Raw genomic sequence first — 45386 nt, forward strand, 5'->3', positions numbered from 1 at the left:
ACCGGCGGTCTCGCCGGTCCGGACCGCTGCTTGGGCGGGTGTGGCGTGCGCGGCCGGGAGAACCTCGCCGGGCGCCGTCGTGGTTGGGTCACTTGAGCCGCTCTCCTGGTTCTACTCGCGCCCCTCGCGCCCAGTCGGTGGCCGCCATGCGTTTCTTCCCCGGTGCCTGGACCTCGCCGAGCGCGACCGGGTCGGTCGCGGTGCCGACGAGCACCCGCTTGCGCTCCACGCGCAGCTCCCCCGGCGGCAACGCGTCCGCCACCACGCGCTTGACCGGGCCCAGCTTGATCCGCTCGCCGCGGAACTCCGCCCAGGCGCCGGGATCGGGGGTGACCGCGCGGGCCAGCCGGTCCACGGCGATGGCGGGCGCGGTGAAGTCGAGCCGCGCGTCCTCGGTGCTGATCTTCGACGCGTAGCTCGTGCCGTCGCCCGGCTGCTCGACGGCCCGCAGGGTGCCGTCCTCGATGCCGTCCAGCGTCGACACCAGCAGTCCGGCGCCGGCCTCGGCGAGCCGGTCGAGCAGGGTGCCCGCCGTGTCGTCGGCGCGGATGGGCTCGGTCAGCACGCCGAACACCGGGCCGGCGTCCAGCTCCCTGACGATGCGGAACGTGCTGGCGCCGGTGATCTCGTCGCCGTGCCGGATCGCGGCCTGCACCGGCGCGGCGCCACGCCAGGCCGGCAGGATCGAGAAGTGCAGGTTGATCCAGCCCTGCGGCGGGATGTCCAGCGCGGCCTGCCGCAGCAACGCCCCGTACGCGACGACCGGGCAGGCGTCGGGCTCGAGCTCCCGCAGCCGGTCGAGGAACGCCGGGTCGGACGCCTTGACCGGCGTGAGCACCTCGACGCCGTGCTCGTCGGCGAGGGCACCGACCGGCGAGCGCACGAGATGCCGGCCGCGGCCGGCCGGCGCGTCCGGCCGGGTGACCACGGCGACGACCTCGTGCCGGTCGCTCGCCAGCAGGGCACGCAGCGACGGCAGGGCGACCTCGGGCGTGCCGGCAAATACCAACCGCATCAGGTCACCGCCTCCACCGCTGCGTGGCGCCGGCACCCTACGCGGGTTCGGCGGCGTACTGGCTGTTGGTGCTCTGTTCGATGGTTCGCTCCGCAAGCTCCGCTCACGAGTCAGGCACCGCCGAACAGTGAGTGGGGACTCTGCTTGATCGTGGGCATGCCGCCGTCGAACCAGTCGGACTCGCGGATGGCCTTCATCGCCGCCTTGCGGGTCTCGGCGTCGAGCCGGTCGAGGAACATGACGCCGTCGAGGTGGTCGGTCTCGTGCTGGAGGCAGCGGGCCAGCAGGTCGGTGCCCTCGACCTCCACCGGCTCGCCGTGCATGTTCCAGCCCTTGGCCACGACGTTCTTCGCGCGCACGCAGTCCCAGTACAGCCCCGGGATGGACAGGCAGCCCTCCTCCCCGAACTGGGTCTCGTCGTCGACGGAGGTCCAGGTCGGGTTGACGAGATGGCCGGCGAACCCGTCGCAGTGGTAGGTGAAGACCCGCAGCCCGACACCGAGCTGCGGCGCGGCGAGCCCGGCGCCGCCCTGGTCCTCCATGGTGTCCCAGAGGTCCTTGACGAGCGTCGCCAGCTCCTTGTCGAAGTCGACCACCTCCGCCGCGGGGGTACGCAGCACGGGGTCGCCGAAGAGGCGGATGGGCTGGACGGTCACATTGCTCCGATCGGTTCTCGCGTGAGCGGCGGACGCCAGTCTATTCAGTCCCCTGACGACGCAACGCTGAGTGCCGCACCGACAACGCGGCCGACCTGTTCACGACCGCGCCCGGCCGGCTCGACCGGTCCCGCAACCCCGGTCGGCGCACCAGACGCGACGCCGGGTGGGGTAGGTGAGTCGCGGTGACCTGTGACCGGGCGGCGGTGCGGCCGGTGGGCGCGGGGGGCAGGGCCGTCAGACCAGCTCCAGCGGATCGAGCCGGACCCGGATCGGGTCCGGCTCCTTCCGCGCGGTGCGGGCGTGTTGGGCGGTGGCCAGCGCGGCGGCGAGGGCGCGGCCGTCGGCGCGGGTGGTGCGGACCAGGGCGCGTTCCTTCTCGGTGTTGCCGTCGCGGTCGGGTTCGCCGAGGGGCACCGGGCCGAGGATCTCGCCGCTCGCGGGGAGCTTCAGCTCGTCCAGGAACATCGCCAGTGCCTTCGCCGGGCCGTCCACCGACGCCATCCGCACCGCGGGCGGGAACCCGAGTTCCGTGCGGCCCGCCAACTCCTGGCCGGCGTGCCACACCGGGTCCCACCGCACGAGCGCCTGCACGGCCGGCACCGCCGACTCGGCGAGCACCACCACCCGGCCGTCCGCGCGGACCATCGCGGCGGCGGCCATCCAGCGGCGCAGTGTCTCCTCGGTGGCACGCAGGTCGGCGCGGCCCAGCAGCGCCCACCCGTCGAGCAGGAGCGCGGCGCCGTAGTCGCCGACGGGCTCCGCGCCGGGCGTGGCCACGACCAGCGCGGGCCGGTCGTCGACGTTCTTCAGCACCTCCGCGCCGCCCGAACCGAGCACCGGCACGCCGGCGAACGCGCGGCCCAGCTCCTCGGCCGTGCGTTTGACGCCGACGACGATGGCGCGCAGCCGCCGTGAGCCGCAGGTGCCGCAGCGGAACGCGGTGTCGGGCACGCCGCACCACCGGCAGGTCGGTGGGCGTGCCTCGGTGCCGGCCGGGAGCCCCAGCGGGCCCGCGCAGCGGCGGCAACGGGCCGGGCCGCGGCACTGCTGGCAGGCGAGCGCGGGCACGTACCCGCCGCGCGGCACCTGCACCAGCACCGGCCGGCCCTTCCCGAGGGCTTCCCTGGCCGCCTCGAACGCCACGGACGGGATGCGGGCCGCGCGGGCGGCGGGGTCGCGGGCAAGCTGCTGGTCGGTCTCCCCCAGCGACGTGATGCGCGGCGACGCCTTCCTGACCTCGTCCCGGGCGGCGATGATCTCGGGCGCCCACCCGGTCTCGACCAGCAGCTGGGCCTCGGCGGTCCGCGCGAACCCGGCGACGAGCAGCGACGCGCCGCTGGTGTGGGCGCGCTGGATCAGCACGTCGCGGACGTGCGGGTAGGGCGCGTGCGGGTCGGCGTGCAGGTCGTCGCCGTCGTCCCACACGACGAACAGCCCGGGCCGCTGGACGGGCGCGAACACGCTGGCCCGGGTGCCGACGACGATCCTGACCGTGCCCCGCTTGACCGCGAGCCACGCCCGGTACCGCTTGGCCGGGCCGGCGTCCGCGGACAGGGCGACGACGTTCTCCTCGCCCGCTCGCGCCACGCACGCCTGGTGGAGCCGGGCGACGTCGCGGTAGTCGGGCACGACGAGCACGGCCCCCCGGTCGCTGGCGGCGGCGGTGGCGGCCAGCTCGGCGAGGCGCGCCGGCCAGTCCTCGCCGGGCAGCGCCTGCCAGACGGCGTGTGCCTGCCGCCGGTTGCGGAGCGCCTCGACGAAGGCGGGGCCGCGGGGGTAGCGGGCCCAGGCGGTGGTGTCCGGCCGCGCGGGCCTGTCGGGCGGCTCGCCCGGCGGCTCGGCCTCGACCTTCGCGTGCCGGGGCGGGATCGCCAGCCGCAGGACGTCGATCACCATGCCGGCATACCGGTCGGCGACCGCCCGGGCGAGCGCGGCGAGATCCGGCGTGAGCACCGGCTCGGCGGAGACGACCTTGCCGATGAACTCCATCCGCCCGCCGAACTCGGACTCGGCGACCCGTTCGAGGAGGAACCCGTCGACCTGCTTGCCGGCGAACCGCAGCCGCAGCCGGCACCCCGGCACGGCGGCCTCGTCGAGCGAGTCCGGCACGAGGTAGTCGAAGGGCCGGTCGAGGTGGGCCAGCGGGACGTCGACGTACACGCGGGCGACCGGGAGTGTGGCCGCCGGCCGCAACTCCCCTTTGCGCACGCCGGTCATGGACGCTGGTCTACCAGAACACCCGATCGGGGCAGGTCATCGGGTGGGCGTCCGCGCGGGAGGGCACCCGAGGACGAACACGACCACAGCCAGGACGAGGCCGGTGCCTGAAGTCAGGACTGCCGCGGTGGGTAGTACGACGCGTAGAGGGCGGCCGTGGCGGCGCGTTCGGAGACGGGGGTCTCCTCGCGGATCTTGCGGTTCAGGCCCGCCGGGTAGCCGGCCTTCAGGACGCGCCGCTCACACGCGTCCTCCATGAAGGAGATCGAGAAGTACAGGCTGAGCAGGTACCCCAGCGCCACCATGGAGAACCGCAGGGACCACGGCCCGGGCACCAACAACGCCAGCCACCAGAAGGAGAACTGCACGAGTGCGCGAGACAGGTGCCGGAACACCCATGTCCGGCACGTCAGGTCGTACAACACCCACTCGTGGTACGCGGCAGGCAGTGAACCGGCTACCGCGTACCACAGCCAGTGGAAGGGATCAGGCGCCCGCGAGCGACCTGAGTGCGTCGGCACGGTCGGTGCGCTCCCACGGCAGGTCCAGCTCCGGGCGGCCGAAGTGGCCGTAGGCGGCTGTCTGCCTGTAGATCGGGCGGAGCAGGTCGAGGTCGCGGATGATCGCGGCCGGGCGCAGGTCGAAGACCTCGCCGATGGCCTGCTGGATCTTCGTCGGGTCCACGGTCTCGGTGCCGAAGGTCTCCACGAACAGGCCCACCGGGGCGGCCTTGCCGATCGCGTACGCCACCTGGACCTCCAGGCGCGTGGCGAGACCGGCGGCGACCGCGTTCTTGGCGACCCACCGCATCGCGTAGGCGGCCGAGCGGTCCACCTTCGACGGGTCCTTGCCGGAGAAGGCGCCACCACCGTGGCGGGCCATGCCGCCGTAGGTGTCGACGATGATCTTGCGGCCGGTCAGACCGGCGTCACCCATCGGGCCGCCGATGACGAAGCGGCCGGTCGGGTTGACCAGCAGCCGCACGTTCTCCGTCTCCAGCTCCAGCTCGGCCAGCTCCGGCAGCACGACCTGCTCCCGCACGTCCACCCCGAGCAGGCGCTCCAGGTCCACGCCGTCGGCGTGCTGCGAGGACACGACCACGGTGTCCAGCCGGACCGGCTGGTCACCCGCGTACTCGATGGTGACCTGGGTCTTGCCGTCGGGCCGGAGGTAGGGCACCGAGCCGTCCTTGCGCACGGCCGACAGCCGCTTCGCCAGCCGGTGGGCCAGCGCGATCGGCAGCGGCATCAGCTCTGGGGTGTCGGTGCAGGCGTAGCCGAACATCAGACCCTGGTCGCCCGCGCCCTGCTTGGCGATCTCGTCCTCGTCGCTCTCCACGCGCTTCTCGTACGCCGTGTCCACACCTTGGGCGATGTCCGGCGACTGCGAACCCAGCGCGACGTTGACCCCGCAGGAGTTGCCGTCGAAGCCCTTGGCCGACGAGTCGTAACCGATCCCGAGGATCGTCTCGCGCACCAGGGACGGGATGTCCGCGTACGCCTCGGTCGTGACCTCGCCCGCGACGTGCACCTGGCCGGTGGTGACCAGGGTCTCCACCGCGACGCGCGAACGCGGGTCCTTGCGCAGCAGGGCGTCGAGGATCGAGTCGCTGATCGCGTCACAGATCTTGTCGGGGTGCCCCTCGGTCACCGATTCGCTGGTGAACAGCCGGCTAGCGGACTTACTCACGACGTACTCCACCACTCTTTCCCTGGGTTGATGCCTGAAGACTATGTACTACCTATCGAGGGACGCTCACTTCTGAGTCATCGAAACCACGGCATCCCATATTTCGGACGCCATGTGTGCTTTCGAACCCAGTGCGATGGGCCGTTCGGATCCGTCGGAGGACAGCAGCCAGCCGGCGTTGTCCTCGGTCTCGAAGGCCCGGCCCTCCCCGACCGCGTTCACGACGAGCAGGTCACACCCCTTGCGCTTCAGTTTCGCACGGCCGTGTTCCAGCACGTCGGCGGCACCGTCCCCCGTCTCGGCCGCGAATCCCACGATCACCTGGCCGGCCACCCGCCCGGCCACCAGCTCCGCGAGAATGTCCGGATTGCGCGTCAGACCGACCGGCTCCGGATCCCGATCGGTCTTCTTGATCTTGTACTCGGCCCGTGTCAGCGGCCGGAAGTCGGCCACGGCGGCCGCCATGACCACCACGTCCGCCTCCTGCGACACCGCGTGCACCGCCTCCCGCAGCTCCAGGGCCGTGCCGACGCGGACCAGATCCACCCCGGCGGGCTCCGGCAACGCGACGGTGGCCGCCGCGACCAGCGTGACCCGGGCGCCCCGTTGCGCCGCGGTGCGCGCGAGAGCATAGCCCTGCTTGCCCGACGAGCGGTTGCCCAGGTAGCGGACCGGATCGAGCGGCTCACGCGTGCCGCCCGCGGAGACGACGACGTGCCGCCCCTCCAGGTCCCGGGGCAGCGCGTCGGGACGCGCCAGCAGCAGCCGGGCCAGGTCCACGATCTCGGTGGGGTCGGCCAGGCGACCCTTGCCGGTGTCCTTGCCGGTCAGCCGGCCACTCGCCGGCTCGGTCACCACGACCCCGCGTGAGCGCAGCGTCGCCACGTTCTCGACCGTGGCCGGGTGCTCCCACATCTCGGTGTGCATGGCGGGCGCCAGCATGACCGGGCAGCGCGCGGTCAGCAGCGTGTTGGTGAGCAGGTCGTCCGCGAGCCCGTGCGCGGCCTTGGCCAGCAGGTCAGCGGTCGCGGGGACGACCAGCACCAAGTCGGCCTCCTGGCCGATGCGAACGTGTGGCACCGCTGGCACGTTCTCGAACACCTCGGTGTACACCGGGCGGCCGGACAGTGCCTCGAAGGTGGCGGCGCCGACGAAGTTCAGCGCCGACCTGGTCGGCACGACCTGGACCGAGTGCCCTGACTCGGTCAGTTGTCGAAGGACCTCGCACGCCTTGTAGGCGGCGATGCCGCCGCCCACACCCAGAACGACGCGCGGGCCCTCGCTCAGTGTCACGGCCTCGCTCCGCTCGGCGTTCGCGAGCCTGTTCCCGACGTCTTCCCTCCTGCGCGCGAACGCCCAGGGCTGGTTCCTCGCCGGGCCTCGCTCACTCGCCCTCGGTGTGCTCGAGCAGTCCGGCGTGGATCTCGCGCAGGGCGATGGACAGGGGCTTCTCGCGGGGACCGGGCTCGACGAGGGGGCCGACGTACTCGAGCAGGCCTTCACCGAGCTGTGCGTAGTAGTCGTTGATCTGCCGGGCACGCTTGGCGGCGTAGATCACCAGGGCGTACTTGGAGCTGACCTTGTCGAGCAGGTCGTCGATCGGGGGGTTGGTGATGCCCTCGAGCTGCTGGCTCGAGGGGTCGCCCAGTGCGCCCAACTCGGTGGGGGTGATCACTCGTGTGTCTCCGGAGTGTTGGATACAGGTTTGTCAAGTATCAACTTTAGCAAGTCCTGAGCGGCGCTCGTCAGGTCGGTGTTCACGACGACCGCGTCGAACTCCGACTGCGCGGCCAATTCCTCCCGCGCCGTCCGCAGACGCCGTGCCACGACCTCGGGCGCCTCGGTGCCGCGGCCGACCAGCCGCTCGACCAACGCCTCCCAGCTCGGCGGCGACAGGAAGACGAGAAACGCCTCCGGCATCGCCGCGCGCAGGTTGCGCGCGCCCTGCAGGTCCACCTCCACCAGCGCGGGTAGTCCCGCGGCGAGGCGTTCCTCGATCGGCGTGCGTGGCGTGCCGGACCGGTGGATGCCCCGGTGGATCTCCGCCCATTCCAGCAGCTCGTCGTCCTTGATCATGCGGTCGAACTCGTCCGCCGTGACGAACCGGTAGTCGACCCCGTCCTGCTCCCCCGGCCGCTGCTCGCGGGTCGTCGCCGACACGCTGAACCACAGGTCCGGGTAGAGCCTGCGCAGCTCGTGGACGACGCTGCTCTTCCCTACGCCGGAGGGGCCGGCTAGAACGACCAGCCGGCCCCTCCGATTCGCGTCGCTCGTCACTCGCCGCTGAACTCGGCAAGCAACGCCTTGCGCTGGCGGTCGCCAAGGCCGCGAAGACGGCGGCTCGGGGCGATCTCAAGACGCTCGATGATCTGTTGGGCACGCACCTTGCCGACACCTGGCAGGGCCTCGAGCAGTGCGGTCACCTTCATCTTGCCCAGGACCTCGTCCTTGTCAGCCTGGGCGAGCACGTCCTTGAGGGTGGTGCCACCTCGCTTGAGGCGCTCCTTGAGCTCAGCTCGGGCGCGTCGGGCGGCAGCCGCCTTCTCCAGCGCTGCGGCCCGCTGCTCCTCGGTCAGCTGGGGAAGGGCCACGATTTCCTCCGGGGGGTGGGGTTTTCTGCGGATCGGTGTCGCGACGTTACCGAGGTCCGGCAGGTCGTGACAACGCGGGTCCACCTTAGTGCTGTGGGTGATACGCGAAAGAGCCTAGATCAACTCTCAGTAGCAAACACCCCAGGACCTGCGGTAACACCCTGCGTTCAGGTGTCTCGGACCCACACTTCACGTGCTGCGCGAAGCGCTTCGACATGGTACGGCGGCAGAGGCTCTCCGGCTGCGAAAACCTCGACGACACCCCGACGGGGATCGCCGGGCCGCAAATCACCCTGCAGCCGGGCGACGTCGGCGCCGGGGTCCGTCTCGACCAGGTACACCCAGGTCGCGAGGGGTATGGCGGCCGCGTTGGCCGGCTCCCGGTAGGCCGCGAGCACCCGCCGCACCCCCGGCACCTTCGGCGCGACGGAAATCAGCCAGTCCTTCACGGAACCGGGATCCGGGCCGTGTGAAATAAACCGGTATGCGGGTTGGTCCGGGTCGGCTTCTGGTAGTTTCGCGCTCACTTCCGGACCGGCCACCTCATCGAGCAGGCGCCGTTCTTCCGTGGCGAGCGCGATCCGCCTGTCCACGAGATATCCGGAAAGAGAGGTCACGAGCATTTTCCATTCGGCGGCTGCGAGGTAGCCACGGAACACCTGTAGGTACTCGTCGGGCACCCGGCCGGCAAGCCGGCGCAGCAACGTCACCGCTGGTCCGGACGTCGTCAACTCGTCACCTCATCACGCGCCGCCGCACACCGCGGGCGGCGGGTCGGTCTGCTTCGGCGGCGTGCTCCTGGTCGTCTTCTTGTGCTTGCCATCCTGGGTCCTGGTGACCTCGACATCCACCTTGGGGTTGGTGCCGCCACCCGGCTGCGCCGTGCCCCGGTACACCCACTCGGGTTCGCCGTCCGCGCCGACTCGCCGGTACTGGGACCGCTGCGTCTGGCTGATCGAGTAGCCCTTGGTCTTGCCCGTGTTCGGGTTCTCCAGCTCGGCTCTGGGCGCGCCCGGCGGCAGCTTCGGGTTCTCGAACGGCAGGTTGGGGTCGGCCGGGTTCTTGATCGACTCGTACGGCTGGAGCACGCCGTTGCCGTCGACGACGCGGCCGGTGGGGTAGGCGGAGGCGATGGTGCCGTCCTGCAGGACGGTGATCTCCAGCTCGACGCCGTTCGAGGTGCCGTGCACGACCCAGGAGCCGACCTCGACGTCCATCTGGTTCTTGTTGTCGATCGGGGGGCCGATCGTCGTCCCGTTCGCGGAGGTGCCGTCGCCGTCGTTCGAGCTGCCCTGCCGCTTGTTGGCGATCGCCCGCTGGACGACCTCGATCGCGCGCTGCTCGGCGACCGGCTGGGTCCAGGTCTGCGGGTACTCGGTCTTCTCCGGTGCGCCGACGCCGTAGCCGTGGCCGCCGCCGGTCTCGTCGTGCTCGTCCGGGCTGTCGCCCTCCCACGTGTGCTGACTCGTGTACGGGGTGAAGCGCGGCTGGAGCGTCGCCGGCGGGGTGGCGGGCAGACCGGTGTCCTTCTTCTGGCCGAGTGCGACCAGGTCGGACTGGTCGAAGACGAGCGCGCCATCCCGCGCGCCCCGGTTGGGCAGGCCGCTGGTCGGGCTGACGATCCGCAGGGTGTCGACGGCCGGCTCGCCGTCGTCGAGGAGCACGTCGCGGAACGACCTGCCCTTCGGCCGCCCGTCCCGCAGCACGTCCCGGATCCCGGCCCGGGTCCTGACCCCCAGCGAGCCGGCCTGGGTGCCGCGGACGTCGACCTCGACGACCTTCGCGTAGCCGTCCGGCACGACGTCCTTCGCGTCGAGCAGGCCGCGCGCCCGCTGGATCTCGTCGTAGAGCCCGTCCACGCTCTGCTGGGCGTCGAGGCCGCCCTTGAGCTGGCCGATCACGTACGCGTGCTTCGTGGCGTCGTCGACGATCACGCCGTTGTCCTGGACGTACACCGACCCCGGCGCCGGGTTGCCCTGGGTGAGGGAGACCAGCACCTTGAGGGTCCGCAGCGCCAGCTCCTGCTCGGCAGGCCTGCCCTTGGCGGCGGCCTTGAACAGGTCGATCAGCGGCGTGTGGGCCGGGTCGGCGCCGTCCCGCAGTGCCGGCGCGTGGACGAGCTGGTCGAGCAGTGCCGTGAGGCCGGCGTCGAGCGCGTCCCCGAGCAGCAACCGCGCTTCGGCGATGACACCTTCCTGCCGGCGCAGCCCGACGACCGGCGCGCCGGAGGTGAGGCCGTCCATGATCCCCGTGATGCCGGGGCCGGTGGCCGACGGCTTGGCCGGGACGGGGTCGTCCGGGTCGACGCCGCGGTCGTGCAGGCGCTTGCCCGCGTCGACGTCCGGGCCGGCCAGCGAGGTGACCTGCGCGAACGCCTGGACGGAGATCGTGACGGTGACCCTGCCGCCCTCCGACGGCGGCGCCGGGTTCGGCGCCTCGTAGACGGTGGTGAACTGCCCGCCGGGCGGCAGGTCCAGCGGTGCGGTCATCGGCGGCCCGCTGCTGGAGGTGATCATCACCGTGCCGACCCCGGCCTGCCTGCCGATGTTCATGACCAGCACGGTGAACGGGCAGACGGGCGTCATGCAGACGCCGGGTGGCGCGCTGACCTGGCCCTGCAGCTCGGGTCGGTCGTCGGGGTCGCTGACCCGCGGCGCGGGCAGGCCAGCGATGGTGGGCGTGGTCTGGTCGACCGTCCTGTCGGTCTGGTCGCGGCAGTCGGTGCCCGGCTCGCTGGTGCCGAACTCGGCGTCGGGGAAGACCCGCGCGTCCCCCTGGCGGACGAGGCGGTCGGCCTTGGCGAGCAGCGGACCGCCGATGCCGAGCAGCCGCGGCGGCTCGGTCGGGGTGACGAACACGCGCCAGCCGGTGTCGCCCCGGGTCAGCTCCATCGCGGGCCGGCCGTCGTGGAACACCACGGGCGTCGCGGTCCAGTCCGCGCTCCTGGCCGTGACGAGCCCGCGGATCTCGGTGCCCGACAGGCCGCCCAGCGCGCTGACCGGGAAGCCCATGGTGTCGTCGGCCTTGACCCACCTGTCGGTGTAGTCCTGCTGGTAGGCCGGGACGGTGTTGAGCCACCAGGCGGAGTTGGCCTTGATCGCGGCCTGGTCCCTGTTCTTGCCCGAGCCGGCGACGATCTCGGCGGCACCGCCCGCCTCGTCCTCGACCACGGCCTGGACGCCGTTGTCGGTCGCGACGATGTCGACCCGCAGGCGCTGGGCCGTCTCCGTGCTCACCCAGCCGGACAGTTGGACGTTCGCCATGCCGGCGAGCTGGTCGAGGGCGGCGCTGGCGGCGCCGGCCGGGTCGGCGGCGACGGGCTCACCGGCGACCCGTTCGGACGGCGTGACGACGACGAGCGTCACCGCCACAGCGACGACGACCGCGAGAACCCCACCGAGCATCCAGCCACGACGCATCGTGCCCACCCCCCGCACCAATTCTGGGACATGGGTTGGAGTGGTGTCACATGGATTTGGTTCCGGGTTGCGATCAGATCGCGTGGGCGCCCAGCGAGTCCCGGACCCGCAGGGCCGCGTCCCGCAAGGTGGTCACGTCCGGGCCGTGGCGCAGGATGTCGCGGGAGGACGTCGGCAGCACGTGCTTGAGGCTCGGGCCGAAGACGGTCCGCAGCTCGGCCAGGCCCGCGCCCTGGGCGCCGAACCCGGGCGCGAGGATCGTGCCGTTCAGCGCGGACAGGTCCAGCCCGGTCCGCCCGACCGTCGCGCCGATGACCAGGCCGACCGGTCCGAGTGGGCTCGCGCCGGCGTTGCGGGTGGCGGCCTCGTCGACGACCGCCTGGGCGACGCTCACGCCGTTCGCGTCCTGCGCGCGCTGGACCTGCGGGCCCTCCTTGTTGGAGGTCAGCGCGAGCACGAACACGCCTCGGCCGTACTTCTCGGCGAGGTCGAGCGCCGGGTCGAGCGAGCCGAACCCGAGGTAGGGCGACACGGTGATGGCGTCCGCCGCGAGTGGCGAGCCCTCCCCCAGGTACGCCTGGGCGTAGGCGGACATGGTCGAGCCGATGTCGCCGCGCTTCACGTCGAGCAGCACCAGCGCGCCGGACTCCCGGCACGCCGCGATCAGCCGCTCCAGCACGGCGACCCCGGCCGAACCGTGTGCCTCGAAGAACGCGGACTGGGGCTTGACCACCGCGACCTCGCCGCCGAACGCCTCGACGCAGGTCATGGCGAACGCCTCCAGCCCGGTGGCGTCCACGGGCAGACCCCACTGCTCCAGCAGCGACGGGTGCGGGTCGATCCCCACGCACAGCGGGCCGCGCAGGGACACGGCCGTGGTGATCCGCGCGCCGAACGGCGCCCTCACCGCTGGCTCCGCAGCGCCGCCTGCAGTGCCTGCAGCGACTCCACCCCGATGTCCTGCTGGATCAACGCCTCGATGCCGTGCACCGCCGCCGCCGCGCCCTGGATCGTGGTCACGCACGGGATGTCCCGGGACACGGCCGCGGTCCTGATCTCGTAGCCGTCCACCCGCGGTCCGGGGTTGCCGTACGGGGTGTTGATCACCATGTCGACGCCGCCGTCCTTGATGATGTCGACGATGTTCTGCTCGCCGTCGGTGGCCGGCTCGAAGTGCTTGCGCACCTCGACGCACGGGATCCCGTTGCGGCGCAGCACCTCCGCGGTGCCGGCGGTGGCCAGGATCTCGAACCCGAGGTCGGCGAGCCGCTTCACCGGGAACACCATCGCCCGCTTGTCCCGGTTGGCCACCGACACGAACACCCGGCCGCTCGTGGGCAGCGAGCCGTAGGACGCGGTCTGGGACTTGGCGAACGCCTTGCCGAAGGACGCGTCGACGCCCATCACCTCGCCGGTCGACTTCATCTCCGGGCCGAGCAGCGAGTCGACGCCGTGGCCCTCGGGCGTGCGGAACCGGTGGAACGGCAGCACGGCCTCCTTCACCGACACGGGCGAGGTCGGCGGCAGCTCCGCCCCGTCGGCGTTGGCCGGCAGCAGGCCCTCCTCGCGCAGTTCGGCGATGGTCGCGCCGAGCATGATGCGGGCGGCGGCCTTCGCGAGCGGCGTCGCGGTGGCCTTGGACACGAACGGCACGGTCCGCGACGCGCGCGGGTTGGCCTCCAGCACGTACAGCACGTCGTCCTTGAGCGCGTACTGGACGTTCAGCAGGCCGCGCACGCCGATGCCGTGCGCGATCAGCTCGGTGGAGCGGCGGATGTTCTGCAGGTCCGTGCGGCCCAGCGTGATCGGCGGCAGCGCGCAGGAGGAGTCGCCGGAGTGGATGCCGGCCTCCTCGATGTGCTCCATGACCCCGCCGAGGAAGACCTCGTCGCCGTCGCACAGCGCGTCCACGTCGATTTCGATGGCGTCGTCGAGGAAGCGGTCGACGAGCACCGGGTGCTCGGGCGTGACCTCCGTGGCGCGCTGGATGTAGCCGGCGAGCGACGCCTCGTCGTACACGATTTCCATGCCGCGGCCGCCGAGTACGTAGGAGGGGCGGACGAGGACCGGGTAGCCGATGTCGTCGGCGATCCGCTTGGCCGCCCGGAACGAGGTGGCGGTGCCCCACTTCGGGGCCGGCAGTCCGGCGGTGGTGAGGACCTCGCCGAAGGCGCCACGGTCCTCGGCGAGGTGGATGGCGTGGGGTGGGGTGCCGACGACCGGGACGCCCGCGTCGGCGAGCCGCTGCGCCAGCCCGAGCGGGGTCTGGCCGCCGAGCTGCACGATCACGCCCTCGACGGTGCCGGACTGCTGCTCGGCGTGTACGACTTCGAGCACGTCTTCGAAGGTGAGGGGTTCGAAGTAGAGGCGGTCGGAGGTGTCGTAGTCGGTGGAGACGGTCTCCGGGTTGCAGTTGACCATGACGGTCTCGTAGCCGGCGTCGCGCAGGGCCATGGCGGCGTGCACGCAGGAGTAGTCGAACTCGATGCCCTGGCCGATCCGGTTGGGTCCGGAGCCCAGGATGAGCACCTTGGGCTTCTCGCGTTGGTCGGCGACCTCGGACTCGGCGGCGGGGTCCAGCTCGTAGGCCGAGTAGTGGTACGGCGTACGGGCCTCGAACTCCGCGGCGCAGGTGTCGACCGTCTTGAACACCGGGCGAATGCCGAGGCGGTGGCGCAGCCAGCGGACGCCGTCCTCCCCCGCCAGTTCGGGCCGCAGCGCGGCGATCTGCCGGTCGGAGAACCCGGCCCGCTTGGCGCGGCGCAGCAGGTGCTCGTCCAGCACGGGCGCGGCGGTGACCTCGGTCCGCAGCTCGACGAGCGAGGCGATCTGGTCGACGAACCACGGGTCGATCCCGGACGCCTCGTGGACCTCCTCGACGCTCGCGCCCAGCCGCAGCGCGCGCTCCACCGTGTACAGGCGGCCGTCGTGCGGGACCCGCAGTGCCTCGAGGATCCCGTCCACGGTCAGGGTGTCCGGGTCGGGCGAGGTCCAGAAGCCGGCGGCCTTGGTCTCCATGGACCGCAGCGCCTTGCCCAGTGCCTCGACGAAGTTGCGGCCGAGCGCCATGGCCTCGCCGACGGACTTCATCGTGGTGGTCAGGGTCGGGTCGGCGCCCGGGAACTTCTCGAACGCGAACCGCGGCACCTTGACGACGACGTAGTCGAGGGTGGGTTCGAAGCTGGCGGGGGTTTCGCCGGTGATGTCGTTGCGGATCTCGTCGAGGGTGTAGCCGATGGCCAGTTTCGCCGCGATCTTGGCGATCGGGAACCCCGTCGCCTTCGATGCCAACGCACTCGACCGGGACACGCGCGGGTTCATCTCGATCACGACCAGCCGCCCGGTCTGCGGGTGGACGGCGAACTGGATGTTGCAGCCACCGGTGTCCACCCCCACCGCGCGCAACACGTCGATACCGACATCACGCATGTGCTGGTACTCGCGGTCGGTCAACGTCATCGCCGGCGCGACCGTCACCGAGTCGCCGGTGTGCACGCCCATCGGGTCGATGTTCTCGATCGAGCAGATGACCACGACGTTGTCGCTGCGGTCGCGCATCAGCTCGAGCTCGTACTCCTTCCAGCCCAGCACGCTCTCCTCGATGAGGACCTCGTGGACCGGAGACTCCGCCAACCCGGCGGCGGCCATACGCTCCAGATCCTCGACGGTGTAGGCCAGACCCGAACCCAAACCACCCATGGTGAACGACGGCCGGATCACCACCGGCAGGCCGAGGTCGTCGACGGTCTTGCGCACCTCGTCCATCGAGTGACACACCGCACTCCGCGGCGTCTCAGCGCCGACCTGAGCACAGATGTCCTTGAACCGCTGCCGATCCTCGCCACGCTGGATCGCCTCGATGTCCGCGCCAATCAACTCGACGCCGTACTTCTCCAGCACCCCCCGCTCGTGCAGGGCGACCGCGGTGTTGAGCGCGGTCTGCCCACCGAGCGTGGCCAGCAACGCGTCCGGCCGCTCCTTCGCGATCACCTTCTCCACGAAATCGGGCGTGATCGGCTCGATGTAGGTCGCGTCGGCGAACTCCGGATCGGTCATGATCGTCGCCGGGTTCGAGTTCACCAGGCTGACCCGCAAACCCTCCGCACGCAACACCCGACACGCCTGCGTACCCGAATAGTCGAACTCACACGCCTGCCCGATCACGATCGGCCCGGAGCCGATCACCAGGACGTGCTCGATGTCGTCACGCTTGGGCACGCCGGGCCTCCATCAGGTTCACGAACTCGTCGAACAGCGGGGCGGCGTCGTGGGGACCGGCCGCCGCCTCCGGGTGGTACTGCACCGAGAATGCCGGCACGTCCTGGGCGCGGACGCCCTCCACGCAGCCGTCGTTGGGGCAGTAGTGGCTGATCACGGCGCCGCCGTAGGGGGTGTCGAACCGCTGGCCCGGCTCCCCCTCGATCGCGAAACCGTGGTTCTGGGCGGTGATCGCCACCCGGCCGGTGGCGACGTCGATCACCGGGATGTTGATACCGCGGTGGCCGTAACGCAGCTTGTAGGTGCCCAGCCCGAGCGCGCGGCCGAGGATCTGGTGGCCGAAGCAGATCCCGAACGTCGGGATCTCGCGGTCCAGCACCTCCTTGGTGAGCGCGACCGGGCCGTCGGTCGTGGCCGGGTCACCGGGGCCGTTGGCGAGGAAGAAGCCGTCGGGTTCGACCGCCAGGACGTCGTCGATCGTGGCGTGCGCGGGCAGGACGTGGGTCTCGATGCCGCGCTGGGACATCATCCGCGGGGTGTTGGTCTTGATGCCGACGTCCAGCGCGGCGACCCGGAACCGCGTTTCAGCGGCTGGTCGGACCACATACGTCTCCGCGACCGTCACCTCCCCCGCAAGGTCGGCACCGACCATCTGGGGGCTTTCCAGGACCCTCTGCCGCATCTCGTCGACGCTGGTGAGCGTGTCACCGGAGAAAACACCCCCGCGCATGGCACCGCGCTCCCGGATGTGGCGGGTGAGGGTGCGGGTGTCGACGCCCGCGATGCCGACGACCCCCTGCTCGGTGAGCGCCTCGTCGAGCGGGCGGCGGGACCGCCAGTTCGACGGGGTCCTGGCCGGGTCGCGGACGACGTAGCCGGCGACCCAGATGCGGGTGGACTCGTCGTCCTCGTCGTTCCAGCCGGTGTTGCCGATCTGCGGGGCGGTCGCGACGACGATCTGGCGGTGGTAGGACGGGTCGGTCAGGGTCTCCTGGTAGCCGGTCATGCCGGTGCAGAAGACGACCTCGCCGAGCGTCTGGCCGGTCGCGCCGAACGCCTCGCCCCGGAAGACCTTGCCGTCCTCCAGCACCAAAGCAGCCGTGTTCACTGGGGCACCTTTCCATCGTGGGCGGTCACCCGGCCGCGGAGGACCGTCGTGACCACCCGGCCGGGCAGCGTCATGCCCTCGTACGGAGTGTTGGCGGCGATGCTGGCCAGCTCCGCGCCCCTGACCGTCCACGTCGCCGTGGGGTCGACCAGGGTCAGCGTGGCCGGTTCGCCGGGGTCGAGCGGGCGGCCCTGGTCGGCGAGGCCGGCGATCTCCGCCGGTCGTTCGCTCATGACCCGCGCCACGCCGCGCCAGTCCAGCAGGCCCGGCTCGACCATTGTGCGTACGACCACCGACAACGCGGTCTGCAGCCCGAGCATGCCCGGACGTGCGGCAGACCACTCGCAGTCCTTGTCCTGCGGGGCGTGCGGGGCGTGGTCGGTGGCGACGCAGTCGAGGACGCCCTCGGCCAGCGCCTCGCGGAGGACCTTGGCGTCCGCGGTCGTGCGCAGCGGCGGGTTGACCTTGTTGACCGGGTCGTAGGTGGCCAGGCGCTCGTCGTCCAGCAGCAGGTGGTGCGGGGTGACCTCGGCCGAGACCGCGATGCCCTGCGCCTTGGCCCACCGGAGCAGTTCGGCGCCGCCGGCCGTCGAGACGTGGCAGACGTGCAGGCGGGCGCCCGTCTGCCGGGCCAGGAGGCAGTCGCGGGCGATGATCGCCTCCTCGGCGGCGGCCGGCCAGCCGGCGAGCCCGAGGCGGGCGGCGTGCTCGCCCTCGTGGGCCTGGGCGCCCTGGGTGAGGCGCGGCTCCTCGGCGTGCTGAGCGATGACCACGTCGAGGGCGGTGGAGTACTCCAGTGCCCGGCGCATGAGGAGCGGGTCGGCGACGCAGTGGCCGTCGTCGGAGAACATCCGGACGCCCACGTTGGCCATGGTGCCCAGCTCGGCCAGCTGCTCGCCGGCCAGGCCGACGGTGACCGCGCCCACCGGGTGCACGTCGACCAGCCCGATCTCGCGGCCGCGGCGTGCGACGTGCTCCACGATCACCGCGTTGTCGGCGACCGGGTCGGTGTTGGCCATGGCGAACACTGCCGTGTAGCCGCCGAGCGCGGCCGCCCGCGAACCGGTGGCGATGGTCTCGGTGTCCTCGCGGCCGGGCTCGCGGAGGTGGGTGTGCAGGTCGACGAAGCCGGGTAGCGCGATGAGACCGTCGGCCTCGATGACCTCGGCATCGTCGGCTGCGGTGCCCTCGGCGATGAGGCCGTCGCGGACGAGGAGGTCCCGGGGGTCCTCGCCGTAGGGCCGGACGCCCTTGAGCAGCAGGGGCTTCACGCGACCTCCTCTTCGTGGGCGAGCAGGTGGTAGAGGACGGCCATGCGGACGTGCACGCCGTTGGACACCTGCTGGGTGATGGCCGCACGGGGCGAGTCCGCGACGGCCGCGGAGATCTCCATGCCACGCAGCATCGGCCCGGGGTGCAGGACGACCGCGTGCTCCGGCAGCAGGTCGAGGCGCGTCTGGTTCATCCCGTACGCGATGGAGTACTCGCGGGCGGACGGCAGAAAATTGCCTCCGAGCCCGCCGTGCATGCGCTCGGCCTGGACCCGCAGCATCATCACGGCGTCGAGCGTCGGCAGCTCGGCGTCGAGGGTGTGGGAGAAGGTGACCGGCCAGCGGTCCACGTGCGCCGGCAGGAGTGTGGGCGGGGCGACGAGGACGACCTGCGCGCCGAGCGTGGTGAGCAGGTGGACGTTCGAGCGGGCGACCCGGCTGTGCAGGACGTCCCCGACGATGCCGACCCTCCTGCCGGTCAGTTCGCCCAGGCGTTCCCGCAGGGTGGCGGCGTCGAGGAGGGCCTGGGTGGGGTGCTCGTGCATGCCGTCGCCGGCGTTGACGACCGAGGTGTGGGTGTCGGCGAGCCAGTGGGCGAGCCGGTGGGCGGCGCCGGAGGCGGGGTGCCGGATGATCACGCAGTCGGCGCCGGCCGCGGCGAGGGTGTTGGCCGTGTCGCGGAGGGACTCGCCCTTGCTCACGCTCGACCCGCTCGAGGACACGTTGACGACGTCGGTGCTCATCCACTTCCCGGCGATCTCGAAGGAGACGCGGGTGCGGGTGGAGTTCTCGTAGAACATCGTGATGACCGTGCGGCCGCGCAGGGTCGGCAGCTTGCGCACCTCCCGGCCGAGGAGGGTCTGTTTGAGCTGGGCGGCGGTGTCGAGGACGGCGGTCGCCGTGTCGGCGTCCATCCCCTCGGTGCCAAGGAGGTGCCTCACGAGAGGTCCCTCCTGTCCAGTACCACCGCGTCACGGTCGTCGGTCTCGGTGAGCAGGACGTGGACCTCCTCGCTGCGGGACGTGGGCACGTTCTTGCCGACGTAGTCCGCCCGGATCGGCAGCTCCCGGTGTCCCCGGTCGACCAGCACGGCGAGCTGGACCGCACGCGGACGGCCGACGTCGCGCAGGGCGTCGAGGGCGGCGCGGATGGTGCGGCCCGAGTAGAGGACGTCGTCGACCAGGATGACCAGGTGGTCGTCGACGCCGGTCGTCGGCAGCGCGGTCGCGCCGAGCGGCCTGGTCGGTTTGCGCCGAAGATCGTCCCGATAGAGTGTGACATCCAGCACACCGGTTGCCACAGTGATGCCGGAGAAGTCGGCGATGCGGTCGGCCAGCCGGGTCGCGAGCGGCGCGCCCCGGGTGGGGATGCCGAGGAGAACGACGGGATGGGCGTCGGCGGCACCGAGAGCGGTGCGCTCGATCACCTGATGCGCCATACGGGCGACGGTGCGCGCGACGTCGCCGGCCGAAAGCAGCTCGCGCCGCTCGGCCGGTTCCGTCGCGCCGCGAGGGGGCGGCGCCACGGTTGACCTCCTTCCCCGCCTCACGGGACGGGTCGTTAAAGGACGTCTTGCTCAGGCACCCACGTCGGGTGCTGTAGCACCGTATCAGGCCCCGTGGATCCACCAACCGGGTGGCAATCCCGCGTTTCCACGGAGGTCGTACACAGATCAGCTTGACCTGGTGACAACTGTGGGTAACCATTACTCTGCGTGTCGATATGCGGCTTCCCGCGGCAGCCACGGCTTAGGCCGGCCGGCGGGCGAACGAAATGGAGAATCGCCATATGGGCGACTACGCCAAGGCGCTAGGGAGCAAGCTCCGTGGCATCCGCCAACAGCAGGGTCTGTCCCTGCACGGCGTCGAGCAGAAGTCGGGCGGTCGCTGGAAGGCGGTCGTCGTCGGCTCTTACGAGCGCGGCGACCGGGCGGTGACCGTGCAGAAGCTGGCCGAGCTGGCTGACTTCTACGGAGTTCCGGTGGTCGAGCTACTGCCGGAAGGCCGGGTCCCCTCGGGGGCGGAGCCGGCGACGAAGATCGTCATCAACCTGGAGCGGCTGCAGCAGCTGCCGGCGGAGAAGGTGGGTCCGCTGGCCCGCTACGCCGCCACCATCCAGAGCCAGCGCGGCGACTACAACGGCAAGGTCCTGTCCATCCGGACCGAGGACCTGCGATCGCTGGCGATCATCTACGACATGACCCCTGGTGAGCTCACCGAGCAGCTGATCGACTGGGGTGTGCTTCCGCCGGAGGCACGTCCGTCCAAGGAGGACTGAGCCTGCTCGTTACGGGCTTTTGACGCACCGCCGCACGGCCGAGGGGCGTGCACGGTTCGAGACAGGCCGACGGGCCGGTCCTCGCCGAGGTGAGGACCGTTCCCCGCGGAGGTCGGCCGGGCTTTCGAGCTGTGCTCGGCTGGGAGATCGGCCGGGCCGACGCGCGAGGACAACAACCCGCACATCGACTGGCTTTCCCCGGTCGCGGTCCCCACTCGGGACCGCGACCGGCCTCGTTCTCGGGGCCCTCGGGCCGCCATGATCGTCGCACTGCGTACCCGAATGGCCGCGAGCGCGCCGGCAAGCACCGCGAGGTGCTACTCCACTCGGGTCATGTGCGGCTTACCCGATCGGGGCACGGCTGGAAGCGGTGTACGCCTGCCGGTCCGCGAGACCGCGACACCCGCCAGGCAGAGCGCGCCGCCGACGAAGGTGAGCCAGCCGGGGACCTCGCTGAGCAGCAGCCACGACATGGCGATCACGAGCGCTGGCACGGCATACGTCGTCGCGCCCATCTGGGACGCGGACGTGCGGGCCAGGGCGTAGGCCCACGTCGTGAAGGCCACGCCCGTGGGGAACACGCCGAGGTAGAGCACGTTCAGCGTCGCGGACAGGGGTGCCGCGCTCGCCTCCGACACCAGCCGCCCCGCGAACGGCAGGCAGGCCACGGTGCCGACGAGGCACCCGAACGTCGTGACCGGTAGGGCGTTGCCGTGGCGCAGCGCGGTTTTCTGCGCGACCACGCCGATGGCGTAGCCGATCGCCGCCACGACGCACATCAGTACGCCGAGCACGGAGGCGTGGCCCTCGCCGGACATGGACAGCCCGACCACGACCGCACCCACGAACGACACCGCGATCCCCGCCAGCACGCGCGGCTTGAAGCCTTCCCGCAGCAGCCAACCGCTCAACAGGGCGATCAGCACCGGCCCGACGTTCACCACCATCGCGGCCGTGCCCGCGTCGACCTCCTGCTCACCCCAGTTCAACAGCACCATGTAGGCGCCGAACCACAGCACACCCGAGACGACGATCCCGGGCCACGCGCCCTGCGGCGGCCACCCCTCCCGCCGCACGACCAGCAGCAGCACCAGCACGACCGAGCCGGCGAGCAACCGCCCCAACGCCAGCGCACCCGGCGAGTAGTACGCCCCGGCACTGCGAATCGCGACGAAGGCCGACGCCCACAGGAGCACGGTGACGGCGGCGGCGAGCAGAGATCGTCGGTCAGTCATGCTCGCCACCGTATGGCGCACATCGTTCGGCGCCGCCCGAAATGAAGATCACGTGCCCGAGGCTAGGCCGGCCACCGACAATCTCTGGCGCTTTCCCGCCGCGGCGCACCTAGAGGGTGGCGCGCAGCTGGTCCGCGATGGTCGCCAACCGGCCCAGGACGCCGTTCACGAAGCGGGGTGAGTCGTCCGTGGACAGGGTGCTGGCGAGCTGCACGGCCTCGTCGATCGCCACCGGGTCGGGGACGTCCGAGGCCCACAGCAGCTCGTAGACGCCGAGGCGCAGGATCGCGACGTCCACGAACGGCATGCGGTCGAGCGTCCAGCCCTCGGTGTGCTCGGTGAGCAGCTCGTCGATCCGCTCCCGGTGCGCCACCACGCCCTCGACCAGCGTGGTGGCGTAGTCGTTCGGGGTGGGGTGCTCGGCGACCTCGTTCCGTTCGAGGAGCAGGGTCACCGGGTCGGCGTCGCGCAGGGCCGCCGCGTACAGGACATCGACCGCGCGCTTGCGAGCTTTGCTCCGCGCGCCCACTACGAGTTGACGCGGCTGAGGTAGCGACCGTCGCGGGTGTCCACCTTGACCTTGTCGCCGGTGGACAGGAACAGCGGCACCTGGATCTCGGCGCCGGTCTCCAGCGTGGCCGGCTTGGTGCCGCCGGTGGAACGGTCGCCCTGCAGGCCCGGGTCGGTCTGCTTGATGACCAGCTCCACGGAGGTCGGGAGCTCGATGAACAGCGGGCTGCCCTCGTGCGTCGCGACGGTCACGGTGCTGTTCTCCAGCAGGAACTTGGCGGAGTCACCGATGACCGCGGCGTCGATGTGCTCCTGCTCGTAGGTCTCGCCGTCCATGAAGACGAACTGCCCGCCGTCCTGGTACAGGTAGGTCATGTCGCGGCGGTCGACGGTCGCGGTGTCGACCTTGATGCCGGCGTTGAAGGTCTTGTCGACGACCTTGCCGGTCATCACGTGCTTGAGCTTGGTCCGCACGAACGCCGGGCCCTTGCCGGGCTTCACGTGCTGGAACTCGACGACGGTCCAGAGCTGGCCCTCGAGGTTGAGCACCAAGCCGTTCTTCAGGTCGTTCGTGGATGCCACGGGGTCGTTCTCTCTCCTGGTCGGTTCGTCTACACGACGACGAGCTGTTTGGTGGTCAGCGTGAGAAGCTCGGGATCGCCGTCCCGCACGACGAGCGTGTCCTCGATGCGGACCCCGCCCCTGCCGGACTGGTACACGCCCGGTTCCACGGTGACTGCCATGCCGGGAAGGAGTCTACCTTCACCCGTCTTGGCCAGGGATGGTGCCTCGTGGATCTCCAACCCGACGCCGTGGCCGAGTCCGTGCAGGAACTCGGTCCCGCGGCCCGCCGCCTCGACGACGCCGCGCGCGGCCGCGTCCACGGCCGCCACCTCGACGCCCGGCCGCAGTGCCGCCCGGCCCGCCGCCTGCGCGGCCGCGACCAGGTCGTACAGCTCGCGTTGCCAGTCCGCCGGCCTGCCGAGGACGAGCGTGCGGGTCATGTCCGAGTGGTAGCCGTCGACCAGCGCGCCGAAGTCCAGCTTCACCAGGTCGCCGCCGGCCAGCTCGACGTCGGTCGGCCGGTGGTGCGGGATCGCGGAGTTGGCGCCGGCGGCCACGATCGTCTCGAACGACGGGCCGGCGGCGCCGTGGTCGAGCATCCGGGTCTCCAGCTCGCGGGCCACCTCGCGCTCGGTGCGGCCGGGGCGCAGGCCGCCGTGTTCGAGGAGGTCGGCGAGGGCACGGTCGGCGGCCGAGCACGCCATCCGCAGCGCCTCGATCTCGGCCTCGTCCTTGACCACCCGCAGCTCCTCGACCAGCCCGGCCGCGCGGACCAGCTCGACCTCTCCCGCCTGCTCGGTGAGGGTGTCCAGCTGGTCGACGGTCACCCGGTGGCTCTCGAACCCCGTGCGGCGGTAGCCCCTGGTGCCGGCGAGGGCGGCGAGCGCGGCGTCGCACGGCCGGTCGACCAGCCGCTCGAGGTCGGGCACCTGCCGGGCCGACTGCGTGAGGTAGCGGCCGTCGGTGCAGAAGACCGTGTGGTCGTCGTCCTCTGCGTGGACCAGCAGCGCGGCGTTCGAGCCGGTGAAGCCGGTCAGGTAGCGGACGTTGAGCAGGTCGACCACGAGCAGGGCGTCGAGTTCGCGTTCCCGGAGGCGGGACCGCAGTGCCGCGCGGCGGCGCAGGTGCGTCTCGGGCATGGCCCCAACATACTGGGACTACCCTGGCCCAATGCGAGCTTGGCTGGTCCGGGGTGGCGTGATGGCCGTGGTGCAGGCGGTGGCGGAGACCGTGCGCGCCGACTACGGCGTGGCGCACCCGACCTCGCGGACGCTGTTCGAGGCGGTCACGCTCGGCGTGCTCGTCGGCGTGGCGGCCGTGTGGGGCGCCGTGGACAAGTGGCGGGGCGTCGAGGACGCCGGCCGGACCTGGCTCATCGCGTCGTTGATCGCCGGCTGGGGCGCGGCGATCCTGGGTGTCGTCGGCAAGTCGATCTTCGTGGACCAGACGGGGGTCGCCGACCTCGGCAGCGCGCTGACCGGCGGGGCCGCGTTCACGGCGCTGCTCGTGCTGATCCCGGCGGCGATCGGCCTGGGCGCGGGCACCTGGATCCGCGCGACGAAGGCCGACGACGAAGAGGACGCTACCGAGGCGGACCGGCCAGGTCGAGGCCGCGTTCGTAGGCGTCCCACTGCTGCGGAGTGATGTCCTGGGCGGCCGACGAGTTGGCCGTCACGACGTTCTCCGTGGGGATCTGCCACAGCCGGTCGTCCAGCAGGAACGCCGTGCCCCGGCCGACCGCCCGGCGCACCGGGACACCCGGCGTGACCCGCGCGGCGACCTCGACCTTGTCCAGTGACAGCGGCCGCTTGGCGAGCACCCGGACCGCGAGCTGCGCGGCGACCGACCTGCGGTCGAACCGCACGATCTTGCCGCCCACCACGAGGTCGACGGTGCGGCTCGGCGACGGCACGGCGAACCCGTCGAGCGCGAGCACCGCGCGCGCCGGTTCCCGGCAGGCGTCGAAGTCCACCACGTCCAGGCCGAAGTGCCGCAGGCCCGACGGCCCGTTCGGCGCCTCGTAGGTCGCGCGCACCAGGTCGATCGGTGCCTTGCCGCACGGGTTGTCGGTCGACACGACCGCGTGCCCGTCGCCGCGGCGCACCAGGCCCGGGCCTTCCCGCCACGAGCCCGGGATCAGCAGCGGCTTGTAGGGCTGGAAGCGGAAACCCCAGTCCCAGAAGGTGATCGTGGTGCCCTCGCGGGTCTCGTGGGCGATGGCGAACGCGGCGAGCGCGTCCACCCACATCCAGTCCGCGCTGAACGCGTCGACGACCGAGCGGGTGCGGGGGCTGGTGTCGGGCACGCGGCGGAACCCGTGCTCGCCGAGCGCCTCGACGTCGTGGGTGAACGCCGGGTCCGGGGAGCGCAGCACGAACTGACCGGCGCCGTTGTGGCCGGTGGCCTGGCCGGTCGTGTCGGTGAACATGAGGTAGAAGTAGCCGGCGAGGTAGACCGCGGAGGGCTGGCCGGCGCCGTAGGTGTTGCCGCGGTCGACGTCCCTGGCCGTGGTGACGAGCGGGCGGCCGCCGTTCGCCCTGGTCCAGACGCGGCCGTCCGGGCTGGTCGCGAGGCCGATCGCGTTGCCGTGCGCGTGGTCGCCGGCCGCGCCCGTGTAGTACATGTAGTAGGTCGGGCCGACCCTGATCACCGACGGGTCGCAGGTGTGCACGGCGTCGAAGCCGGTCGCGCTGCCGGAGAAGATCGGCGTGCCGCCGGTGCCGTCCGGGCCGGCGAACCGGCCGTCGAGGGACGCGGACTCGGCGAGCAGGATGTCATCGCCCGGCGGGTTGGCGATGCCGAGCTGGCTGCACCACCACATCCGGAAGCGGCCGCCGTCCCACAGCACCGACGGCGCGTAGTTGTAGGGCGCGTCCCCGCTGCCGGCGGCGACGATGCCGGGGCTCTGCCGGCCGGCGACGGTCGTGAGCGACACCGGCTCGATGCTGGTGGGGGCGACGGGCTTGGGTGCCTGCGACTCGGACGGCGCACGCGGTGGGGGTTCGGGCGCGGCCTCGCTGGGGGTGCAGGCGGTCGTGGCGGCGAGAGCGAACAGGGCGGCCAGCAGGCGTCTTCGACGGTGCGTAACGCGCATCGTGGAAGAACCTCCATACGGTTGCCTTGGTCAGCCCAAGACAGTGTAGGGACTACTCCAAGTGGAGCGAGCGTTCATCCGGTCGTGCGCCGAACTCACTGGTGGGCGACGAGCTCCACTTCGAAGCCGTCCGCGTTCTCCAGGTAGGCCGCGTAGTGGTCCGGGCCGCCGGCGTGGGGGTGCCGGTCGGCGAACATGAGGCGCCAGCCATGTGCGGGCGCGGCGGCGGTGACGCGGTCGACGTCGGCCCGGGTGCCGGCGTGAAGGGCCAGGTGGTTGATGCCGGGCGCGGTCCGTTCGTGGCGGTCGCCGGTGCGCGCGGGCGAGTCCTCGACGACGACGTAGCCGCTGCCCCGGCGCCAGCTGACGCCGCGTTCCCAGCGCTGGTACTCGTGCCAACCGAGCTGGGTGAACAGCCAGCCGAACGTCTTCTCGGCCGCGGCGAGGTCGGCCACCCACAGCTCGACGTGATGCACGCCACTCGGATGGGCCGGTCCGCTCCCGAAGGCGACGAGGATCCGGTGCGGGGCGCCGTAGTGGTCACCGCCGCCGACGTCGAGGAAGCCGAGGCGCTCGGTGAAGCGGCGGGCCCGCGCGTTGGCTGCGTCGACGATGGCGAAGACCGCGTCGCGCAGGGCGAGCCCGGTGTCCAGCAGTGCCGTCGCGACCTCGCGGGCCAGGCCGGTCCCCCAGTGCTCGCGTGCCAGGTACCAGCCGCATTCGAGCACGTCACCGGGCAGTTCGGTGGACACGCGCAGGTGCGCGACGCCGGCCATCCGGCCGTCGCGTTCGACGACGAACACGCCGGTGCCCGGCGGGCCCTCGTGGGCGCGCCAGCTGGCGGCGAGCGCGCGGACCTGGTCGGCGTTCGTCAGGTCGCGCCGGTGGTACCGGCTCAGCTCCGGATCGGCGAACAGTCCGACGAGCGCGTCGGTGTCGCGCTCCTCGATGGGCCTCACGCGTTGTCGGCCAGCCAGCGCAGGGCGAGCGCGTACCCGTCGACGCCGAGGCCCAGGATGACGCCGGCGGCGACCGGCGAGATGTGGCTGTGGTGCCGGAACTCCTCGCGTTTGTGCACGTTGGTGATGTGCACCTCGACGAGCGGGGCGGTGAGCTGCGCGCAGGCGTCGCGGATGGCGATCGAGTAGTGGGTCCAGGCGGCGGCGTTGAGGACGACGGGGTCGCCGTTGTCGGCGGCCTCGTGCAGCCAGCCGATCATCTCGCCCTCGTGGTCGGTCTGGCGGACCGTGACGTCGAGGCCGAGCTCGCTGGCGGTCTTCTCGCAGAGGGCGACGAGGTCGGCGTGGGTGGTGTGGCCGTAGATGTCGGGCTCACGCATGCCCAGCCGCCCGAGGTTGGGGCCGTTGAGCACCAACACCTTCATGACGTGTCTCCTTCACGGATCGGTCGGGCAAGCCTAGCCAGGGGCGGTGTCAACGCGGGGCGGTGAGCTTCGCGTAGGCCTCCGCCAGCAGCTCCCGCGGCGGGTCCTCCAGGCGGCCCGGCTTGGCGAGGCCGTCCAGGACCACGAACCGGAGCCGGCCGGCGCGGGTCTTCTTGTCGCCGAGCATGGTCTCGGTCAGCTCGGGCAGCGCGTCGGGCTCGTAGGTGGTCGGCAGGCCGATCGACTCGAGGATGCCGCGGTGGCGGTCGGCGGTGGCGTCGTCCAGCCGGCCGGCGGCGCGGGCCAGCTCGGCGGCGAACACCAGACCCACGCTGATGGCGGCGCCGTGCCGCCAGCGGTAGCGCTCGCGGCGTTCGATGGCGTGGCCGAGCGTGTGGCCGTAGTTGAGGATCTCCCGCAGGCTGGCCTCGCGCAGGTCCGCGGCGACGACGTCGGCCTTGACCTGGATCTTTCGGCGGACCAGCTCGGGCAGCACCGCACCGTCCGGGTCGAGCGCGGCGGCGGGGTCGGCCTCGAACAGGTCGAGGATGGTGGGGTCGGCGATGAAGCCCCCCTTGAGGACCTCGGCCATGCCCGGGACCAGCTCGTCCTGCGGGAGGGTCCTCAGCGTGGTCAGGTCGACGATCACCGCGGCGGGCTCGTGGAACGCGCCGACGAGGTTCTTGCCCGCGTCGATGTTGATGCCGGTCTTGCCCCCGACGGCGGCGTCGACCATCCCGAGGAGCGTGGTCGGCACGTTCACCAGCCGCACACCGCGCATCCACCCGGCCGCGACGTACCCCCCGAGGTCGGTGACCGCTCCCCCACCCAACGCCACGACCGTACCGCCGCGGTCCATGCCCATGGCGGCGAGCGCGTCCCAGCACCGTCCGGCGACCGCGAGGGTCTTGCCGGCCTCGGCGTCGGGAACGGGCACGAGGTGTGTGTCCATGCCGGCGTCGAGCAACCGCTCACACATGACCCGGGCCCGACCGACGAGCGTGGGCGGGTGGATGACCGCCACCGCGGACGACCCCACCACCGCGGCGGCCACCTCGTCCCCGAGGTCACGCCCGACCACCACGTCATAGGGCCGATCGGTGGCGACCCTGATGCGCACCGGTTCCGCTCCCACTGCCACGCTCCCTCTGGTCGGTCCCCGACGCCGATGTCCCTCGCCGCTCCCTCGGTAATCCTCTCGCCAATGTCCCCCAGCGCTGCCCCTCACCACTCCCGCTCGCCGCTGCCGCTCGCCGCTGCCGCTCGCCGCTGCCCCCCACCGCCGCCTCATCACCACTGCCCTCCGCCACTGCCCTCCGCCGCTGCCCCTCACCACTCCCTCTCACCACTGCCCTCCGCCGCCGCCTCTCACCACTGCCCCTCACCACTGCCCTCCGCCACTGCCCCTCACCGCCGCCCCTCGCCGCTGCCTCATCACCACTGCCCTCCGCCGTTGCCTGTCACCACTGCCCCCGCCGCTGCCCCTCGGTGCTGCCCCTCACCGCCGCTGCCTCTCACCACTGCCCCCGTCCCCGTCCCTACTGCCCCCGTCCCCGTCCCTCGCCGTCCCCGCTCTCCCCCGGCCCCGCTGCCGCCCCCGCCGATCCCCGTCAGTGCTTGGTTCGGCTCGTCCTCGCTCAGTTGGCCACCGGCATCGACGCGAGTACGTCGGCCAGGACCTCCTCCGGGGTGCGGTCGCTGGTCGGGATCGTCGTGGTCGCCACCGCGGTGTAGATCGGGCGGCGGGTGTTCAGCAGTTCCTTCAGGTGGGCGCGGGGGTTGGGCAGCAGCCAGGGGTGCAGCGGGACCAGGCCCTCGCGGCGCAGCAGGTGGTCGAGGTCCACGTCGAGGAACACGACGTGGTAGGGCTTCAGCAGCTCCGGGACGCCCGGTGCGGTCGGGGTGCCGCCACCCAGCGCGAGGACGCCGTCGTGTTCCGGCAGCAGCTTCGCCAGCAGCGCGCGCTCGGACTCCTGGAACTTCTCGCGGCCGAGCGTGACGACCAGTTCGCCGGCCGGGAGGCCGTGCGCGTCCTCGAGGTCGTGGTCGAAGTCGCGGAACTCCAGCCCGAGGCGCTGCCCGGCGAGGCGCCCCACCGTGCTCTTCCCGGATCCGGGCGGGCCGACGAGGATCAGTGCGGGACCAGTCACCAGCGCTCCTGTAGTGCCTTGAGATAGGACTCGGCGTTGCGGCGGGTCTCCGCCAGCGCGTCGCCGCCGAACTTCTCCAGTGCGGCCTCGGCCAGCACGAGCCCGACGACGGACTCGAGGACCACGCCCGCGCGCGGCACCGCGCACACGTCCGAACGCTGGTGGATCGCGACGGCCGGCTCACCCGTCTTCGTGTCTATTGTGGACAGTGCACGCGGGACGGTCGAGATCGGCTTCATCGCGACCCGGGCCCGCAGCGGCTCACCGTTGGTGATGCCACCCTCCAGCCCGCCCGCGCGGTTCGTGCGGCGGGAGATGCCGGGGTGTGCGGGATCGATCTCGTCGTGCGCCTTGCTCCCCCACCGGCGCGCGGTGGTGAAACCGTCGCCGATCTCCACGCCCTTCATGGCCTGGACACCCATGAGCGCACCCGCGAGACGCGCGTCGAGGCGACGGTCCCAGTGGACGTGCGAGCCGAGCCCCGGCGGCAGCCCGTAGACGATGACCTCGATGACGCCGCCGACCGTGTCCCCGGCCTCCTTGACGGCCTCGACCTCGGCGACCATCGCCTCGGTGCCCCGCGGGTCGAACGCCCGGACCGGGCTCGCGTCGATGGCGTCCAGGTCCTCGGGCTGGGGCACCGCGCCCTCGGGCGCCTCGGCCTCGCCGATCGAGACGACGTGGCTGATGACCTCCACGCCGAGCAGCTGACGGAGGAAGGCACGGGCGACGGTGCCGAGGGCGGTGCGCGCGGCGGTCTCCCGCGCGCTGGCCCGCTCCAGGACCGGCCGGGCGTCGTCGAAGCCGAACTTCTGCATGCCGGCGAGGTCGGCGTGTCCGGGCCGCGGCCGGGTGAGCGGCTCGTTGCGGGCGAGACCGGCCAGCTCCTCGGGGTCCACCGGGTCGGCCGACATGACCTTCTCCCACTTGGGCCACTCGGCGTTGTCGATCCGCACCGCGATCGGCCCGCCCTGGGTCAGCCCGTGACGCACGCCGCCGAGGAACTCGACCTGGTCGGTCTCGAAGCCCATGCGCGGGCTGCGCCCGAAGCCGAGCCGGCGGCGGGCGAGCTGCTTGGCCAGGTCCCCGGTCGTGACCTCAACCCCGGCGACCATGCCCTCGAGCACGGCGACCAGCGCGGGCCCGTGCGACTCCCCAGCGGTGATCCAACGCAACACCCGACGATCCTGTCATGCCCACCTGGAGTCCCGAGCATCGGTTACCCGGGCCTCCGTGGTGGTCGTGGCGGTCGTGGCGGTCAGGCCTGGAAGTGGATGTGCCCATTCAGGGCGGGTCCGTCCGGCGAGCCGCAGTGCTGGGTGAAGCTGGCCTCCAACGCCACCAGCTGACCGGAGACGTCCCGCTCGATCCGGTAGATGACGAACTCGGCGTAGTCGTCACCGCAGCCGAGACCGCGGAAGATCACCAAGATTCCCGGGTTGGCCGCCGGGCCGTTCAGCTGGTTGCGCACGTCCTGGTAGGTACCCACGGCGAGCGGTGCGCGGTTGGGGCCGTTCAGCTCCACCCTGATGTAGTCGAGCCCCTCCGCCGCGTCGATCTTGACGATGTTCTCGCGCTCCCAGACGGTGATCTCACTGTCCGGCGCGACCCACTCACCCGAGCGACCGCCGACCGGGTGAGCCCCTTCGTCGGCCTTGAACGTGAAAATGGCTCCCGGCGTATCGCCCGGCACTGCGGCGGCCGCGTTCGCCGCGCCACCCGCCGTCCCGACCAACACCGCCGCAGCGACCACGACGCTCATCAGAGCACGCATCGTTGACCTCCCCCAGTAGACGTCGCGGGCAGCCTACAGCCGCGGACGACCGCGCGGGCGAGAACGCGCTCGATCACGTTCAGTTCCGGACGCGAACGGCGGATTACCCCGCTGCTGGTCAGATCCACAGGACCTCATTCGACACCAGTCGCCTAGGCTAGGGCGGCGATTTGAGTCCGGGAAACGTTGCTATCACGTAGGTTGCCGCCAGTAGGGCCGGGCCGTGTGGGATTCCTGAGCGCCACTGGTTGCGGAGGCGTTTCGGGGTCAGCGTTGGTAGGAGCAGTGTCAGCAGTGCTGCCAGTGCTGCGCCCACCGCTACCGCCGGGAGGCCTACCGCGCCCATTACCGCGCCTTGGGTTCCCGACAGCTTGACGTCGCCCGCGCCCATCGCTTGTGGGGATGTCGCGTGGACTGCCAGGTAGCAGGTGGCCAGGATTGTCGCGCCCAGTAGGGCGTTCTCGGCCAGCTGCCAGCCTGCCTGGGTTGAGGCCAGTGCCACCGTTGCCGCTGTTGCCGGGTATGCCGGCAGGGTCAGCGCGTTGGGTAAGCGGCGGTGTTTCAGGTCCACGGCCGTCAGGGTTGCCGTTAGCCAGGCGACCAGCAGCGGGATGGGGAGCCACCACCAGGGGAGTTGGCCGCTCGCTGCTTGCCAGCCGGCTATCGCCCACAGTGTCGCCATCATCAGCGGCAGCAGTACTTTGTGGACACTCGCGCCTCGGCGGAGGCGGGTCAGTAGGTGGTGGGACGCGGTGCCCGTTGCGGCGCCTGCGGTTGCCAGGAGGAGGGAGAGGTTCATGTGTTCAGGGTCCACTGGGGACGCCTGGTGGGGCAAGGAGAAGATCGAGCGAAAGGGACTTTCGTACGGGAAAGTTCAGGCCAGGGCCCTTGTCAGGATCTGCGTTATCACCGTTGTCTTCGCCTCGGCGTAGTCCTGCACGTAGCGCCACTCCCTTGTGGACAGCTCGCGTTTCGTTGCCGCGTAAAGCTTCTTGTCTTCCTCGTGTGTTCTCAGCCAGTCGCGGAAGCGGAGCACTCTCGTCATCTCCTCCGCCGCGTGCTTCGTGGAGAACACGTGGAGGTTGACGTCGTGAGGCTCCGCTCGGCGGTGGAACATGCGGTGCTCATACCAGTTCGGCTCGCGGATGCGCAGCACGTAGCCCGCCGCCTCCAGGGCTGGTACGTACGACGGCTCGTCCGCGGTGTCCGGGACCTGCAGCAGGATGTCGATGATCGGCTTCGCCGGTAGGCCGGGGACCGACGTCGAGCCCGTGTGTTCGACCGACATCGCCGTCTCCCCCAGCGCTGCCTCGATCCTCGCGCGGTCCCACTCGAACCAGGACGGCCAGGCCGGGTTGTAGTCGTCGATGACGATCGTCGTCGCGTGCGGGGTCAGCTCGCCTATTGTGACGGCGCGTAGTTCGTTCTCCTCCACGGCGCCACTCTAAAGTGGCAGTGGCAGGACTTCGCCCGTTGCGGCGCGTAGTGCGTTGCGCATGGCTTCGCGTGGTGGGTTCTCGCCCGTGAACTGGGCCACCTGGCCGAAGGCCTGGTGTAGCAACATGTCCAGACCCGTCGCCAGCACGCCGCCGCGCGCGGTCACGGCCGTTGCCAGGGGCGTGGGCCACGGGTGGTAGATCACGTCCAGCACGCAGGGCACCGCCGCGAGGTCCGGGACAACGGCCGACCCCGCGTCCGCCGGAGTGGTGTTCACCAGCACCGACGCCGACGACGCCAGCGCCTCGAAGTCGGCCGACGACCACGGGCACAGCTCGACCGCCAGGCCGACCGCGGTTCCGCACGCCACCGCCTCGGCCGCCCGCGCCACGTCCCGCACCACGACCGTCGCCGAGGACACGCCCAACTCCGCCAGGCCGGCCAGTGCCGCGCGGGCGGTGCCGCCCGCGCCCAGGACCAGCGCGGTCGGGCCGGGTGACCAGCCCGCCGCCCGTAGCGCGCCCGTCACCCCGTCGACGTCGGTGCAGTCCGCCGCCCAGCCGTCCGGACCGCGGACCAGGGTGTTCGCCGCGCCGACGGCTCGCGCGCGCGGGGTCGCCGACGTGGCCAGCTCCAGTGCCGCGCGCTTGCCCGGCATGGTCACCGACAGGCCCACCCAGGACTCGTCCAGGCCGGCCACCAGGGCAGGCAGTTCGGACTCCGACGCCTCCAGCCGCGTGTACGTCCAGCTCAGGCCCAGCGCCTCGTACGCGGCGCCGTGCAGGACCGGCGACAGGGAGTGCGCCACCGGCTTGCCGACGACCGCGGCCCTGCGTGCCTCAGGAGGCACCGTTCGCCTGTGCCCTGGCCTTGTTCGCCTCGTGACCGGCCGAGTCCACCGCGAAGCACGTCGTGCCGTCCTTCTCGCACTTCACGAAGTACAACCATTCGCCCGGCTCGGGATTGGCCGCCTTGGTCAGCGCCTCCCCACCGGGCGACGAGATCGGGGTCGGCGGCAGGCCGGTGTTGCCGTAGGTGTTGTAGGGCCCGACGGCGTCGCGGTCCTTGTCGCTGGTGTGGATCTCCGGGCGGTCGAGCACGTAGTTGATCGTCGAGTCGTACTGCAGCCGCATACCGATCTTCAGGCGGTTGTACGTGACACGCGAGACCTTGCCGAAGTCCTTGGTGATGGCTTCCTTCTCCAACAGCGAAGCCATCGTCAGGATCTGGTAGGGCGTGTAACCGGTGTTGTCGGCGATCGTCGGCATGTTCCACGCCTGCAACTGCTCCGCCGACGCGGTCACCACCTGGGTCATCAGCTCGTCCGGCGTCGAGCCCGGCCGCACGTCGTAGACGCCGGGCACGATCAGGCCCTCCAGCCGGCGCTTCGGCTCCGCCTTGCTGGCATCGGGGACGGCCCACTCCGGCACGCCCAGCTTGCTCAGGTCCCCGCTCGCGGCCACCTGTGCCAGCTGCTCCGGCGGCACGCAGGTGCTCTTGCCGTTCAGCTGCGCACAGGACGCCTTGGCGAGCATCGCGATGATGCCGTCGACCACGGCGCCGTTCGGCTGGGTGATGCTCTCGAGCTGGGCGCCGCCCTTGATCTCGAACTGGCCGACCTGCGCCTTCGGGTTGACGATCTGGCGGACCGCGGCCGCGCCGGACGACTTCTTCTTCATCACGTAGTAGCCGGGCTGGACGCCCCGCACCTTCGCGTTGGACTCGGAAGCGGCCACGAACGCCCGCGAGCTCGCCACCACACCGGCGTCGGTCAGCGTCGCGCCGATGTCACCGGTCGTGTCACCGCCCTTGACCTGGATGACGACGTCCTCGGTGCCCTGCCCGGTGAAGTCGTCGTAGCCGCCGATGCCGGTGAGCTGCTTGTAGCCGTAGTACCCGCCGACGGCGATCAGTGCGAGGACCACGACCATGCCGATCCACAGCACGGCTCGGCGCTTCTTCTTGGGCGGTGGCGGTGGTGGTTTCCGCCGGCCGCCGCTGCGGACCTTGGCGAACCGCTCGGTGCGAGCCTCGTCGAACAGGTCGAGGTCCTCGTCGTAGTGACTGTCGTGATGGTGGTTCGTCATGGCGCCGGCGCCTCCGGTGGGGTCTGTCGTGCCCGCCCGTCCAGCCAGGCTTGCAGAATCTCGACGGCGGCCGCCTGGTCAACCACCGCCCGTTGCTTCTTCCCCCGTACCCCTCGGTCACTCAGCATTCTGGTGGCGCTGACCGTGGTCAGCCGCTCGTCCGCCAGTCGCACCGGCACCGGGCGCACCCGCCGCGCCAGCTGCCGGGCATAGGACGTGGCGATGGCCGCCGCCTTGCCGTGGCGTGCCGCCAGCGTCCTCGGTAAGCCAACCACCACTTCGACCACCTCATGCTCGATGACGAGCTCGGCCAGGCGATCGAGGTCGCTGCCCGAACGTTCGTCGCGAGACAGGGTAACCAGTGGCGTCGCGAGGATCGGAGCCGGATCACTCAGTGCGACCCCAACTCGTACGGATCCAACATCAACGCCCAGCCTGCGGCCGGGCCCCGGATCACCGCGGCCCGGCCGGTCAGGATCGGTCACGTGGCCGCCCGGTCGATCGCCTCGCGCAGCGCCGCGACCGCGTCCGGGATACCCCCGGGGTTGCCGCCGCCGCCCTGCGCGAGGTCGGGCTTGCCGCCGCCACGACCGCCGATCGCGGGCGCGAAGGCCGGCACCAGCTTGGCCGCCGCGAAACCCGCGTCCCGCGCCGCCGAAGTGGTCGCCACCACGAAGTTCACCTTCGCGCCGTCCGCGGAGAACAGCGCGACCACGCCCGGCCGGTTGCCGAGCCGGTTGCGGACCTCGGACGCGAGCTGGCGCAGGTCGTTGCCGCCGACGCCGTCCGGCGCCGCGACCGCCACCAGCGCGGTGCCGCGGACGTCCTCCGCCTGCTCCGCCAGCGTGCCCGCGGACGCCAGCAGCTGGCCGGCACGCAGCTTCTCCAGCTCCTTCTCCGCCGCACGCAGCCGCTCGACGGTCTGGCCGATGCGCTCCGGCAGCTCCTCCGGGCGCACCTTGAACTGCTCCGCGAGCTGCCCGACCAGCACGTGCTCACGCGCGAGGAACCGGAACGCGTCCAGCCCGACCAGCGCCTCCACCCGGCGCACCCCCGCGCCGATCGACGCCTCGCTCAGCAGCTTCACCACGCCGATCTCGCCGGAGCGGTGCACGTGCGTGCCGCCGCACAGCTCCTTCGAGTAGTCGCCGATGGTGATGACCCGGACCTTCTCGCCGTACTTCTCGCCGAAGAACGCGATGGCGCCCTGCTTGCGCGCCTCGTCGAGCGTCGTGACCTCCGCACGCACGTCGTAGTCGTTCAGCAGCACGTCGTTGACCTCGTCCTCGACGTCCGCCAGCACGCTCGGCGGCACCGCGCCGGCAGGGGAGGTGAAGTCGAACCGCAGCCGGCCAGGCGCGTTCAGCGAGCCCGCCTGCGCCGCCTGCGTGCCGAGCGCGCGCCGCACGCCCGCGTGCACGAGGTGAGTTGCTGAATGAGACCGGGACACCGCGCGCCGCCGCGACGGATCGACCTCCGCGTGGAGGGTCGAGTCGAGCAGCAGCTCACCGGAGAGAACCTTGCCGCGGTGCACGTTCAGGCCCGCGACCGGCGACTGCACGTCGTGCACCTCGACCACCACGCCGTCGCCGACGAGCTTGCCGGTGTCCGCGAGCTGGCCGCCGCCCTCCGCGTAGAACGGGGTGCGGTCGAGCACGACCTCGACCTCCGTGCCCTCGCCCGCCGACACCGCGGGCTGGTTGCCCGAGATGAGGCCGACGACCCGCGACTCGGTCGCCAGCTCCTGGTAGCCGAGGAAGTCGGTCGTGCCGTGGTCCTCGAGGATCGACCGGTACGCGCCGCCGTCCGCGTGGCCGACCTTGCGCGCCGCCGCGTCCTGCTTCGAGCGCTGGCGCTGCTCGGTCATGAGGCGGCGGAAGCCCTCCTCGTCGACCTTCAGGCCCTGCTCGGCCGCCATCTCCAGCGTCAGGTCGATCGGGAAGCCGTACGTGTCGTGCAGCTGGAACGCCTTGTCGCCCGCCAGCACCGAGCCGCCCGAGGACTTGGTCTCCGACGCCGCGACGTCGAAGATCCTCGAGCCGCTCGTCAGGGTCTGGAGGAACGAGTCCTCCTCCTGGCGCACCACACCGTCAATACGGTCGAACTGCTCGACCAGTTCAGGGTAGGCGGGGCCCATGGTGTCGCGGACGACCTTCGCGAACTCACCCAGCACCGGCTCGTGCACGCCCAGCAGGCGCACCGAGCGCACGATGCGACGCAGGAGGCGGCGCAGCACGTAGCCCCGCGCCTCGTTGCCCGGGGTGACGCCGTCACCGATGAGCATGACACCCGACCGGGCGTGGTCCGCGATGACCCGGAACCGCACGTCGTCGACGTGGTTGGCGCCGTAGCGGCGGCCGGACATCTCCTCCGCCCTGCTGATCACCGGGCGGACGAGGTCGGTCTCGTAGACGTTGTCGACGCCCTGCAGCAGGTACGCGACGCGCTCGATGCCCATGCCGGTGTCGATGTTCTTGGCCGGCAGCTCACCGATCGGCGGGTGGTCCTTCTTGGGGGACAGCTCGCCGCGCTCGTCCTGCATGAAGACGAGGTTCCAGATCTCCAGGTAGCGGTCCTCGTCCGCGACGGGACCGCCCTCCTTGCCGTGCTCCGGGCCGCGGTCGTAGTAGATCTCCGAGCACGGACCGCCGGGGCCGGGCACGCCCATGTCCCAGTAGTTGTCCTCGCCGCCGCGGCGCTGGATGCGCTCGTCGGGCAGGCCCGCGACCTTGCGCCACAGCTCGATCGCCTCGTCGTCGGTCTTGTAGACCGTCACCCAGATGCGCTCGGGGTCGAAGCCGTAGCCGCCCTCGGACTGGCTGCCCGTCACCAGCTTCCAGGCGTGCTCGATCGCCCCTTCCTTGAAGTAGTCGCCGAAGGAGAAGTTGCCCGCCATCTGGAAGAACGTGTTGTGGCGGGTGGTCTTGCCGACCTCGTCGATGTCACCGGTGCGCACGCACTTCTGCACGCTGGTCGCGCGCGGGTACGGCGGCGGCTCCTCACCGAGGAAGAACGGCTTGAACTGCACCATGCCCGCGTTCACGAACAGCAGGTTCGGGTCGTCGAGGATCAGCGAGGCACTGGGCACCAGGACGTGCCCGCTGCTCGTGAAGTGGTCGGTGAATCGCTTGGAGATCTCGTGTGTCTGCACGGTCGGGTCCTTGAGGTAGAGAAGGTGCGAGGGTCCGGCACGGCGGACAGCGCGGCGCTACCGGGCGCGGCTCAGCTGCCCGCCCTGCGAGCTCGCGCGTCGCCGGGCCGGCTCGCACGCCGACCCCCACGCTCCTCGGCACTGTCCCGGGCGCCGAGGGCACGCCGCGCCACGGGGCTGACCCCGGACCGCCGCTCGACCACCTCGGACAACTCCTCTTCTCGTTCCTCCATGCCCGCGCGGACATCGGCCCCGAACGAGCCGATCGCGCCGGCGAGGTCACTGATCGCCTCACCCAGGTTACCGGCGATCCCGGCCGGGGTGGCCTGACGAGCCGTCTCCCGAGCCTTCCGCGACAACGCTACGCCCGTCGCGACCCCGACCCCAAGCCAGAAAAGGCGCCTCACGACGTGACCTCCCCCGCTTCGCGGCACACTCCGCACGCTCCGCTCACGACGTGGCCCCCTTGCGCCTGCCGCGGCGCGCGTGCCTGCCCTCGGTGTCCTCCTTGGCCCTGCGGCGGGCCTTGAGCGCCTTGCTGACGCCGTAGGAGAACGCCGCCGCCTTGACCAGCGGACCGCCGAGCGTCGCGGTGAAGACCGAGGTCAGCGCGGACACGTTGCCGGTGACCGCCTGGGTGTTCGCGGTGATGCCGTCGACCCGCTCCAGCTGCGTGTTCACCCGCGTGAGCGTGGTGTTGGCCTCGGAGAAGATCGGGTCGGTGTTGGTGTGCGCCTTGCGGATCGCGATGGTCGCCTCGTCGAGCGTGCGCCCGAGCTTGATCAACGGGATCGCCAGCAGCAGAACGAGCAGCACGAACGCGCCGGCCGCGATCAGCGCGGCGATCTGCCCTGCTGACACGAGCCCTCCCTGGGGTTATGAAGTCCGGAATTGGCCGAAAGGTTACCGTGCTGGCCCGGGAGTGGCCCGTTCGGCTCGGCCCTCCTGCCGCAAAGTCTCCGTTGACGAACTCCGCCTCCCGCTGTGCGTCGACCACCACGAAGGGATCACCACAAATCGGGAGGAACCACCCGTGCACGGCTGAGCCGATCCGCTCAGGTCAGCGGCTCCGCGCACTGGTCGAGGACCTCGAGCGTGGCGTCCCGGCCGTCGGGCTTCAGCTCCAGCAGTGCCCGCTCGATGCCGGCGTCGGCCAGCTCGGCCAGGACGTCGGAGTCCGGTGGCGCGTTCATCACGGTGACCGGCAGCTCGCGGCCGAGGTCCGCGGCGCGCGCCCGCAGCTCGGCGACGTCCGCGACGAGTGGGCCCGGCTCGCCCGGGTAGATCGGGAACCAGCCGTCGCCGTACTCGGCGATCTTGCGCCACGCCGGGTTCTTGCCGCCGCCGACGAGGACCTGGGGGCCGCTCGGCGGTTTCGGCCAGGACTGGATCGGGGCGAAGTCGACGTGCTCGCCGTGGAACTCGGCCTCGTCCTTGGTCCAGATCTCGCGCATGGCCAGCATGTGCTCGCGCAGCACGGCGACCTTCTCCTTCGGGTCGACGCCGTGCTGGCGCAGCTCGCCGTCGTGCCAGCCGGCGCCGACGCCGAGGACGAACCGGCCGCCCGAGATGTGGTCGAGGCTGGCGACGGCCTTGGCGGTGACGATCGGTTCGCGCTGGGCGGCGAGCAGGATGGACGTGCCCAGGGTCAGCCGTTCGGTGACGCCGGCGACCACGCCGAGGGTGACCAGCGGATCGGTGATCCTCGGGTGGATGTGCGCCTGCGTCTCGCTCGCCGCCGTCACGACGTCCGCGACCGGCAGGTTCGTGTGCTCGCCGAGGAACAGCGACTCGAACCCGCGCTCCTCCAGCGCGCGCCCGAGATCCGTGGGACGGATGCCGTCGTCGAGGAACCCGTACCAGAACCCGATCTTCACTTCTGCCCCCTGATCGCCTTGCGCAACTTCGGCACCCGCTCGGCGAGCGCGCGCTCCACACCCCGACCGGTCGGGGTGTAGTAATCCTTGCCCACCAGCTCGTCCGGCGGATACTGCTGTTCCAACACGCCCTCCGGCACGTCGTGCGGGTAGCGGTAGCCGGTGGCGTTGCCGAGCTTCTTCGCGCCCGCGTAGTGGCCGTCGCGCAGGTGCGCCGGCACCGGGCCGATCGCGCCGCCCCGCACATCGGCCATGGCCGCGCCGATGGCGGTGGTGACGGCGTTGGACTTCGGGGCCGTGGCCAGGTGGACGGTGGCCTGGGCGAGGTTGAGTGCGCATTCCGGCAGGCCGATCAGCTGCACGGCCTGGGCGGCGGCGGTCGCGGTCTGCAGTGCGGTCGGGTCGGCCATGCCGACGTCCTCGCTGGCGTGGATGACCAGGCGGCGCGCGATGAAGCGCGGGTCCTCCCCCGCCTCGATCATGCGGGCCAGGTAGTGCAGGGCCGCGTCCACGTCCGAGCCGCGGATGGACTTGATGAACGCGCTGATCACGTCGTAGTGCTGGTCGCCCTGGCGGTCGTAGCGGACGGCGGCCTTGTCGACCGTCGCCTCGACCGTCGCCAGGTCGACCCTGCCCTCGTTGGTGGCGATCGCCGAGTCGGCGGCCGCCTCGAGGGCGGTGAGGGCTCGCCGGGCGTCGCCGCCGGCGAGCCGGACGATGTGGTCCTCGGCGTCCTTCTCAAGCGTCACCGTGTTGTTCAGCCCACGTTCGTCGGTGGTGGCGCGGTCGACCAGGGCGCGGACGTCGTCGTCGGTGAGCGAGCGCAGTTGCAGTACGAGTGACCTGGACAGCAGCGGGGAGACGACCGAGAAGTACGGGTTCTCCGTGGTCGCCGCGACCAGCAGCACGATCCGGTCCTCGACGGCGCCGAGCACCGCGTCCTGCTGGGTGCGGGAGAAGCGGTGGACCTCGTCGATGAACAGGACCGTGGACTCGCCGGAATGGGTGAGGCGGCGGCGCGCCTCCTCGATGACGGCGCGGACCTCCTTGACGCCGGCGGACAGCGCCGAGAGCGCGACGAAGCGGCGGCCGATCGCGCTGGAGACCAGCATCGCGAGAGTGGTCTTGCCGGTGCCGGGCGGGCCGTACAGCAGCAGAGACGCCGGCGCCGCACCTTCGACGAGCCGCCGGAGCGGGGCGCCCGGACCCAGCAGGTGATCCTGGCCGACCACCTCGCCGAGGGTGGCCGGGCGCATGCGGACGGCGAGCGGCGCGTTCGCGCTCACCCGCTCCCTGGCGCCGGGATGCCGCTCCTTCGGCGGGCTGTCGAACAGTTCGAGGTCGAGCCCATCTTCCACGCTCACGACGCTACCGTGTTCAATTGCCTCGCTCCGCTCGGCGGTTCACGGCCTGTTCCCGGTGTCTTCCCTCCTGCGCGCGAAGACGCCGGGCTCGTACCTCGCCGCGCCTTCGTGCTCGTCAGTCCAGACACCGGCGGCCACTCACAGGATCCGATTGCCTCGCTTCGCTTGGCGGTTCGCGGCCTGCACCCCGGCCGCTCACACCTACGATCGCCCTCATGACCTGGCAGACCTTCCGCTCCGAGGCTTCGTACTACGAGGGACGGGCCGATGGTCTCCTGGCGTCCGCGATGGACGGCACGCCCTCGGCCGTCGCCGAGTTCACGCGGTGGTCGGCGCCGCTGACGGTTGACGGTGCGCGGGAGGTCCTCGCCCGGGGGCATGGGTTCGACTCGTGGGCGGAGCTGCTGGCGGGAGCCGGGCAGGGGGCGTTCGCGGAGGCCTACCGGTTGATCGAGGCGCGGGACCTGACGGGGTTGGGTGCGCTGCTCGACCGGGTGCCCTCGCTGGTGACCGAGGTCGGCACCAACGGCAACGACCTGCTGGGGCTGGCGGCGTCGACGTGTGACGAGCGGTTCGTCGTGTCGCTGCTGTCGCGGGGGGCGGACGTGGCGCGGGGGAACGTGCACGGGTGGACCGTGCTGCACCAGGCCGGGTACTCGAACCTGCCGGAGATGGCGCGGGTGCTGCTCGACGCGGGTGCGCCGGTCGACGTGTCGGGGCGCGGCGACGGCGGCACGCCGCTCGTGGCCGCGTTGTTCTGGGGGAACGTCGAGGTGGCGCGGGTGCTGGCCGCTCGCGGCGTGGTGCCGGGGAACCTGCGGACGGCAGCGGGGCTCGACGACGTGGCCCTGCTGGAGTCGGTGTGGGACACGCCCTCCGCCGGTGCCCACCGCGGTTTCTACCGGCCGCACAGCGGGTTCCCGGCGTGGCGGCCCGGCGACTCACCTGCGGAGGTGCGGGACGAGGCGCTGAGTTGGGCGGCCCGCTCGGACGCGGTCGACGCGTTGTCGTGGCTGTGCGCGCGGGGCGCCTCGGTGGACGCGAACGTGTACCAGGGCACGGCTCTGGTGTGGGCCGCTGCCCGGGGCCGGGTCCGCGCGGTGCGGCGGTTGCTGGAGCTGGGAGCTGGCGTGAACGTGCGGGGGACGTTCGGCGGGCCGGGGCACGGGGTGGGCACGACGGCACTGCACCACGCGGCCGAGAGCGGTCACCTGGAGGTGATCGAGGTGTTGCTGGCGGCCGGTGCGGACCGCACCGTCGAGGACGAGCTGTACGGCGGCACGCCCGCGGGGTGGGCGGCGTACAACGATCAGGACGCCGCCGCCGCGCTGCTGTCCTGACCGGTCAGATCGCCAGCGCCGGTGGGGACGTGACGCGGTTGCCCGGGGCGCGGTAGTCCTGCCACGCGGCGGCCAGCCGGCGGACGGCCTCGGTCAGCTCGTCCTGCTGGGCGACGAAGTGCAGGCGCACGTACTGCTCGCCGCGCCCGTTCGCGTCGAGCCCCGGGCCGGGTAGCACGGCGACACCCTGGCGCAGCGCGGCCTGCGCGAAGGACGTGCCGTCGCCGTACGGCAGACGGACCCACAGCGTCTGGCCGCCACGCACGGCGGGCGCCGGCCAGTCCGGGAGGTGTCTGGCGAGCTCGGCACGCAGGTGGTCGTGGCCGGCGTGCCGCCGCGCGGCTCCGCGCCGCCGCAGCGCGTCCAGCCGAGGCAGCAGGTAGGCGGCCGCCAGCTGGGCGGGGATGTTGCCGCCGAGGTCGTGCACGGCGCGGAGCCGGGCCAGTCGGGCGATGAGCGGTGCGAGTGCGCGTACCCAGCCGATGCGCAGGCCGCCCCAGACGACCTTGCTGAGCGACCCGATCGTGATCACCTGATCGTTGTACATGGCCAGCGGCGGCGGTGTGGGCTCCCCGGGGAAGCCCAGCTCGGCGGGCACCTCGTCGTCGATGAGCGCGAGTCCGGCCGCGGCGGCGTCCTCGGCGAGGCGGCGGCGGGGCAGCGCGGGCAGCACCGCGCCGGTCGGGTTGTGGTAGGTGGAGATCACGTAGGCGAAGGCGGGATCGTGCGCCACGGCCGCGGCCGCCAGCCCGGGGAGCCCGACCGGCAGCGCACGCGGCACGGCGGCCTCCTCGCGGAACGCCTCCAGCGCGCCGGGGTAGGTGGGCGCCTCCACGAGCACCCGGTCGCCCGGCCGGACCAGCGCGCGGGCCAGCAGGGACAGTGCCTGCTGCCCTCCTGTGGTGACCAGGACGCGGTCCGGGGTCGTGGGCACGCCGCGTTGCTGGTAGCGATCGGCGATCGCACGACGGAGGGCTGGGTGCCCCATCGGGTGATAGCCGATGTCACCCACGGTCGTCGCCAGCTCGGGCAACGTCCGGGTGTACGCCTCGACCAGCTCCGGAGGTGGCGCGTCCGGCGCGGCACACGCGAGCAGGATGACGCCGTCCCTCGGCTCGAGCAGGTGCAGGAAGGAAGGTGCGTCGGTGGTCGTCCGCAGCGGCGCCGCCTCCTCGCCGGCGACCCTGGTGCCGCTGCCCTGCCGGCGCACGATGCGGCCCTCCACCGTCAACTGCTCGTAGGCCGCGACGACCGTGGTGCGGCCGACCGCGAGCGCCGAGGCGAGCGCGCGGTCCGGCGGCAGCCCGGTGCCGGGCGGCAGCTCACCCTCGTCGATCAGCTCACGCAGCCGGGCGGCGAGCAGCACGTACAGGGGACCGCGACCGGACGACCAGCGCCCCAGACGCTCCACCAGACTGATTGGCTCCATTGACAAACCAATTTAGCGGAATTGGCTCTGCCCTGTCTCTTCCCGCGTCACGAGCATGGTCGTCATGACGTCCTTCGCACCCAACGCGATGACCATGCTGATCGACCGTCCTGTGCGCTACGACCTGGCGGAGAGCACCTGCCCGTCACTGCGTCCCAGTGAGCTCGCCGACCCCGCCGAACTGGCGGACGTGCTGCTCGGCTACGGCACGTCCCGGGGCGACGCCGAACTTCGGGCGTTGATCGCCGCTCGTAGCGGGGTGGCCGCCGACCAGGTGCTGGTGACCGTCGGCGCGGTCGCCGCGATGTTCCTGCTGGCCCAGGCGACGTGCGGGACCGGTGACCGGGTCCTCCTCGCCACGCCGTGCTTCCCGCCCGCGCGAAGCGTTCCCGAGGGGCTGGGCGCGGTCGTGGACGAGGTACCGCTGTCGTTCGACGAGGGCTACCGGCTGCCGGTGGCGGAGGTCGCCGCCGCGCTGACGCCGCGCACGCGGCTGGTGTCGGTGGCGTCGCCGCAGAACCCGTCGGGTGTCCGCTTCACCGAGGCGGAGCTGCGCGCGTTGCTCGACGTGGTGGCGGTTCGGGCACCGGAGGCGGTCGTGTTCGTCGACGAGACCTACCGGGAGTCCACGTACGGCGACGCACTCGCGCCGTCGTCGGTGGCGGCCATGTCGCCACGGGTGGTGACGTGTGCCTCGCTGTCCAAGGCGTACGGCGCGCCGGGCCTGCGCCTGGGCTGGCTGACCACGACCGACGCCGAGCTGTACGAACGGGTGCGCGAGGCGAAGTTCGTGTCCGCGATCGCGTGCTCGACGCTGGACGAGTTCCTAGGCGCGCGGGTGCTCCGGCGGGCCGAGGAGGTACTCGGAGCGCGAGCGCGGTTGCTGCGACAGGCACTCGACGAGCTGCTGGAGTGGACGCGCGACCAGCCGGTGGAGATCGTCCGCCCGGACGGCGGCGCGATCTGCTGCCTGCGCCTGCCCCAGGACCGCTTCCCCGACGCCGCGGTCACCGAGTTCTACGCCCGACTCGACAAGCTCGACGCGCGGGTGGGCCGCGGGTCCTGGTTCGGCGAGCACGACCGGGTCTTCCGACTCGGCTTCGGCCACCTGCCACTCGACGACTTCCGCGTGGGGCTGGACCGCCTCGCCGACGCCTTGGGCGCCGCCTAACCGCGCGTTTTTGACTCACGGCAGGGAACGGTGGAGACGCGGCTCCGGAGCATTGGACACGCGGGCACGGCGCGTTCGGACTCGGGCCGCGCAGGCGTTGGACACGCGGGCACGGTGGTGTGAACTCAGGGGGTTGACTCGTTGAACTCGCCGGGCTGGTTCCGCTGGACACGCCGGGCCGATTCCTGAAATTCGCGGGCCGGCACATTGGACACGCCGGGCCGGTTCGTTGAACACGCGAAGCCAGTTCGTTGGACACGCCCGGCCGATTCGTTGGACACGCGGGGCCAGTTCGTTGGACACGCGGGGCCAGTTCGTTGGACACGCGGGGCCAGTTCGTTGGACACGCGGGGCC

The 45386-nt window shown here is 71.6% G+C and carries 43 protein-coding genes; 4 read left to right on the forward strand and 39 right to left on the reverse strand.

The genetic code is table 11. The features are described 5' to 3' along the window. Nucleotides 1-88 precede the first annotated feature (88 nt). The 17 genes from fmt to pyrR all read right to left on the reverse strand — a co-directional run bounded on the left by fmt (nucleotide 89) and on the right by pyrR (nucleotide 19712). Nucleotides 89-1015, reverse strand: coding sequence for a methionyl-tRNA formyltransferase (fmt, locus tag ACJ73U_RS07050; RefSeq protein ID WP_407776715.1), 927 nt, complete (start codon nucleotides 1013-1015; stop codon nucleotides 89-91). A gap of 110 nt (nucleotides 1016-1125) precedes the next feature. Next, nucleotides 1126-1671 carry a peptide deformylase gene (gene def / locus ACJ73U_RS07055; RefSeq protein WP_407776716.1) on the reverse strand — a complete coding sequence of 182 codons (546 nt, stop codon included), beginning with the start codon at nucleotides 1669-1671 and terminating at the stop codon, nucleotides 1126-1128. 237 nt (nucleotides 1672-1908) lie between these two features. After that, nucleotides 1909-3891: a primosomal protein N' gene (locus ACJ73U_RS07060; RefSeq protein ID WP_407776717.1), complete on the reverse strand. Its 1983-nt coding sequence runs from the start codon at nucleotides 3889-3891 to the stop codon at nucleotides 1909-1911. 113 nt (nucleotides 3892-4004) lie between these two features. Beyond that, entirely contained in the window at nucleotides 4005-4412 is a 408-nt protein-coding gene (locus ACJ73U_RS07065; protein WP_407776718.1) for a DUF5313 family protein, read from the reverse strand. Further along, complete coding sequence (metK, locus tag ACJ73U_RS07070; RefSeq protein WP_407776719.1) at nucleotides 4378-5580, reverse strand: methionine adenosyltransferase; 1203 nt, start codon at nucleotides 5578-5580, stop codon at nucleotides 4378-4380. The genes ACJ73U_RS07065 and metK overlap by 35 nt, the downstream gene beginning before the upstream one ends. A gap of 66 nt (nucleotides 5581-5646) precedes the next feature. Beyond that, nucleotides 5647-6867: a bifunctional phosphopantothenoylcysteine decarboxylase/phosphopantothenate--cysteine ligase CoaBC gene (gene coaBC / locus ACJ73U_RS07075; RefSeq protein ID WP_407776753.1), complete on the reverse strand. Its 1221-nt coding sequence runs from the start codon at nucleotides 6865-6867 to the stop codon at nucleotides 5647-5649. A gap of 97 nt (nucleotides 6868-6964) precedes the next feature. After that, entirely contained in the window at nucleotides 6965-7255 is a 291-nt protein-coding gene (gene rpoZ, locus ACJ73U_RS07080; RefSeq protein ID WP_184813077.1) for a DNA-directed RNA polymerase subunit omega, read from the reverse strand. Further along, nucleotides 7252-7857 carry a guanylate kinase gene (gene gmk / locus ACJ73U_RS07085; protein ID WP_407776720.1) on the reverse strand — a complete coding sequence of 202 codons (606 nt, stop codon included), beginning with the start codon at nucleotides 7855-7857 and terminating at the stop codon, nucleotides 7252-7254. Before gmk ends, rpoZ begins: the two co-directional genes overlap by 4 nt. Then, a complete protein-coding gene (gene mihF / locus ACJ73U_RS07090) occupies nucleotides 7854-8171 on the reverse strand; it encodes an integration host factor, actinobacterial type (protein ID WP_133905065.1) in 318 nt (105 codons plus the stop codon). Before mihF ends, gmk begins: the two co-directional genes overlap by 4 nt. Before the next feature lie 167 nt (nucleotides 8172-8338). Then, entirely contained in the window at nucleotides 8339-8881 is a 543-nt protein-coding gene (locus tag ACJ73U_RS07095; RefSeq protein WP_407776721.1) for a hypothetical protein, read from the reverse strand. Nucleotides 8882-8914: 33 nt separating this feature from the next. Beyond that, entirely contained in the window at nucleotides 8915-11590 is a 2676-nt protein-coding gene (locus ACJ73U_RS07100) for an EndoU domain-containing protein (protein ID WP_407776722.1), read from the reverse strand. A gap of 73 nt (nucleotides 11591-11663) precedes the next feature. Beyond that, entirely contained in the window at nucleotides 11664-12497 is an 834-nt protein-coding gene (gene pyrF, locus ACJ73U_RS07105; RefSeq protein ID WP_407776723.1) for an orotidine-5'-phosphate decarboxylase, read from the reverse strand. Beyond that, a complete protein-coding gene (gene carB / locus ACJ73U_RS07110) occupies nucleotides 12494-15808 on the reverse strand; it encodes a carbamoyl-phosphate synthase large subunit (RefSeq protein WP_407776724.1) in 3315 nt (1104 codons plus the stop codon). The genes pyrF and carB overlap by 4 nt, the downstream gene beginning before the upstream one ends. Then, on the reverse strand, nucleotides 15795-16916 hold the full coding sequence (gene carA / locus ACJ73U_RS07115) for a glutamine-hydrolyzing carbamoyl-phosphate synthase small subunit (protein WP_407776725.1): 1122 nt from the start codon (nucleotides 16914-16916) through the stop codon (nucleotides 15795-15797). Before carA ends, carB begins: the two co-directional genes overlap by 14 nt. After that, nucleotides 16913-18187, reverse strand: a complete 1275-nt coding sequence (locus ACJ73U_RS07120; RefSeq protein ID WP_407776726.1) for a dihydroorotase — start codon at nucleotides 18185-18187, stop codon at nucleotides 16913-16915. Before ACJ73U_RS07120 ends, carA begins: the two co-directional genes overlap by 4 nt. Continuing rightward, on the reverse strand, nucleotides 18184-19128 hold the full coding sequence (locus ACJ73U_RS07125) for an aspartate carbamoyltransferase catalytic subunit (RefSeq protein ID WP_407776727.1): 945 nt from the start codon (nucleotides 19126-19128) through the stop codon (nucleotides 18184-18186). Before ACJ73U_RS07125 ends, ACJ73U_RS07120 begins: the two co-directional genes overlap by 4 nt. Then, entirely contained in the window at nucleotides 19125-19712 is a 588-nt protein-coding gene (gene pyrR / locus ACJ73U_RS07130) for a bifunctional pyr operon transcriptional regulator/uracil phosphoribosyltransferase PyrR (RefSeq protein ID WP_407776728.1), read from the reverse strand. Before pyrR ends, ACJ73U_RS07125 begins: the two co-directional genes overlap by 4 nt. A 263-nt stretch (nucleotides 19713-19975) precedes the next feature. On the opposite strand from pyrR, the gene ACJ73U_RS07135 reads away from it, so the two are divergent. Next, the gene (locus ACJ73U_RS07135) at nucleotides 19976-20464 is read left to right on the forward strand and encodes a transcriptional regulator (protein ID WP_075123575.1); all 489 of its coding nucleotides are present in this window, start codon (nucleotides 19976-19978) and stop codon (nucleotides 20462-20464) included. A 317-nt stretch (nucleotides 20465-20781) separates the two neighbouring features. On the opposite strand, the gene ACJ73U_RS07140 is transcribed toward ACJ73U_RS07135, so the two are convergent. From ACJ73U_RS07140 to ACJ73U_RS07155, 4 genes are all read right to left on the reverse strand, one after another. Further along, nucleotides 20782-21699, reverse strand: a complete 918-nt coding sequence (locus ACJ73U_RS07140; protein ID WP_407776729.1) for a DMT family transporter — start codon at nucleotides 21697-21699, stop codon at nucleotides 20782-20784. Between the two features lie 109 nt (nucleotides 21700-21808). Beyond that, nucleotides 21809-22228 carry a transcription antitermination factor NusB gene (gene nusB, locus ACJ73U_RS07145; RefSeq protein WP_407776730.1) on the reverse strand — a complete coding sequence of 140 codons (420 nt, stop codon included), beginning with the start codon at nucleotides 22226-22228 and terminating at the stop codon, nucleotides 21809-21811. Further along, a complete protein-coding gene (efp, locus tag ACJ73U_RS07150; RefSeq protein ID WP_407776731.1) occupies nucleotides 22228-22791 on the reverse strand; it encodes an elongation factor P in 564 nt (187 codons plus the stop codon). Before efp ends, nusB begins: the two co-directional genes overlap by 1 nt. A gap of 29 nt (nucleotides 22792-22820) precedes the next feature. Then, nucleotides 22821-23912, reverse strand: a complete 1092-nt coding sequence (locus ACJ73U_RS07155) for a M24 family metallopeptidase (RefSeq protein ID WP_407776732.1) — start codon at nucleotides 23910-23912, stop codon at nucleotides 22821-22823. Between the two features lie 31 nt (nucleotides 23913-23943). On the opposite strand from ACJ73U_RS07155, the gene ACJ73U_RS07160 reads away from it, so the two are divergent. Continuing rightward, entirely contained in the window at nucleotides 23944-24417 is a 474-nt protein-coding gene (locus tag ACJ73U_RS07160) for a B-4DMT family transporter (RefSeq protein WP_407776733.1), read from the forward strand. Here the strand turns inward: ACJ73U_RS07160 and ACJ73U_RS07165 are convergent. The 17 genes from ACJ73U_RS07165 to ACJ73U_RS07245 all read right to left on the reverse strand — a co-directional run bounded on the left by ACJ73U_RS07165 (nucleotide 24356) and on the right by ACJ73U_RS07245 (nucleotide 41061). Beyond that, a complete protein-coding gene (locus tag ACJ73U_RS07165) occupies nucleotides 24356-25867 on the reverse strand; it encodes a beta-xylosidase (protein ID WP_407776734.1) in 1512 nt (503 codons plus the stop codon). The genes ACJ73U_RS07160 and ACJ73U_RS07165 overlap by 62 nt on opposite strands. Before the next feature lie 95 nt (nucleotides 25868-25962). Beyond that, the gene (locus ACJ73U_RS07170) at nucleotides 25963-26826 is read right to left on the reverse strand and encodes a GNAT family N-acetyltransferase (RefSeq protein WP_407776735.1); all 864 of its coding nucleotides are present in this window, start codon (nucleotides 26824-26826) and stop codon (nucleotides 25963-25965) included. Beyond that, nucleotides 26823-27251, reverse strand: coding sequence for a type II 3-dehydroquinate dehydratase (gene aroQ / locus ACJ73U_RS07175; RefSeq protein ID WP_407776736.1), 429 nt, complete (start codon nucleotides 27249-27251; stop codon nucleotides 26823-26825). Before aroQ ends, ACJ73U_RS07170 begins: the two co-directional genes overlap by 4 nt. A 49-nt stretch (nucleotides 27252-27300) precedes the next feature. Further along, nucleotides 27301-28371, reverse strand: coding sequence for a 3-dehydroquinate synthase (gene aroB / locus ACJ73U_RS07180; protein WP_407776737.1), 1071 nt, complete (start codon nucleotides 28369-28371; stop codon nucleotides 27301-27303). A 517-nt stretch (nucleotides 28372-28888) separates the two neighbouring features. Continuing rightward, nucleotides 28889-29401, reverse strand: a complete 513-nt coding sequence (locus ACJ73U_RS07185) for a shikimate kinase (RefSeq protein WP_407776738.1) — start codon at nucleotides 29399-29401, stop codon at nucleotides 28889-28891. After that, nucleotides 29398-30579: a chorismate synthase gene (aroC, locus tag ACJ73U_RS07190; RefSeq protein WP_407776739.1), complete on the reverse strand. Its 1182-nt coding sequence runs from the start codon at nucleotides 30577-30579 to the stop codon at nucleotides 29398-29400. The genes ACJ73U_RS07185 and aroC overlap by 4 nt, the downstream gene beginning before the upstream one ends. 80 nt (nucleotides 30580-30659) lie before the next feature. After that, complete coding sequence (locus ACJ73U_RS07195) at nucleotides 30660-31175, reverse strand: hypothetical protein (protein WP_407776740.1); 516 nt, start codon at nucleotides 31173-31175, stop codon at nucleotides 30660-30662. A gap of 157 nt (nucleotides 31176-31332) precedes the next feature. After that, nucleotides 31333-31974 carry a prepilin peptidase gene (locus ACJ73U_RS07200; protein WP_407776741.1) on the reverse strand — a complete coding sequence of 214 codons (642 nt, stop codon included), beginning with the start codon at nucleotides 31972-31974 and terminating at the stop codon, nucleotides 31333-31335. 75 nt (nucleotides 31975-32049) lie between these two features. Next, nucleotides 32050-32610, reverse strand: coding sequence for a GrpB family protein (locus tag ACJ73U_RS07205; RefSeq protein ID WP_407776742.1), 561 nt, complete (start codon nucleotides 32608-32610; stop codon nucleotides 32050-32052). A gap of 9 nt (nucleotides 32611-32619) precedes the next feature. Then, entirely contained in the window at nucleotides 32620-33462 is an 843-nt protein-coding gene (locus ACJ73U_RS07210; RefSeq protein WP_407776743.1) for a shikimate dehydrogenase, read from the reverse strand. Then, nucleotides 33452-34699 carry an endolytic transglycosylase MltG gene (gene mltG / locus ACJ73U_RS07215; protein ID WP_407776744.1) on the reverse strand — a complete coding sequence of 416 codons (1248 nt, stop codon included), beginning with the start codon at nucleotides 34697-34699 and terminating at the stop codon, nucleotides 33452-33454. Before mltG ends, ACJ73U_RS07210 begins: the two co-directional genes overlap by 11 nt. Beyond that, nucleotides 34696-35184: a Holliday junction resolvase RuvX gene (ruvX, locus tag ACJ73U_RS07220; protein ID WP_407776745.1), complete on the reverse strand. Its 489-nt coding sequence runs from the start codon at nucleotides 35182-35184 to the stop codon at nucleotides 34696-34698. The genes mltG and ruvX overlap by 4 nt, the downstream gene beginning before the upstream one ends. Then, nucleotides 35181-37850, reverse strand: a complete 2670-nt coding sequence (gene alaS, locus ACJ73U_RS07225) for an alanine--tRNA ligase (protein ID WP_407776746.1) — start codon at nucleotides 37848-37850, stop codon at nucleotides 35181-35183. Before alaS ends, ruvX begins: the two co-directional genes overlap by 4 nt. 71 nt (nucleotides 37851-37921) lie before the next feature. Then, complete coding sequence (locus ACJ73U_RS07230) at nucleotides 37922-38257, reverse strand: hypothetical protein (RefSeq protein WP_407776747.1); 336 nt, start codon at nucleotides 38255-38257, stop codon at nucleotides 37922-37924. 43 nt (nucleotides 38258-38300) lie between these two features. Then, nucleotides 38301-38711, reverse strand: a complete 411-nt coding sequence (locus ACJ73U_RS07235) for a DUF948 domain-containing protein (protein ID WP_407776748.1) — start codon at nucleotides 38709-38711, stop codon at nucleotides 38301-38303. A gap of 194 nt (nucleotides 38712-38905) precedes the next feature. After that, complete coding sequence (locus ACJ73U_RS07240; RefSeq protein ID WP_407776749.1) at nucleotides 38906-39727, reverse strand: LLM class F420-dependent oxidoreductase; 822 nt, start codon at nucleotides 39725-39727, stop codon at nucleotides 38906-38908. Then, entirely contained in the window at nucleotides 39724-41061 is a 1338-nt protein-coding gene (locus ACJ73U_RS07245) for a replication-associated recombination protein A (protein ID WP_407776754.1), read from the reverse strand. Before ACJ73U_RS07245 ends, ACJ73U_RS07240 begins: the two co-directional genes overlap by 4 nt. A 245-nt stretch (nucleotides 41062-41306) precedes the next feature. On the opposite strand from ACJ73U_RS07245, the gene ACJ73U_RS07250 reads away from it, so the two are divergent. Next, a complete protein-coding gene (locus ACJ73U_RS07250; RefSeq protein WP_407776750.1) occupies nucleotides 41307-42431 on the forward strand; it encodes an ankyrin repeat domain-containing protein in 1125 nt (374 codons plus the stop codon). A gap of 4 nt (nucleotides 42432-42435) precedes the next feature. On the opposite strand, the gene ACJ73U_RS07255 is transcribed toward ACJ73U_RS07250, so the two are convergent. Then, the gene (locus ACJ73U_RS07255) at nucleotides 42436-43842 is read right to left on the reverse strand and encodes a PLP-dependent aminotransferase family protein (RefSeq protein WP_407776751.1); all 1407 of its coding nucleotides are present in this window, start codon (nucleotides 43840-43842) and stop codon (nucleotides 42436-42438) included. Between the two features lie 82 nt (nucleotides 43843-43924). On the opposite strand from ACJ73U_RS07255, the gene ACJ73U_RS07260 reads away from it, so the two are divergent. Then, nucleotides 43925-45031: a pyridoxal phosphate-dependent aminotransferase gene (locus ACJ73U_RS07260; protein WP_407776752.1), complete on the forward strand. Its 1107-nt coding sequence runs from the start codon at nucleotides 43925-43927 to the stop codon at nucleotides 45029-45031. Nucleotides 45032-45386 lie beyond the last annotated feature (355 nt).

Origin of the sequence: Actinophytocola sp. (genome assembly GCF_045807065.1) — a bacterium.
In the GTDB taxonomy this organism is placed as follows: Bacteria; Actinomycetota; Actinomycetes; order Mycobacteriales; family Pseudonocardiaceae; genus Actinophytocola.

What these genes read in the sequence shown, in the direction of transcription:
- mltG (WP_407776744.1), bottom strand. Translation starts at nt 34,699, where the DNA reads ATGACGAACCACCATCACGACAGTCACTACGACGAGGACCTCGACCTG.
- ACJ73U_RS07200 (WP_407776741.1), bottom strand. Translation starts at nt 31,974, where the DNA reads ATGAACCTCTCCCTCCTCCTGGCAACCGCAGGCGCCGCAACGGGCACC.
- ACJ73U_RS07100 (WP_407776722.1), bottom strand. Translation starts at nt 11,590, where the DNA reads ATGCGTCGTGGCTGGATGCTCGGTGGGGTTCTCGCGGTCGTCGTCGCT.
- ACJ73U_RS07195 (WP_407776740.1), bottom strand. Translation starts at nt 31,175, where the DNA reads ATGCGTGCTCTGATGAGCGTCGTGGTCGCTGCGGCGGTGTTGGTCGGG.
- aroQ (WP_407776736.1), bottom strand. Translation starts at nt 27,251, where the DNA reads ATGAAGGTGTTGGTGCTCAACGGCCCCAACCTCGGGCGGCTGGGCATG.
- fmt (WP_407776715.1), bottom strand. Translation starts at nt 1,015, where the DNA reads ATGCGGTTGGTATTTGCCGGCACGCCCGAGGTCGCCCTGCCGTCGCTG.
- ACJ73U_RS07250 (WP_407776750.1), top strand. Translation starts at nt 41,307, where the DNA reads ATGACCTGGCAGACCTTCCGCTCCGAGGCTTCGTACTACGAGGGACGG.
- ACJ73U_RS07160 (WP_407776733.1), top strand. Translation starts at nt 23,944, where the DNA reads ATGCGAGCTTGGCTGGTCCGGGGTGGCGTGATGGCCGTGGTGCAGGCG.
- ACJ73U_RS07140 (WP_407776729.1), bottom strand. Translation starts at nt 21,699, where the DNA reads ATGACTGACCGACGATCTCTGCTCGCCGCCGCCGTCACCGTGCTCCTG.
- ACJ73U_RS07165 (WP_407776734.1), bottom strand. Translation starts at nt 25,867, where the DNA reads ATGCGCGTTACGCACCGTCGAAGACGCCTGCTGGCCGCCCTGTTCGCT.
- ACJ73U_RS07060 (WP_407776717.1), bottom strand. Translation starts at nt 3,891, where the DNA reads ATGACCGGCGTGCGCAAAGGGGAGTTGCGGCCGGCGGCCACACTCCCG.
- ACJ73U_RS07260 (WP_407776752.1), top strand. Translation starts at nt 43,925, where the DNA reads ATGACGTCCTTCGCACCCAACGCGATGACCATGCTGATCGACCGTCCT.
- ACJ73U_RS07155 (WP_407776732.1), bottom strand. Translation starts at nt 23,912, where the DNA reads ATGCCCGAGACGCACCTGCGCCGCCGCGCGGCACTGCGGTCCCGCCTC.
- ACJ73U_RS07135 (WP_075123575.1), top strand. Translation starts at nt 19,976, where the DNA reads ATGGGCGACTACGCCAAGGCGCTAGGGAGCAAGCTCCGTGGCATCCGC.